Origin of the sequence: Vagococcus proximus (assembly GCF_029143285.1) — a bacterium.
Taxonomy (GTDB): domain Bacteria; phylum Bacillota; class Bacilli; order Lactobacillales; family Vagococcaceae; genus Vagococcus_D; species Vagococcus_D proximus.
In genome coordinates this window covers 115,343-173,013 of the sequence record NZ_JAPDSH010000006.1, presented here as the reverse complement: position 1 = coordinate 173,013, position 57,671 = coordinate 115,343, and the positions used below count along the sequence as shown (strand labels likewise).

Below are 57,671 nucleotides of genomic sequence, written 5' to 3'. Positions count from 1 at the left end.
CCAAAAGAAGGCTGTAAATTAAACTCAACTAATTTACTAGCTACCCAATAAGAATCACTATTAACCGATCTAGCAAAATCATCGAACGATTTCGAACGGCATAATTCTATATGAATATAGTATGGATTGGCATTAGGTCCTGCACCCCATGATAAATAGTCTGTTGGTGCAGTTTCAATAACTCTATCACCTGAAGCGTAGGCATGTACAAAAGCATTTTGCCAATTATTAAACATGAAATTAACTTCACCATCAATCGTAGAATTAGGATTAGCTGTTTCATGAATAACAATACCAATAGGTTTACCAAATTTAAACTCATTTTTTGGTGTCGTTCCAAATCGACTATCTCTTGTGACTGTTGGATTTTTAAAGCTTTTTTCAGCTATATATTGGTTCACGTCTGGATATTGTCCAAAACCTGCTTTAACTTCAGGAATCACTTTGAACTCTTCTCCTAATCCATCAGAACCAACAGCTTTAGCTCTATCTTCTGACGTTAAGGCATCAATCATTTTTTGAACTTCTGGATTTGTACTTTTGAATGAAGCACCTCTCAACTCATGCTGTTCAGTAGTCTCTTTCTTTTTAGTCAACTTTTCAGATGATTCATCCGTTACTATTTCTAACTCTGTATCAATCGGATCTGTCTCACTAGTTACCGTTTCTTGCTCCATTTCTGACGCTTCCGGTTCAACTAAACTAGATGACTCTCCTTCTGAGATTTCAGTTTGTTCTTCTGTTCCTATAGTCCCCATTCCTGAAATAATCTCATTGCTTCCAGTTTCTTTAAACTCACTCATTTCACTAGAGTTAACTTCAACACTTGTAGCCATTGCAGATTGAGCTAACAAAGCATTTGAAAGCAATAGACTTGTGATAACCATCCCTGTTAAAATTTTACTTTTTTTCATAATTCCTCCTAAATTTATATACCTATTAATAAAAACCCTATGTTACATTTTACCTTATTTTACCTTCGTTTAAAATACAATATAAAAAAAGCAGGCTATCTAGCCTGCTTTTTTACACAATTTTATACTAATTTAAATGCATGAGCAATAAACGTTGTCAGCATACACGTCACAATTCCCATCACCGTTGGAACGAGGAAGGAGATCCAAGTCCACTTTGCACTTTTAGTTTCCTTATAAATTGTCATTAATGTTGTTGAACATGGCCAGTGGTACAGCGTAAATAATATGGTATTCGCTGCTGTTAACCATGTCCAACCGTTATCTAATAATAAATTTTTAAATTGATCTAATGAGTCAAATTCAAAGAGTGTTGATTTACTCAAGTAACCCATCACCATAATTGGAATAACAATTTCATTGGCAGGTAAGCCCAATATAAACGCCATTAAAATGGTACCATCAAGTCCCATTAAACGAGCGAACGGATCAATCGTTGACGTCACCCACGTCAGGATACTTTGATCCCCTACCATGATATTAGCCATCATCCAAATAACTAGGCCTGCTGGAGCTGCTACGACCATAGCACGCCACAATACAAATAGTGTACGGTCAAAAATAGAACGAACAATCACTGAGCCTACTTTTGGTTTACGATACGGTGGCAATTCTAACGTAAAAGATGACGGCACTCCTTTTAAAATTGTTTTAGATAATAATTGCGAAATCCAAAATGTTGTAAGAACTCCTAAAATAACTACAGCAGCTAGTAAGAAGGCCGACAATAAACTACTACCAAATGTAACCGAGCTTCCTACAAAGAACATAGTAATAATCGAAATTAAAATAGGAAAACGACCATTACATGGAACGAAGTTATTCGTTACAATTGCAATTAGTTTTTCACGTGGGGAATTAATAATACGTGTGCCCGTTACCCCTGCTGCATTACAGCCAAAACCCATACACATGGTTAAGGCTTGTTTCCCGCATGCCCCTGCTTTTGCAAAGAAACTATCTAAATTAAATGCCACACGGGGTAAGTACCCGAAATCTTCTAATAATGTAAAGATTGGGAAAAAAATAGCCATAGGTGGTAACATCACAGAAATAACAGTAGATAATACATTATAGACGCCATCAATAAGTGGTGCTCGTAACCATTCAGGCATATGAATAGCTGCTGCACCTTGATTTAAATAATCCCCAATCGTTGCAAAAAGACTGGCTAACGCATCCGAAGGTACATTAGCCCCTTGTATAGTGAACCAAAATACTAGAACTAGCAGTAAAATCATAATCGGTAACCCTGTACTCTTTTGTGTTAGGATTTTATCTAACTTACGGTCTCGTTTATTATAATCCTCATCTTTTAACTCCACGACATCTTTTGCAATCACAGTTGCTCGGTCAAGTAAGGCTTTTGTATTTTCTTCTTTATTGCCTTTTAAACTTTCAAGTGCATCTTTCATATATGGATTCATCGCGACTTCTTCAGATACAACCTTGGCAAGTTGCTTCATTAAGTCATCTAACCCTTCATTTTGTCTCGCCGCAGTTGCTACGACAGGAACACCAAGTAGTGATTGTAACTTCGGAATATTAATGGAAATGCCTTTTTTCTCAGCTTCATCAATTAAATTCACACATACCACTACTTTTTCAGAAATCTGCATCACTTGTAAGACTAGATTCAAATTACGCTCTAGCGAGGTTGCATCACACACGCAAATCGTTGCTTCTGATAGATCAGATTGAATGAAATCTTGTGCCACTTCTTCTTCTTCTGAATTTGATGATAATGAATATGTTCCGGGCAAATCGACTAAGCAAAAGTTCTCTCCTTTATACTCCGCATTACCTTCAGCAATCCCAACTGTCTTGCCCGGCCAGTTTCCCGTGTGTTGTTTTAACCCTGTAAGTTGATTAAACACTGTACTTTTCCCAACATTAGGATTCCCAGCTAAGGCAATTACATGCCCTTTTTTCTCATTGACTAATTGAAATTCTTCTGTCATCTCCTACTCCTCCACTTCTACTTCAATGTACTTAGCATCATCATTACGTATTGCAATGACGGTCCCTCTTACTTCATAAGCCTTCGGGTCTTTTTTAGGACTAATTAAGACCAGCTTAACTCTTCCTCCCGGATAAAACCCAAGGTCTAATAGACGTTGATTCATTTGTTCATCAGGATGCGCTACTTTTTTAATAACAGCTTCTTCTTTTAATTTTAATTCTAATAGTTTCATTGTAACCCCTCCAAGAAATACTTTTCGGCAAACCTAAACTTTTATTTAATTATACATCAAACTCAAAATATTGAAAAGGCTTTATTGTTATTTCACAAAGAAAAAAGCCCGTGATTTCTCACGAACTTTATTATATTTATGTTATATTTTTAATCCTGTACAAGTGGTTACTCCCTCTATAAAGCTATAAACATCAAGATATGAGCGGTAATCTTTTTCATTATCTCGAATAAATTCAATTAAAGAAGTGGTTTCCTTAATCACTTCTTCTTCTTGCCCTAATGCTTGATAAAATAACACCTTACACCACTTTTCACAAAACAAATCATGATAGCTTAAAACTTGCCAATAATTACGATGCACTTTATTGTCTAATTTTAAATGAGAAACTTTGATCGGAGAAAAACGAATAATAACTTTAGAAATCTCTGTAAACTTACTCGCTAATTCATTATCAATACGAGCACCTTTCCCACTAACATAATCTGGGCTTGACAGTTTCGATAACTGCTCTAGATAAGTGTAGACCTTTTTCCATTCTGACCCATAGGCGCCTTCAAAATACTCTTTGATCACATCCTCAAATAAAAGAGACGGATTCCAACTCAGCTTCGCCATAACATAATTCGGAAAATGATTGGGTAGTCCTACTCTCATTTCTTGGCAACTAATATAACCATTTATACCAACTGTATCTAAGCTTTTCAAGTCACCAGCTATTGTTTTAGATAAACCAATATAGCCTAAATCACCAAAGTGCGTAAAGTTCAATGGTGAATCGTACATCAAACTCTTAATTCGTCTTAGCCCTCTTTTACTTTCTAGCACACGAGCTTCCCCAAGCGTTACCTCAAAAGAATCTCTGTTTGGTACCATAGTTCTCACAAAACGAGTAGGTGACTTAAGATTTTGGAAAACAGAGGCTTTAAAAATACCATATTGTTCTTCAAAACAGAGGCGTGTCAGCAGATTTTCTTGTGTCAAACGTTCATCTAAACGATCAAATATATCAGTATACCTGGCCGTTAAATCAACATTTTGACAATTTACGCACTCACATTTATCATCAAAAACATCCAGTAACTCAATGTGAAGATAGTCTATATCTGGCCTTGATACTGCGTACGATACAATTCCCTCAATAAAATTCTCACAAACTCCCTTATCATACAAACAGAATTTTTTAATATCTTTATTCGGATTATATAGAGCACGTTCGCTATTAAGTAATGCTAATGGCCTACCTTTAGATGCTATATTGTCCTCATCCCAACCTTGTGTTGCTGAAAAATCAACCTTTCCACCAAACCAATCATGACTTAATCGGCTGCAAATAAGTGCACGCTTCGATAATTCATACTCTATTCGTTCAGTCATACTTTCTGCAATAACTAAATTAAATGGTTCTGCTCCTAATTTTGGATTATGTTCATGTTCATACCATCTCTTTAAAAAAATATACGGATTTTTCAAATGAATAAAAAAACTATTTCCCCCTAATTTAGGTAACCAATCAATGAAGTTCAAAACATCTTCTAATGAATCTGCGCCTTCTAGACTAACACCGCGATTATGATAGTGAGCTTGTTCAACTAGTGTAAGAGAGTGCTTTTTTAGATCGATTTTCTCAGGAACATGCTCATGATCAGGTCCTGGTCCTAGAAATAAATAACCACATTCTGTTAAATAACGATAAACACCTAATAAAACAGCACGATCAGAATTTCCAACAATCGCAATATCAGTCCCTCGTGCTTCAATATTATAGCAATCCTTGGCTTCATGATTAACTGACTGTGTCTTAATTGATAAACTTGGATCGATTAATAAATGTACCCCTCGATCCTCTTTCGAAACAGTCGGTTCAAAACGAATTCCTTCTGTTATTTTCATCATATATTTACAAAAATCTTGACGAGCAAATAATAGTGTATCCGTTACTTTATTTACATACACGAGAACCATTCTCTCACACCTTCCCTATATAATTATTTAACAAGCATTAAAAGAACGACACTATAGTAAAAACGGCGAACCGATTTTACTTTTCAAGAATAAACTCAAAACGACTTCCTACATACTGAGAACGAACGTACTCAAATGCACGTCCCTCTTCTAGGTAAGATATCTGTTTTAAGCGTAAAATAGGATCACCTTTTTTTATAGCCAGATAGTCTGCAATCTTCTCAGACGCAACCATCGCTGTCACACGTTGAACAGCTCGACCAATTTTATGATGGTTATCTTTCGTAACGGTTTGATAAAGTGATTGTGTAATCTCTTTTTTATTGTATTGATCAACCAAATCATAAGGAATTGTTGTCACTTCAAAACAAATCGGTAAATCATCCGCATAACGCACACGTTCCATGCGGATAACTTGGCTATCTTCTGTTAAATCTAATTTTTCAATTTCACTTGCACTTGGTTTCGTCACAAAATAAGACACCGTTTTACTTGATGGTTTTTTCCCTTGTGCAGCCATAATCTCAGAGAAACTGGTTGTCCCTGTCATTGTTTCTTGGACTTTTTCCCTTGCGACATATGTACCAGAGCCTACTTTTCTCTCTAATATGCCTTCGTCAGCTAACGCTTGGACTGCTTGTCTTAATGTCATTCGGCTAACACCAAACATCAATGATAATTCTCTTTCTGAAGGCAAACGGTCCCCTACAGACCATTTGCCCATCTCTATTTCTTCTTGAATTTTATCGTGTATCTGAATATATACAGGTAGATTCTTTTTACTCACGATACTCATCCTCTCTAAATCCTATTGGTCTAATTACTTAATCTCTCCATAAAAACTATAACAACGTTTTATTCATACTCTTTCATTATAACTGGTCTAATTATGACTGACAACTTAAAAAGAGCAAAATAAGCGACTATTCACCTATTTTGCTCTTTTATTTTAATAAACATCAATTACTTGATTGCTAGATAGTAAAATCAGTTTTGACTGTGTCACACGTTTGTTTTTTGTTAGAGATAATGCTCTTTCGTATAAGCTGATTTGACCACGGTATTTCTTAACCAATCGCTCTAATTCTACTTCATTTGAGGAATCTTTTAAATGATCTGTTTTGAAGTCATATAAAATGAGATCCTCTTCTGTTTCAACATACCCATCAATAATCCCATGGACGAGTAATTGATCACCTGCAGATTTAGGATAGCCTTTAAAAACTTCCTCTGCACGAAGTAACATAGAAAAAGGCTGTTCACGGTATACCGTCTCACTATGTTTAATTAATTTTTGACCAAACTCTGATTGGAAAAAGCTGACGATTGACTCAACAGAAACAGATGTTGCTAAGACTTCTGTTAAAACTTGATTAGCGACTAACTCATCTAAAATCGATTGAATGACGTGTTCATCAGGGACGGTTGTTAAGTCAATCAACTGCATCACTAAATGGGTAGCTGTCCCAATTTCAGCTGCATTTGGCTTTGTTTCTTCTTTCAAGAAAGCAGGTTTAGCTAATTCATTTTCAACATATCGTCCAACTGTTTTAGCTTCCTCATTCGTTAAATCTAGCGTCAACAATTGACTGTTATCTGGATCTTCAAAGACACGTTTAATCTCTGATACTGATTGATAACTCGTTGTCTGTGTAGCTTGTTCATATAGATACTCGTAAGCCAAGTTGTAACGTGCTTGTTTGACTAATTCTGTCTCCGCTCGTTTTGCTCCCTGTCTTTCTGTCTCAACAAGTAAGCCGCTGTCTACTTTAACTTCGCCTTGGCTTGCTACACGCAAGTCTTCTAAATTACTAAAGGTAATCTTGAAACGACCCGGATGATTATAAACCGTCTCTAACTTCGTAAAACCGTATTCCGTTTGGTACTCTTCCATGTCACGGTGGCGCATCAGAGTCATACCAATCCAATTCATTAGATTTTGATTTTTAAGACGGACTCCATCACCTAATACAACATTTGGCTCATCTGCCCCTAAACTCCATTTTTTCAACGCTTCTTCTTTACTCTTATATGAGCCAACTAAGAAGAGTTTCTCTTCTGCCCTAGTCAATGCCACATAAAGCTTACGCATTTCTTCGGATAAAAGTTGTTTACGTTTTTCTTCACGAATAGCTAAATACGGGAAAGTACGGTAAACCAAACGTTCCTCATTATCCGTATATTTAACCCCTGCACCTAAATCAACATCAAACAGATAACTTTGATTCAAATCCATTAAGTTAAAACGTCTCGTCAAATCAAGAACAAAGACTACTGGAAACTCTAAACCTTTTGATCCGTGAATTGTCATCACTCTAACCGCATCTTCGTTCTCACTTAAATCTGTAGGTTCTGCTAAGTCTTTATCTTTCGCTTGCATTTTTTCAATGAAACGAACAAATTGAAAGAGCCCTTTAAAACTCATCTCTTCATAACTTGTCGCACGTTCGTACAACGCATGAAGATTGGCTTGGCGTTGCTTCCCTGCAGGCATACCACCTACATAATCTAAGAAACCTGTATCTTGATAAACACGCCAAATCAGCTGAACCAATTGGTCACGACGTGCTAATTCACGCCATTCTTGCAACTGATTATAAAAAACTGACAGTTTTTCCACTAACTCTGGCTTATCGGCTTTTTCTTCTCTAAGATACGCTTCTACACCGTCATAAAAGCTACCTTTAGGATAGTTCACACGAATACGAGCTAAATCATTTTCTTTAATCCCCACAATCGGTGAACGTAAAACTGAGGCAAGTGGAATATCTTGATACGGATTATCAATCACATTTAGAAGCGAAACCATAATTTTAATTTCAGTCGCTTGGAAATAATTTTGAGTATCGTTCACTTGTAATGGGATACCTAATTCTTTAAAGATATCTAATAAGACCAGATTATTTTTCTTAGTAGGAGACAACAAGACAATATCACTGTATTTTAAAGCACGTGGTTCTTTCGTCTTTTTATTATAGACCGTCATACCATTTGCCATCATCTCTTTAATCTTATTCCCTACAAGGCGGATTTCCCCCTCTGTTTTATCATCAATTTGAAAGGTATCAGAGACATCTTCCGCGGGGTCACTTGCTTCTTCTTCACCAAATACTGTCTCTTCATTTTCATTTTCAAAAATTAACAGCTCTGGCACCATGCGTTCATCTTCTGGAAACCCTGTAAAACCATTCACTAAACGAGCAGGCTCATCGTATTCTAACTGTCCTACTGATTTATTCATCAGTTGTTGGAAAATTAAATTGGTAAAGTCTAACACTTCACGACGAGACCTAAAGTTTTCTGCCAAAATAATACGACGGCCTTCATCTGATTCTTCATAACGTTCATATTTTTCAATGAAAAGTTGCGGGTCAGCTAACCTAAAGGAATAAATGGATTGCTTCACATCTCCTACCATGAATAAGTTTCCGTCCTCATCATTCGGCTGTCTTAACCAGTATAAAATACTTTCTTGCAATTTATTAATATCTTGATACTCATCTACCAAGACTTCACTAAACAAGTCACGGTAATAGGTAGACGCTTCTGTCCCTTCCCACTGACCTTCAACTTGTTTCGCCAAAATCTGCAAGGTAAAGTGTTCCAAATCATTGAAATCTACTAAGTTTTTTTCTAATTTACGAGCTGCATACGCTTGTTCAAATTTATAAGCGACCTCAGCCATATATGTGACCATCTTCTCAGATTTTGCCATTACTTCTTTCATGACTTCTGGAGATAAACTGAATAATCCTTCTTGCCAAGATGCCACTGCTTTCTTATTGGCATCACGCAAGTCTTTAATTTGATTGTTTAACTCTTTCTCAGCAGGCTCCAACTTAGTCAACGTTGGATAGCGTCCAAACTCTATCGTTTTAAGATACTCATGTAAATTCCCAAGTTGATCTGTCATCACTAATTCTTCTAACATCTCATACACCGCTGCTTCTTCAAGCATTTTTTTATAGACTTTTTCAAAGCGTTCATCTGTCTCGGATAAAGCTAACATTTCCTTCGCATTATGAATCATTTGTTTCACTTCAGACACCACACGAGGTTTTAAGATAGTCTGATATATCGGTGTTTCAGCTAATTCACCTGTCACGCGGTAACCTTCAGCAAGCGAATCTAACCATTCTTTCGGATTAGGATTTGCCCTAGCAAAATCATACAATGAAAAAATCAAACGCGTTAACCCATCATCACTGCGGTCATTCGAAAAATTTTCTGTTAAGTCATAAAATAACTCTGACTCTGATTCATATAATTCCGAACGGACATCATCCCATACATCTTCTTTTAATAGAAGCATCTCTGTCTCATCTGTGAGCAGACGAAAGACTGGATCGATATCAATCAAATAATAATACTTGCGAATAACTTGTAAACAAAATGAATGAAGCGTACTGATAGAAGCTGTCGGAATTAAACTTAACTGATGGACAAAATGACGTTTCGTCTCATCATCAATTTCAGACGTTATTTTTTCTTGAACAGCATCTTGAATACGCTGCTTCATCTCTTTAGCAGCTGCCTCGGTGTACGTTACAATCAATAGTTCATCCACGTTAACGCGCGCTTCAATCTTTTCAATCACACGTTTAACAAGAACTGTCGTTTTCCCAGAGCCTGCCGAAGCCGATACCAAGATATTAGCACCACTGTCATAGATAGCTTGCCACTGGTCATCAGTAAACTGACTATTAGGGTCTCTTAATGGAATATTAGTTGCTTGACTCGTCATCACACAGGCCTCCTTCTGCTTTTTCTTTCATTTTCTGCAACACTTCTTTTTTCGTCATCGACGGTATTTTATTGTAACTATTTTCTTTAAGTAATACATCAAACTGGCACACACTACGGAACGGGCAATATTTACATGCCACTCGCTCTTTACCACGGTAGGCTGGGTCTAACTTCACTTCACCTGCAAAGATTTCTTCTCCCGCTTTTCTAAAGTTTTCTTCATTGTGTGTCATCAGCAAATTAATCTCTTCTTCTGATGCAAATTGTTTAGACGTATAGCTGCCATCTTTTTTCATACCAAATGGGTAGACACTTGATTTGGTTTTCTCCTCTAATGTACGGTCCATTTGCGATAACAGTTTTTCATCATCTAGAAGTAAGCCTTGGTAACCAAATTCTTTTAGTAACTCTTCCTCAGCTAACTCTTCTCCTAAGCTACCTTCTACTACTGGATTTTTGACTTGTAAATAAAAAGCTCCAGCAGGTTTAACCGCTTCTTTACCTACTAGTTTTGCCGCATTACGCATGGCGACATCTAGATACGTAATCATCTGCATCGCTAAACCAAAGTAAACATCTCGGTAATCAAAGCTATGCTTACTTGATTTATAATCAACTACGGACAGATACGTCGTTTCTGCAACTTCCACGGCATCTAAACGGTCAATTTTACCACGCAAAGCTAAATGCTTATCATTTTCTAAATCAAAGGTCAGACTTGATAAACTTTCCTGTGCCATAGCTTGGCCAAATAACACTTCAGTTTGAAGCGTCGATAATCCTGTACGCTGACTTTGACGTCTTAATGTTTGTCCCACTCGTTCGATTGTTCGGCTTAATTGATGTCTAATATACGCCATACGTGGGCTTGCTGAAAGGATTGAGAATTTTGATTCACCCAATATTCCCACTAGGACTTCATCCGATACTGCTTTTAATTCTGATTGAGTTAAGTCACTTAATGTTAAGCCACGACGAATCAAGGTTTTGAATAATTGGTCCAATGTATCATGATAGAAGTCACCTGTTGCGGCTGGACTTAACTCAAATTTATCCCGTTCACGTAAATTTAAGCCATAGGTCATAAAGTATTTATACTGACACTGGTTAAAGCTTTCGATTTTAGAAACCGATCCGTAAACTGTATCCCCGTATAATGCGGTCACTAATTCAGGTGTTAACGTCTCAGGCACATTAAGATGAGTCAAACTTTCAAATAACTTATGAGCAAGCAACCCATATTCATCACTATTTTTTAAATTTTGTTCAAGTAACTGCCACTCTGAAGCCATCGTTAATTCTTTTTCTTCTGCCAAACGATTCATCGCAATTAAATCCGATAGTAATTGACGACTGGACAGAATCTCATTTGGATCAAACTGTGCAACATCCGGTAGGGCTACTTTAGGAATTGGTTTTAAATTTAAATACTTCGAAATAATCCCTAAATACGGTGATATTTTGCTCTCTTTTACCCGGTCACTCGACTTAGGATAACTCAAATACAAGCGGTCTTTAGCTGAATGAAAGGCTAAATAGGCAATATAAGGTTCTTTCGCACTATCACGTTGTGTTTGTTTGGCTAAATACTTCTCTTCTGGTAAGTTTTCAGACATCAACTCACGCTCATAATCAGACAATAGCGTTTTATTTTCCACTTTTTGAGGGAAAGACTGGTCTGATGCACCGATGATAAACGTCACCTTATTTTTCTGGGCATGAATTAAATCAAGAGAAGCTAGACTAACTTGATCAATGGTTGTCGGTACTTTACTATACGTTAAGCCCTCTAACCCTGTTTTTAAAATAACAACAAAGTCATCCAACTGGAAGTCTTCATCCCCTAGAATCGTCACGTAATCATCTAAGAGGTTCATTAGCGCTTGCCATGTTTGCTCATGGATTTTAGCCGTCTCTAAATCACCTTGCTCAATGGCTTGCTGGCGCCAAAATAACAACTCACTCTCAACACCACTTATTTGTAAGAATGAATAGAGTAACGTCGCAGCCTCCCGGCCCGTCTTAGCTTTCTTCAACTTATCGAAGAATGGTACTAACTGTCCCCGAACATCACGTCTCACTTCATTAGAAGTCTCTTGAATCACAACATTTTTATCTACTTTAACAGAATCATCACGGAAATCGTATGATATATATTCCCAGTCTTTTTCCTGAGTCCAATACCATCCTTTATATCCATAAGCTAAGACAACATTTTCAGTTAGGTCAACTTTCTTACGATATTCGCGTCGAGAATTTTGCCAATACTCTACAGAACTTGACTGTTCTATTACAGGAACAAATAATTCTGTTCTTAAAAAACGCATGATATCAGCATATCTAAACTGACGGCGATTGATATCAAATAAACTTGTTAGAAACTCAACAAGTGGATGATGTGTCATCTCAAGTTCTGAATTCAAATAATAAGGAATATCATAACGATCAAAGATAGGCGCAATACTAAACTTATAAGCATCCATGTCTCTCGTCAAAATTTCTATTTCATTATATCTCGCTTCACCCGCAATCACTAAGCGTTTGATTTCCTTAGCTACTGCCGTTAATTCGGTTACGGGATTTGAGGCTGCCCATAATTGAATACGATCTGACTCCAGAGTTACTGGTACTACTTTTGAAGATAAGGACTGACTGTCACACCACATCGTGTCCAATTTTTCAAAATCACTCTTCTCTGGAACCAAACGAGTATCTGTCAAAATTTTAATTTTAAACTGTCTTGCAAAATGGTAAAAATCGTAATAAATTTTTCCTGCATCAAAAAACATATTAAGCTTACTTGGATACTCCTCAAGATAAGGCTTATCTAGAACTAGATTAATAATCACACGCTCTGCCTGTGAAACAAGGACTTGAATTAACTCTTGTTCTCGAGCGGTAAAACGAGAAAATCCTGAAATAACAATCATTACATTGGATAAATCTTTCCCTTTTAAATACTCGGCTAAGTACGTAATTTGTTGGGTAATCCCAACTTGACGAACTCCCAGTTCTAAAATATAAGCTTGGTACAACAAATAAAATTCTGTTGCTTTACGCTTAAAGTCTTCTTCTTTTGAAGAATGACCTAAATTTTGAATTAAATTTTCAAAATCCTCTTCTTCAATCTTTCCATTTTGCAACTCATTGAATAAGTCAGCCAATTGAGAAATAAAACCCGGTTTAGTTGTTTCTCCTTTGAATATAGTTAGCTGTCCTTCATTATCTAATAACACTTTTCTAATTAGCATGTGACTACCTGCTTCAGAGATTTTCTCTTCTTGGTAGACTTTTGTATTTTGAAGGTAATACCACGCTAAACGCGTGAAACTAAACACTTGTAGGCGCGTACTTGCCATAGTGTCTTCCGTATTAAATGGGGGTAACTGATGTAAGTTTTTTAATACGGATACCTCTGTTTCAAATTTTATATGGTTAGGAACTAGATAAAAAACTTCATGTCGCTCATCTTCTACTAGCCAGTCTTTAGCTTTTTCAACTAAGGCAAGTTCGTGATGACAACTTGCTGGACCGTATACAAATTCTAATGACATCTTCTCACACCTTTCCTTTTATGCTCTTCCCTATTTTATCATAGGCCAGTGACAATTGATGACACTTATTCAACAAATAAATAAAAAAAGCTCAGCAATTAAGCTGAACTTTTTATTCTACTTTACCAAATTTGCTTGGTGGCCAGAATGAAAATTTAACATTTCCGGTAATATCTTCAATATTAATGTAACCAATCATACGACCATCTTTTGAAATCTGACGGTTATCACCCATTACAAATAACTTACCTTCTGGAACAGTATCATTGCCATCAAATAGGTTTGCAAGAGCAAACTCACTGTGAATTTTACCATCTTGATCAAGAACTGTCGTTAAGTACTCGCCCTCTTTAAGTTTAGATTTAAATTCATCTAAGTAAGGCTCTTTGATTTCTTTATCATTGATAAATAATTGATCATTAACAAATTTCACTTTATCTCCTGGTAAACCAATGACACGTTTGATATAGCTTTTTTTAGGCTCATCCGGTGCTGGGAATGTTACGATATCAAATCGCTCAATGTCCTTACTTCTCAACGCAAAAACACGTTCTCTATCCGCCATCGTGGGGTCCATCGAATGACCTGATACTAAAACTGGTGTGAAGACAAATTGTCTCACCGCAATTAATACTGCTGCAACGCAGACTAACCATACTATATTACCAATAATCTCTTTTTTAGTGATTGGTTTTTTCACTTTTTTCTCTTTATTCTTTTTCAAAATGTTTCCTCCACACTTTACAGTTACATATTGTAATTATTCTTATCATTCATTTTATCATATAAAAAAAGCTTATGCTTTAAATAAGCCATTTTTATACAAAAAATTCATGGAAAATTCATTATTGAAATAGTTTAATTCCAAACCTACTCACACTATCATGTAAACCACTGATAAGACAAATATAAAAAAGCAGTTCCACCTTAATTGGCGAAACTGCTTTGAGTTTTAATTATAAGCTATTGAAAGTAGCTACAACATTTTCAGTTGTGAAGCCGTATTCTGGTAATACTCTTGAAGCTGGCGCACTTGCACCAAATTTATCAACAGTAACAGTTTTTCCTTCAAATCCTACATAACGTTCCCATCCGAATGATGAACCCATCTCAACTGCGACACGTTTAGTAATTGCTTTTGGTAAAACTGATTCACGGTAAGCCGCATCTTGCATTTCAAATAAATCCATACTTGGCATTGAAACAACTGATACATCTTTACCTTGTGCTGCTAATTCTTTTTGAGCTTCAACAGCTAGCGCAACTTCAGATCCAGTTGCAATTAAGATACCTTCTGGTTGGTCGCCTTTTTGAGCAGAGATAACGTAAGCTCCTTTAGCAACGCCTACTTCAGCTAACTCTTTAGAGTTTTCTAAAACTGGTAAGTTTTGACGAGTTAATGCTAAAACAGTTGGACGGTCAGTAGATGATGCTGCAAGTTTCCAAGCTGCACGTACTTCATTTCCATCAGCCGGACGTAATGTTGTCAAGTTAGGCATGCTGCGTAAGCTTGATAATTGTTCGATAGGCTCATGAGTTGGACCATCTTCTCCAACAGCAATTGAATCATGTGTTAACACATAAGTAACTGGCACACCTTGGATTGCTGCTAAACGAATAGCCGGACGTAAGTAATCTACGAATACGAAGAATGTTCCACCGTATACGCGAGTTCCGCCGTGTAATGCAATTCCGTTCATAGCTGCTGCCATTGCGAATTCACGAACACCAAACCAGATGTTGCGTCCTTCGTATTGACCAGGTTCAAAATCTTTTTCTTCTGCCATCATTGTATTGTTTGATGATGATAAGTCAGCAGAACCACCCCAGATAGTTGGAACAGTTTTAGCTAATGCTTGAATCATTTGTTTGCTTGTAATACGACTTGCAAGAGCGTCATCGCCTACTTCAAATGTTGGCATTTCTGAATCCCAGTTTTCTGGTAATTTGCCAGCATAAGCATCTAAGAATTGTTGCGCTAATTCTGGGTATTCAGCTTTGTAGCCAGCGAATAATTCATTCCACTCAGTTTCAGCTTTTTCACCTTTAGCGTTAATTTCTTGTTTGAAACGATCTTTAACTTCAGCAGGCACTTCAAACTCAGGAGTATCCCATCCGTAAGCTTTTTTAGCTGCTTCAATACCTTCTGCTCCAAGTGGGGCACCGTGAACTTTGTTTGTTCCTTCGTTTGGTGCACCGAAACCGATGATTGTTTTGATTTCGATCATTGTTGGTTTTGTTGTTTCAGCTTTCGCTTCCTCAATCGCTTTAGAAATAGCTTCTAAGTCGTTACCATCTTTAACTAAGATATGGTGCCATCCAGTTGCTTCAACACGGCCTTTCACATCTTCAGTAAATGATTTATCTAATGGGCCATCTAATGAAATATCATTTGAATCGTATAATACGATTAATTTATCTAATTTCATGTGTCCTGCCATACTCATTGCTTCTTGAGAGATACCTTCCATTAAATCGCCATCTCCACAAATAGCATATGTGTAATGATCTACGATTTTGAAGTTTGGTTTGTTGTAAGTTGCAGCTAAATGAGCTTCAGCCATAGCAAACCCAACACTCATTGCAATCCCTTGGCCTAAAGGACCAGTTGTTGCTTCAACACCATCAGTGTGATTTACTTCTGGATGTCCTGGAGTACGACTCCCCCATTGACGGAATCCTTTTAAGTCATCTTGGTTTACATCGTAACCAGCTAAGTGTAATAAGCTATATAACATTGCTGAACCATGACCAGCAGAAAGGATGAATCGGTCGCGATCTACCCAGTTTCTTGATGTACTTGGGTTGATTTTTAAATGTTTAGTCCATAAAGCATATGCCATCGGTGCAGCCCCTAATGGTAATCCCGGGTGACCTGAGTTTGCTTTTTGGATAGTATCCATACTTAACGTACGGATTGAGTTAACGCCTAATTCATCAATTTTATCGAACATGAATGTATTCCTCCTGTTGTTTAGGTTTTTTTTACCTTAATTGTTATAGGTCTATTTTACCTTTATTGGAACAGAAATGCAATGAAAACTTTTTCACTTACTCCTAATGACTAGTTTTCTTTGTGACGGTCATGAAGTCCTTTTTCTTTTTGGATACCTTTTAATTTATCAGGTGTTACATCGTTTCCTTTTTCGTCAACAACTTTCATTCCTTCGATATGGTTACGCATTCCACCACGGAAACGCTCTAAGTATTCCTGACGTAATTCTTTTTGTTCTGTTTGCTCTGCTAAAGTTAACCCTTCAGCTTTTGATTTATTTGCTAATTCATTAATACGTGCCATTTTTTCTTTTGATAACATAATCGTTCCTCCTAATTTTTAATACTCTTACTATACTAATCTATTATATTTTAAATAACAATTATTCTCAACTTACGAACATGCGTTTGATTTGTATTCTTACTTATGATAATATTAAAGTGTTAAATAAAGACTAGGAGGTTACTATGAGTACACCGAGAGAAACACGTCAAGCCGACATTCTTAAGTACATACATACTCAAGTTTCTGAAAAAGGTTATCCGCCTACTGTTCGTGAAATAGGCTTAGCCGTAAATCTATCATCCACTTCAACCGTCCACGGCCACTTGTCCCGTTTAGAAAAAAAAGGATTCCTACAACGTGATCCTAGTAAACCTCGTGCAATCGAGCTTACTAAAAAAGGATTAGACTTTTTAGGCATCCAAGACAAAACAATCCCTTTACTCGGGACGGTTACTGCCGGTGAACCGATTTTAGCAGTAGAAGAAGCACTTGACTTCTTCCCCATACCGCCTAACTTATCGCAGGACGAAAACAATCTATTTATGCTAAAAATCAGAGGAGAAAGTATGATTAATGCTGGTATCCTTGATGGTGACCAAGTGATTGTTAAAAAACAATCAAATGCTTCTAATGGCGATATTGTTATTGCCATGACTGATGAAGACGAAGCCACATGCAAACGTTTCTTTAAAGAAAAAAATCATATTCGTTTACAACCCGAAAATGATTATCTAGAGCCTATTATTCTAGACAATGTTTCTATTTTAGGTAAAGTAGTGAGTTTATATCGTGATACGATTTAAGTTACGCAAAAAGACCAGAGAATATTCTCTGGTCTTTTTATTTTCCGAAGGTATGTCCTTCTTCAGTTCCTTCTAACACACGTTTTGCCCCCATAGCTAAGGCAAACATTTCATTTTCACCTGGCGATAAGATAACCGGCCCTAAGAATGACACACGTTCTGTTACCCAGTCCGTTAACATATTAGAGTAGCTCAAACCACCTGTTAAAACGATACCGTCTACATTCCCTCTAAGAACAGTAGCCAATTGTCCAATACCTTTAGCGATTTGATAAGCCATTGCTTCAAAAATAAGCGCTGCTTCTTCATCGCCCTCTTTAATACGTTTTTCAACTTCAATCCCACTATTCGTATCAAGATAAGAAATTAACCCGCCATGTTTACGTGTTAAGCGTGTCACCTCAGCTTCTGACAATTTGTAACACATTGGCACTAATTCTTTAAGTGATAAGCCGCCTGAACGCTCTACCGAGAATGAGCCTTCATCATCTAAGACTAAATCAATCATACGCCCATTTTCGTGCGCACTGATGGAGAAGCCACTCCCTAAATGAACCACGATTAAATTCAGGTCTTCATAATTTTTTTCAAGCTTTTCCGCTGTTTGCATCGCAACGGAACGCATATTTAACATATGCCCCACACTACGACGTTTCACACCTTTAAGCCCAGATACACGAGCTAAATCTTGGAATTGATCGACTGTAATAGGATCATAAACCATTGAAATCGCATCTGGTTTAGCTAACTTACGAACACCATCTGCTAAAAGTGCTCCAAGGTTAGAAGCATGTTCGATATCTGCTCGATTACTCAACCAATCAATCATCTCTTCATTTACAAAATACGCTCCTGCTTCAACTGGCGGCAACATACCACCACGTCCAACAGCCGCATCTACATCTGCCAAGTCTACACCTTTAGACATCAGAAAATCTAAAATAATTCCTAAACGGTAATCGTATTGATCAACAATTCGGTTATATTGAGCAAGTTCGCTTGTTTCATGGAAAATATTTTCTTTAAAAAGTTCCTCATCATTTACAAAATAAGAGACTTTTGTCGATGTTGAACCTGGATTAATAACGACTATTTTTTTATCGCTCATAACACAACCTCCTTAAAGTGAAATCGCTAAAATTAGCGAGTTTAACTTTTCTTCTGTACTTGATCCTCTTGATGTTAAAACGATCGGACACTTTGCTCCTACAATCAGCCCAGCCATTTTACCACCGGCTAAGGTTGTAAGACTCTTACCTAAGACATTACCTGTGATGATATCTGGCACTAATAAAATATCTGCTTCACCAGCTACAGGACTGTCATACTCTTTTTCTTTGGCGATTTCTTTGCTAATTGAAAGATCTAATGAGATCGGTCCCTCAATCACACTTCCTACAAAGTCCCCTTTGCCACTTAATTTTTTTAGTTCAGCTGCATCAAGTGAGGCTTGTAATTTCGGGTTCACATTTTCAGTAGCATCTAACACACCAATTTTTGTTTCGTCATATCCTAATGCTTTTGTAACAGATAGAGCATTTTTTAGAAGCTCTTCTTTAGTTGGTAAATCAGGTGTCAACATCATGCCACCATCTGTAATGAATAACAATTTATGATAACTAGGGACTTCATTAATTGCCACATGGGACAATACTTTTTGTTCCCTAATACCATTTTCTTTATTCACTACCGCTTTTAGTAAGTCACGCGTCTGTAAATGACCTTTCATCAACACGTCAGCTTTGTCTTCTTTAATTAATGCTACCGACTTTTGCGCCGTATCTGTGTCATCGTTACCGTGAACAATTTCGAAATCTTTAGGCTCTTCTTTTAATTTTTCAAGTAAGCTTGTAATTTCTTTTTCATCTCCGACTAAAATGGGTGTAATGAGTCCTTCATGATAAAGTGAAAGAACACTTTGAAGAGTATGCTCATCTGTCGCATTGGCTACAACGACTCTTTTCTTATGAACTGATTCTAAAGAGAGAAGGTCTCTCTTTAGATCAGCAAAACTTGGAATTGTCATGGTGTCACCTTTCCTTGTTTTAATTTTTTAATAACATTAAATCTGGATCAGCTAACGCTTTTTTGAATACGCCTAAAGCTTCTTGTGCTTCAACGCCATCAACTAAACGATGATCGAATGCGAATGATAAGCGCATAATTGGTGCGATTTCCATTTCACGGTCTTTATTCACAATCACTTCATCAGCAATTCTAGCGATTCCCATAATGAATGATTCTGGGAAATTAATAATCGGTGTTGACCACACGCCACCTGAATCTGGCATGCCACCAATATTTGTAATCGTTGCTGAACTTCCAGACATATCAGCTGGTGTTAATTTACCTGCTGCAGCTTTATCTCCTAATTCAGTAATTTCTTTCGCAATTTCAAAGACTGATTTTTTATCAGCATCTTTGATAACTGGCACGTATAAACCGTGTTCTGTATTTGTTGCAATCCCAATATGGATGCCGCCTTTATGGACAATATCCCCTTCTGCCATATCAACATAAGCATTTAACGATGGGAATTCTTTCAATAATTGAACCATTGCTTTTACAATATATGGTAAGTAAGTTAAACGAACCTCTTCTTCTTTTGCGATTTCTTTATATTTCGCACGGTGTGCCATTAAATTAGTCGCATTTACTTTGTCAAAAACTGTTACGTGAGGAATTTCTGTTCTACTTTGAACCATTGCTTTAGCAATCGCTTTACGAACAGGAGTCATCTTCTCACGCCAGTCGCCCTCACCTGGTTTTGGTGCTGGTGCTGGTTTCGGAGCTGCCGAATTAACAGCCGCTGGTGCAGGTGCCACTGACGCTGCTGTTACAGGAGCTTCTGCTGAACCACCACCAGCTAAGAATGTGTCAATATCTGCTTTAACGATTTTTCCACCATTTCCTGTAGGTGTTACCATACTTAGATCAACACCTTGCTGTCTAGCGTAACGTCTAACTGATGGAACCGCTTTAACTTTACCTGTCGAACTCACTGCTTTTTTACTATCAGATGTTTCTTCAACAGCAACTTCTGCTTGTTCTGGTTCACTCGATTCTTCACTTGCTACAGTATCATCTGTTGCAATTTCAATAATGACTTGATCCACTAAAGCAATGCCTTCTGGTACTAAGATTTTCTCCACTCGACCTGATACTGGTGACGGAATTTCCATAGTAGACTTATCATTTTGGATTTCAACAAGTGAGTCATCTGCCTTCACTTCGTCTCCTTCTGCTACTAACCAACTAATAATCTCTGCTTCTGTTAAACCTTCACCCACATCGGGTAATTTAAATTTATATGACATACGATTATCCTCCAATATACTTAATTTTATTCTGTAAGAGTACGGCGAACTGCTGCTTCAACATCTTTAGACGTTGGTAACCATACGCCTTCTGCTGCGCCAAATGGGAAGTGACTATCTGGAGCTGCCACACGACCAATCGGTGCTTCTAAGTCATACATTGCTAATTCTGAAATCTCAGCCATGATATGATTAGCTAACCCTGTCATACGTTGCGCTTCTTGAACGACGACAACATGACCTGTTTTTCTCACTGATTCTAAAATAGTATCTGTATCGAATGGAACAACCGTTCTTAAGTCAATTAATTCTACTGAAATGCCTTCTTTTTCTAAAGTTTTAATCGCTTTTTTAGATTCATGAACCATTGAACCATACGTTACGATAGTAATATCAGACCCTTCCTGAATAACATTCGCTTTGTCTAACTCAATTGTGTATAGTTCTTCTGGCACGTCTTCTTTAATCGAACGGTATAATTTTAAATGCTCTAAGAAGTAAACTGGATCATTATTTCTAATAGAAGAAACTAGTAATCCTTTAGCATCATATGGGCCACTTGGAATAACAATACGTAAACCTGGTGTTTGACCAAATAGTCCTTCTAAGTTATCTGAGTGAAGTTCTGGTGTTCCAACCCCTCCACCAAATGTTGAACGAATCGTAACAGGAGCTGAGCCAGTCCCACCTAAACGGTAACGGTGACGTGCTAATTGTCCACAAAGTCCATCAATTGCTTCCATTGTAAATCCTGAGAATTGGATTTCTGGAATTGGTCTAAATCCGCCAATTGCAAGACCCAAAGCCATTCCCATAATGCCTGATTCAGCTAATGGTGTATCAAAAATACGCTTGTCACCTAATGCTTCATGAATGCCATCTGTTGCACGGAATACCCCACCGTTAATCCCAACATCTTCACCAAATAATAATGTACGTTCATCTCGTTTCATCTCTTGTAAAAGTGCTTCATTAATCGCTTGAACCATATTTTTCTCAGCCATTTTACTTAGCCTCCTTAGCTTTATACATTTCAATTTCTTTCTTAATACGTGGTGTTGGTTCTTCAAATACATTTTCAAGTAATTCAGATACTGTTTGTTTAGGTTCTGCATCTGCTTCGTCTAATGCTTTGTTTACTTCTTCTGTTGTATCAGCAATGACTTGCTCTTCCATCTCTTCTGTCCATAACCCTTTATCACCTAAGAATTTACGCATTCTAATTAAGTAATCTTTTTCACGCCATTCCGCTACTTCTTCATCGCTACGGTAACGAGTTGGGTCATCTGATAACGTATGTGGACCGAAACGGTATGTTAACGTCTCAATCAAGACTGGTCCTTTACCTGATAAAGCATGTTCTTTCGCCATTTTTGTCACTTCATATAATGCAAGTGGATCCATTCCGTCTACTTGAACACCTGGGATACCAGCTGCTACTGCTTTTTGAGCCAATGTATGAGCTTTTGATTGTTTCTCACGTGGAACTGAAATACCGTATTTATTATTTTGAACAATAAAGACTACTTGTGAGTCAAATGCGCCTGCAAAGTTAATCCCTTCATAGAAATCACCTTGTGATGTTCCGCCGTCACCGATATAAGTCATGACAACTTTATCTTTACCGTCTAATTTATAAGCTAAGCCCAAGCCTGCTGCTTGAACATATTGTGAGCCGATAATCGTTTGTGCTGGTAATCCTTGTAAGCCTTCTGGGAATTTATTTGCCGCAACATGCCCTCTGTACCAAAGAATTGCATTTTTAAGTGGCATACCATGTTTAACTAAAGGAATAACATCACGGTACGTTGGGATTAAGAAATCCTCATCCGAAATACCAAACAATGTTGCCAGTTGTGACGCTTCTTGTCCTTCTGATGGTGGTAAGTTACCAATACGACCTTGACGTCCTGCTAAAATCAAGCGTTCGTTAACTGCTCTCCCCCATACTAAATCTTTCATTAAAGCCACTAATTCGTCATCTGTCAGGCTTGATTCTGCCCCTTTATTCACTAACTTCCCTTTTTCATCTAAAATCTGAACGTGCTTGATAATGTCTGTACTTTCTTTAACAATCTCATCAAAATTGATTGTGTTTGTCTCTTTTTTAGCCATTTCTCGTCATTCCTCTCCAAATCGTTTTTAGTTTTAGTTGAAATCTAATTTATAATCTTCTGGATCTGCTACTGCCAATTTTTGATTAAAGATATAATTGAAAACAAATCCTAAAATAATAGGTACTACTGCAAATGCTAAGACTACTTTTATAATATTGCCAACAGACCATCCGCCATCAGCTAAAGCTAGAGCGTTAATCGGTCCAATTAAGCCACTAAATCCAAATCCAGCACTAAATGATGTTCCTTGCAGATTCAAGAATGCTGCTAAAGCACCCGTGATTGCTGCGTTACAAATAACAGGTAACATGATTTTTGGTTTTTTAAGTACATTTGCCATTTGCATTTTAGGTGATCCAATGAAATGAGCTAATGATGTTGGAATACTGTTCGTCTTCCATCCGGCAATACATAAGCCGAAACCAGCTGCGCAAATACCCAAGTTAGCCGCACCTGAAGCTACACCTGTTAGTGAAATCGCTGTGGCGATTCCAACTGTAGCAATCGGTGATACAATCATCATTGAGAAGATAATGGCAATCGCGATAGCCATTGGAATCGGTTGAAATTCTGTTAACATGGCTACGAATTGGCCAAGCATTGTTGTAATGTATTTAACGTAAGGGAGTAATAATAAACCAAGCCCCCCACCTACTACTACTAAGATTGTTGGAATAACCAGAATCGTAAACGCTTTCAGTTTTTCGCCAAGTACTAAGATTAATAACGCTCCAATTGCTGCAGTTAAGCCTGTATTAATAACATCTCCCGTTCCTTGGAAAATAAAGCCGCCTTCTGGATTAAGTCTTGCCACACCTGATCCTACAACACAGGCCATACCTAGTGACCCTATTTGAATAGGTGTAAATTTAAAGTTAATCGCAACAGCCACACCTACAACTATTGGCATTAAGGTTTGTGCAATACCTGTTGCTGTTAATCCGAATGACCAATCTAGGCTTTTTGATAATTCACTTAATAAAGCACCCGGGATTAGTGACACCACAACCCCCATGGCCACACCATTCAAGACATTCATTGTAAAATCTTTTGGTTTAATATTTATTGCCATCCTTATTTCCTCCTAGTGATTATTCTTTATATGCCCCTTTTCTGTGTCATGCGTCACTCTTCTAATTCTTAAACATGTATCGGTAAACCTAAGCCAATCTCTGCTGCATCCATGATAGTTTCACTTAATGATGGATGTGGATGAATGGTTAGAGCTAAATCTTCTATTGTCAGGTCAGTTTCAATCGCTAACACTAATTCAGCAATCATATCGCTTGCTCCAACACCTGCGATTTGTGCACCTAAGAGTTTACCTGATTCCTTTTCACTCACTAATTGCATAAAGCCATCAGTTGCACCTAATGATAAGGCACGTCCATTAGCAGCAAATGGGAATTTTGATACCGTTACCGCAATATCTTGCTCTTTTGCTTCTGCTTTTGTTAAACCTACAGAGGCTAATTCTGGTTCTGTAAAACAAACAGCTGGAATAGCTTGATAATCCATAATGACATCTTGTCCTGCTATCACTTCTGCTACGACTTTGGCTTCATAACTTGCTTTGTGTGCTAAAGCCAAACCTGCTGTAACATCTCCAATCGCATAAATCCCTTTTGCTGTTGTTTCGCCACGTTCGTCAACTTTAATCAAGCCACGTTCATCCATCTCAACACCAGCTTTGTCTAACCCAAGCTCATCGGTATTTGGACGACGTCCTACTGATACCATGACATAATCGGCTTCAATCGTTTTTTCTTTTCCTTCTACTTCATAAGTAACCGTTACGCTATCTTTATTATTTACAGCATTTTTTGCCATTGCTTTTGTTTCAATCGTCACATCTTTCTCTTTGAAGTTTTTCTCAACTAATTTCACCATGTCTTTTTCAAAGTTAGGTAAAATACTTGGTGCGCCTTCTAAGATAGTAACGTCGGTTCCAAGACTGGCATAGACACCTGCTAGCTCGCTTCCAATGTATCCTCCACCGATTACAACTAATTTCTTAGGAATTTCCTTTAAATTAAGTAAGCCTGTTGAATCTAGAATACGCTTTCCAAATTTAAATCCTTTAATTTCAAGTGGACGACTCCCTGTTGCGATGATAACGTTTTGGAATGAATACGTTTCACCACCAAATTCGTGCATCACACGCAGACGATGTTCATCCATGAAATAACCGGCTCCATTTAAAATTGTCACTTTATTTTTCTTCAGCAGCATTTCTACGCCACCTGTTAATTTTGATACTACTTCCTTATCCTTCCACTCTTGAACCTCTTCAAAGTCAATCGTGACATCTTTTGCATGTACGCCTTTTGTCTTTTCATTTAAAGCGTGATAGTAATCATGACTAGCATGGATTAGTGCTTTCGAAGGGATACATCCGACATTTAGACACGTTCCTCCAATAAAATCTTTTTCAATAATTGCTACTTTCTTTCCTAGTTGTGCGGCTCTAATCGCAGCCACATAACCACCAGGTCCTGAACCAATCACAACTGTGTCTAGTTCTGTTTCGAAATCTCCTACAACCATTAATTGCACATCCTCTCGTATACTTTGATTTGGACTTTTTCAATCTTATCTAGTAAGATTAAGGATAATCAGTCGTTCCTTTTATGGAGAAATAACTCTTTCACCTTTCACAAATGTAAGCGTCTTCTCTATGAACCTAGTATAGCCCGTGGTACCTATTATGTGAAATCGGTAGTTTTTATAGGGCTATAAACTTCATCTATACCAAACAAAAGAAAGAAGGCAAGTCTATGGAAATCAGGCAAGTAAAATACTTTATCGAGATTATTAAAACCCAGAGCTACTCAATGGCGGCTAAAAATCTCTTTATTACCCAACCCACTCTTTCGTGGAATATGACTAAACTACAAGAAGAGCTCGGGACTAAGCTCATCTACCAAGTAGGAAACACAGTTATGCCAACTACTGCTGGAAGTTTGTTATACGAAAAAGGCACCCAGATCGTACATGATTTTGAAAAACTTACTCAAGAATTAGGAGACGCCTCCCTTCATCCTAATGATGAATTAACCATCGGCTCCAATGCTGTGATTTCTCCTTTCTTTATGCCACTCATTGAAGGATTCATGTCCCAGTATCCAAAAACTAGCCTAACAATTGAAGAAGATGGTTCAATTAAAACGCAAAAGAAAATTGCAAACGGCGAGTTAGAACTTGGTGTGGTTTCTTATCCAATCGTCGAAAATAATCTTCACGTTGAAAAAAATAGTCATCACCGCTTTAAGTATGATGCCTATGTTGTGATGCGTGCCGATCATCCCCTTGCTAAAAACGAACACTTAACGTTTAAAGACTTGAAAGAAGCAAGTTTTGTTTCCATGTCAAAAGACTATGTCCTTTGGCATGTCCTTCAAACCAAAGCAAGAGAGAACGGCTATCAACCAACTGTTAACTTTTTAAGTAATAGTCACGAGGTCCTAATACAAAATATCTTGAAAACTGGTGCTATTGGGATTCTTCCCATTCAACTTCAATCCGAATACGCAAATGAAGACCTTGTTTGGGTGAAACTTAAAGATAAAATGAAGCCTTTCGATATTGTGGTTGTCCATAAGAAAGAGGCGCCACTCAGTCCTACAGCAGCTTTATTCTTGGAATACATCATCAATAATAAATAAAAAAACTAGCCAAATGCTAGTTTTTTTTATTTACCTCTTTACAACACGAACAAATGTTTGTATAATATAAATATAGAACAGATGTTCGCAAAAAGAATATATGAGGTGACATGATATGTTAGCAATCAGACGCATGGGATTTATTTTTACATTATTAGTTATCGGTATCTTACTAGGTACTTTAGGTATTAAAACAGCACTTATTATTATTTCTCTTCCATTCTTACTTTGGTATATGGTGTGGGATGAAAAAAGTTACTATAGCTCAAAAATAGAGGCCGAAAGAGAATATGAAGCCTACCAAGACTATATACATTATCAAGAAGAACAACCCTATACTTATCATCAACACTAAAAAAAGCCGACTCTCCTAAAAGAGTCGGCTTTTTTCTAAAATTTATTAATGATTTCATCTACATTTTTAATCATCACAGAGATTGTGCCGTCTGGATTATTAATAAATTCGATTAAGTCTTTGTCCTGATAAACGTCTACAGGGATAATCATTTCAATTCCATTTGCTAATTTTAATTTTTGTTTGCTGTATTTCTTTTCGTACTTAGGTACATTAACTGGAATATCTTCTACAAAGTCGGTTTGTTCAACACGCTCCAGGTATTCTGTTTTAGCTACATGATTATTTTCAAAAACAGCCTCAGCTATTTTTTCATTACTAATCCTACCTTCTTCTTCCAAACTCTCATGCACCGCTTGTTGAATTTGAGACATACTAACATATTTTTCTTCATTGTATTTATCGGCAATTTCTTTAACTGCTTTTTTGACGATTTTAATATTGTCTTGAATCGTCGGAGTAGCTGCCGTTTTCAAAATAATATCAGAAAGGTAGTTCGCCTTTTTACCGTCAAATAGGTACTTTTTCTCAACTAATTCAAAATCACCCGTTTTCATATTAATAAAAAAAGCCTCTTCAACTTTTTGAGTAAGAGCCGGCAGAATCGTTTTATTAATAATCAAGTTATTTAACAATAAATCTCCTTCATAGTCCACAAAATGTGTATAAGCCGGCTTATAGTTTAGTTTTATAAAACCAAACAACTCCTGCCCTTCACGTTCCGCTGTCAGACAAAGGATATCACCACTTAACACTTCTTGACCTTGAACTAAACAATCAAAAATGATTTGGGAAAGTTCTTGACTCTTCTCAACAAAATTTAAATCCTCACGATTAATGAGTTGTAAAATAGCATGATCCGCATTCAATGTTCCCGTCTTTAAATCACCTTTTTCAAACTTTTTAACGATACCATTTAAGTAAGTTTTGACTGGATAATCCGTTAATGTTAATGTTTGTTGCGAACATAGTAATGAACTCGCTTCTAAATCTAGCACTTGTAAAACTGCCTCTTTTATTTCCATCTTTCTAGCTCCTTTAAATCTCAATTAAAAAACCACACAGCCGTCACTGCATGGTTTTATAGGTTACTTTTAAAATTCAACTTCCGAACGGCCATCACGTAACATGATGTTTTTAGCCGCAACGTTAACATCTTGATTATTATATAGAACATCATAGATAGCCGTTGTAATTGGCATCTCTACATTTAACTCAGAAGCTAATTCATAAGCTGCTTTAGTTGTCGAAACTCCTTCAACAATCATGCCCATATTTTCAAGAATTTCATCTAGATTATGACCTTTACCTAACAAATCTCCTGCTCTCCAGTTACGAGAATGAATACTTGTACACGTTACAATCAAGTCACCAACACCACTTAACCCAATAAAAGTGAGTGGATCAGCTCCCATGGCAACACCTAAACGGCTGATTTCAGCTAGACCACGCGTCATAATTGCTGCTTTGGCATTGTCACCAAAACCTAAACCATGAATCGCTCCCGAACCTAAAGCTATGATATTTTTTAGAGCCGCACCTGTTTCTACACCAATCACATCAGTATTTGTGTAAATTCTAAAATAATCATTCATGAAGATAGACTGAACATACTCTGCATAGTTTAAATCCTCACTTGCTGCAGTAATAGTAGTAATGTCTTTTACAGCTACTTCTTCAGCATGACTCGGACCAGATAACACAACAACATCCTTGCACTTATCACCAATCTCATCTTTTAAAATCTCTGAGATACGTAAATGTGTGCCTTGCTCTAACCCTTTACTTGCATGAATAATAACAGGTTTAGTATCCATTACTTCAACCAGCTGCTTAGAAACTGAACGAATTGCTTTAGTTGGAACAACAAACAGTATTGCATCTGCTCCACTGACACATGTTTTTAAATCTGCATTTGCTTTGAGCCCTTCTGGAAGAGCTATATCGGGTAAGTAGTGATGGTTAGTATGTGAGTCATTAATCTCAACAAGTTGTTCCGGATTATGTCCCCAAATAGTAACATCATGACCATTTTCTACTAGTACCTTTGCTAATGCCGTCCCCCATGATCCAGGACCTAATACTGCAATTTTTTGTCTCATCATTGGCACTCCTCTTCGTTATAATTTATTAACCATTGGCTCAATTCTAACATAGACGAGACCATCTTGTAAGGTTTGTAAGGTTCAATAACCGATTTTTCTTTTCTAGACCATTTTACGAAAATAGGTTTAACTCCTGCATTATGCCCAGCTTCTATATCATGCCAATTGTCCCCTACCATCATACATTGATTTGGTTCAACACCTAACTTAAGCATCGCTAGAAATAACGGCTCAGGATCTGGTTTGAATTTTTCATAATCACCATTGCCAATCGTAACATCAAAATACCCTTCTAAACCCAATGTTTTTATCCCTTTATTTAATGTTAAGTTACTTTTAGTTGAAACAATAGCAAGCTTAAAACCCGCTTCTTTTAACTCAGATAATGCTTCTTTCACATTTGGAAACAGACAAATCAACTCATCATGATGTTCTAAATTATAGCGACGGTACTCTGCCACTTTTTCTTTGAAATCTTCTGGAAATAATTGCTTAAAAACCGCCTCTAAAGGCGGCCCGTTAAAAGCTTTAAGATTTTCTTCATTATATTTCCCAGGAAATAATGGCGTTAAGACATGTAAGAACGAGTCCGTTATTAACTTATTTGTATCTGCAAGTGTCCCATCAAAATCAAATAAAACGGCTTTCAAACGACTCATTTAATTCCCTCACTTCGACTATAAAAGGGAACACTCTCTTGTCTTCTACGGTAAAGCATTAAACCTAATGCCACAGCAAACAGCACTACCGACACTAATTGAGATATACGGATGACACCGAATGCCCAAAGACTATCTGTTCTCATTCCTTCTATAAAGAAACGACCAAATGAATACCACATCACGTATAGGAAGGTAATTTCACCTTCTTTTAAAAAGTTTTTCTTAGTTCTAATCCACAGAAGTAAGAAAAATCCAATCATATTCCAACTGCTCTCGTATAAAAATGTAGGATGATGATACTCTCCATCAATCTTCATGTTATCGATAATAAAATTAGGCAGGTGTAATTTTTCTAAAAACGAACGACTTACTACGCCACCATAAGCTTCATGATTCATAAAGTTGCCCCATCGTCCGATAGACTGAGCTACTATAACACCAGGTGCTGCTACATCTAAAAACTTCCAAAAAGAAATATAACGAGAACGAGTGAAGAAATACATCACTACTCCCCCTGCAAGTAAGCCACCATATATGGCTAATCCACCGTTTCTAATTGCAAGTATTTCCCCGGGATTGGCTGCATAATACTCCCACTCAAAAATAACATAATACAACCTTGCTCCAATGATAGACAGTGGCAATCCCCAGAACATAAAATCAATAATATCATCTTCTCTAAGACCCACACGTTTTGCTTCTCTTGTCGCTAGCCAAACAGCTAACACCATTCCTGTTACGATAATAATACCGTACCATTTAACTTCCAAGCCAAATAGATTGAAAGCCACACCATTAACAGTTCCTAATATAGACATTCTTTACTCACCTTTCATTCATCCTTAGTCATTATCTGAATTATCTTGAATTAAGGCGGTTAAATTTTCTTCAAATTTTTTGGTTGCATCATATCCCATTGTTTTAGCACGGAAATTCATCGCCGCAACTTCAACAATAATCGCCACATTACGACCCGTTTTCACTGGAATAGAAATTTTTGGAATTTCAACATTCGCAATTTCCATTGTTTCAGCAGCTCCGCCAAGACGATCAAATTGCTTATCTTTTGTCCAATTTTCTAGATAGACTACTAATTGAATTTGGCCACTAGGTCGAACAGCACTTGCCCCAAATAGATTCATAACATCAATAATCCCAATACCACGAATTTCAATTAGATGTTCTAAGATACGGGCAGGCTCACCAATAACTGTACGTTCATCTTGTTGATAGACGTCAACACGGTCATCCGCGATTAAACGATGGCCTTTTTTAATCAGCTCAAGAGCTGTTTCACTTTTTCCAATCCCACTATCACCTTGAATTAAAACACCTAGACCATAAACCTCAACCAACACACCATGGACAGATGTTCTTGGGGCTAACTTACTTTCTAGAAAATTAGAAACCATCCCAGAAATACGTGATGTTTTTAGTGATGAACATAAAATAGGTGTGTTATTCTCTTCCGCTGCTCTAATTAATTCTGATGGAGGAACTAAATCACGTGCAAAAATAATAGCAGGTGTTTCCTCATGACACATACGACGCATGACCATAGCACGCTCTTCTGGCATCATTTTTTGTGAAAAAGTGGCTTCTTTTCTTCCAAACAATTGAACTCTATCTTGAGGATAATAATTAAAATACCCCGTCAATTCCAAGCCTGGTCTTGAAATATCGCTTGTTTCTATTTTTTTATCTAAATAGTCTTCACCTGAAACAACTTCTAGTTGTAAAGTGTTGACCAAATCTTGTACTGTTACAAATTCTGACATAATGGGCCTACTTTCATAATTTTATGTTCTTATTTTATCATTTAAAGCGCTATATTTCTAGCTCTTAAGAAACAGAGTGACTTTTACCTCACTAATTTATTATAAATTTATACATTTTAATTAAATAAAAATCTTCTAAGCAGCTGACCGCTTAGAAGATTCTATTAATATCCTTTTGAACGCCATTTAATAGCGTGTTTTGTTGGATTAACAATTTCAACTACAAAATCTTCTGATAACGCTTTTTCAGAAGGGGCTATAGCTTCTGACTTTGTAAGTGGTAAATTAGGAGCCACCTCATTTTTTAACACTTTATATTGTTGGTAAATTTTTTCTTTCCAATTTTTCTTTGACATCATCTCTGTCTCCTCCAATCACTAAATAAACTTAATATGTTCTATTATAGCCTTTTTTAGAAATAATTTCACCTAATAACAGGAGTTTTGTAGTTTTATTCACTAGAAAGTAGAAATAATTAAATTAATATTAAGGAGTGTTAAAGCAATAGTCATAATCCATGCAACGGTCGTCAACAGTTTATTATTTTTAAATTCGCCCATTAGTTTTTCACTACTTGTAAATAAAGTTAACGGCACCATTGATACTGGCAGAGCTACACTTAAAAATACTTGTGTATAGATCAATAATTTCTCAACTACTTCTTCTGTCCCACCAAATAGTAAAATACAAATAACAACAGGAATTACTGCTAGCAATCGGGTAACCAAACGTCTTGCCCAAACTGGCATTGACATTTTTATAAACCCTTCCATAACAATCTGTCCAGTAAGCGTACCTGTAATTGTAGAATTTTGGCCAGATGCTAGTAAAGCAACTGCGAATAAAACACTTAACATGGGTGAGGCAATCGATCCAACGATTGTATTATCTGACAAGGCACGGTATAAAGACCCTAGTGTATCTAAATGGTCGCCATGTCCAAAAAACATTGATGCTCCCAATATTAGTAATAAACAATTAATAACAAACGCAATGGATAACTGAATATTTGAATCTATCTTAGAGAAACGAATAGCTTCCTTCAGTTCATCACGATCACTTCTATCGTATTGTCTCGCTTGTACGATTGAACTATGTAGATATAAATTATGCGGCATAACTGTTGCCCCAACGATACCTAATGTAATAAACAACGCATCCTTATCTAAAAAGACTTCTTTTTGTGGTATAAACCCTTTTATCATATCTCCCCAAACAGGTTGAGCCAAGAGTACTTCATATAAAAAGACAGCTAATATAGTAATAATTAATGCAATAACAATCGCTTCAATCTTTCTAAAGCCTAAACGTGTCAACATTAATAATATAAACACATCTAAAACAGTAATGATTACACCTAGTAACAACGGTAAACCAAAAAGCAAGTTAATTGCCACAGCACTACCGATAACCTCAGCAATATCCGTTGCCATAATAGCTAATTCTGTAATAATCCATAAAAATATACCTAACTTCTTACCTGATTTCATTCGTGTCGCTTGAGCCAAATCCATCCCTGTCACAATACCTAGTTTAGCTGACATATATTGCAAAATCATCGCAATAATATTTGAAACTAAAATAACTGATAATAGCAAATAACCAAATTGAGCACCACCTGCAATTGATGTCACCCAATTACCTGGGTCCATGTATCCCACTGCAACAAGAGCTCCTGGTCCCGAATAAGCTAAAAGTTTTTTCCAAAATCCTGCATCTTTTGGGATCGCAACTGTATTATTAATTTCCGGTAAACTTAACCCATTTAATTTTTCTGTTAGAAAATGGTTGTGTTCATTTTTCTTTGACATTTACTGTCATCTCCTCAACTCTATAAGTCCATTTTTATGGCATGCCTAAACTTTATACTTATACCACCTAAAAATCAAGTGTTTTTGAAAAAAAAACTGATTTATTTTTGTTCATTAAAAACCCTTTAAAAACAACGAATTTAAAACTTTTTATCATTCTTGTGTACCAGAATAATATTCAAGCGGTTTGCGACACTAAATTTTTATGCTATACTAAATTGAATTTAAAAGTTTATCTATTATTTTTAAGTATAAGGAGTTTCAAAATGAACCGTAAATTAGCCTTAATGCTTACTTTAGTACTTGCCTTTACATTTACTTTGGCTGGTTGCTCAAAAAAAGCAAATAGCATCCACGGCGAGTGGTATGCAGCAGATGCATTTAATAAAGAAATTAAAATGACCATCTCAAAAAATAGTATCGATATCAAGACTGATAAAAAAAATAAAAAAATGACTTTTCCTGACAGTCAAGTTGGCGTCGTAAGCGGTGTTCAATATTATAGTTTTGTTATTAATAAACAAAATTATTCACTCGTTTTCCCAGATATTCACGATCAAAATACAGCTTTATTCATCAAAACAACTAGTCCTGATGACCATTTTAATGGTGCATTAGTCTATACGATGAATCGTAAAGAGACACCTGATTATGAAACATATGGACAACGTTACTTCAGTGATTAAAACAGCTAATTAAATTTAGCTGTTTTTTTTATGGCGTTCATTAATTTTTTGTGATACACTGCTCAACACTATTATTTTTTTAGGAGAGAATTATGAAAGAAATTAGCAAACAAACTATCATCTACAATTTAATTCAAATCATCTTTATCGTCTTATTTATTTCTATCAGCACTACTTTATTTGGACAACAAGAACAACTAACTGCTGTCGCTGCAGTTACAGGGCTTTTAATGTTCTATTACGTCCCACTTCCTATCAATCCAAAGGCGGGGTCTTTATTAGTGAGTCTTCCTTGGCCAATCATCGGATTAGTCAGTTACCTTGCTAGTTTAAACAGCTGGGCCGGCTTTATTCTTAATTTTACAACCCTTTTTATTTTAACGTTACTGATGGGAAAACCATTTCATTTTAAATATTATATCGCCTACACACTGCTTTATATATTTTCAGCTACATCAATTGAATCTAATTTCAACCTTTCAAAACGTATAATATACCTTAGTCTGGTCGGTATTATTAGTTTCATCACTTATTTAGTTAAACACCGTCAAACACAAAATGATACACCTTTAAAAACAATGATCAAAGAGGCTCTAAACGATACTCCTCTTATCCACTTTTCAATAAAAATGTCACTTGGAATTAGCTTAGTTTTACTAATCGCTTCTTTAAATTTTTTTGATAAAAGTATGTGGATCTGTATGACGGTTATGTCCTTAACTCAATTAGATTCTAATGTTATGAAGAAGCGAATGCTTCACAGAACCTTTGGTACGTTAATAGGCATTGTCTGTTACTTAATACTTTTTCGATTCATAGTCCCAACTCACTACGCCATATACTTAACTTTGATTTTAGGCTACGTTTATACCTTTATCGAAGATTATTTTATACAAATAATCTTTATCACTATGAATGCTTTATTTGCTGCTCAAGCGATTTGGCCAACATCAGGAGCTGTTATTCATAGAGTAAGTTTCATCCTCATTGGAGCGTGTTTAGTGGCTATTCTACATTTCATTAGTCATAGTTTCTCAAAAGCATCTAAAAATAAAACTACTTAACTAAAAAAAAAGAAAGAGCAAGTTAAACTTGCTCTTTCTTTTTTAATTTTTAGCTCTCACCATCGCATCGAATAATGTTCTTGTTAGATCCAAAGAATATTCCCAAAACATTATGCCACGTAGATTATACTCTCTTACAAATCTAACTTTCTCTGTAATAGACTGAACACTGTCATACGAAATGAATTGATTACCATCAAAGTAATAAGCACTTCTTGCCTTATCATCAAAATAACAATTCTCCGGATGCATTTTAGTCAAACTGTCCAATGCGTTATAATCCATTGTTTTATGACCTGTCTCCTCAGCATCTTCCATTAAGCCATTATTAGTAGAATCTTTAACCCCTTCCCAAATTCGACCATAAAAAGCACTCCCTATTACCAATTTATCAGAAGGAATCCCTTTCTCCATTAAATAATTCACAGACAATTCTGCACTCACTGGAGACTTTTTAGAATAACTCATTAAGTTAGTATGATGACCTGTTGTATGACTAAATGCACCACGCATATCATAGGTCATTATATTGATAAAGTCTAAATACTCTGCATACTCATGTCCTTTACTTGTTGCGGTTGTTTCAAGTAATTCAGGAGCTGCTCCTACTGCAATAGTTAGTAAATAGTCACGATTATTTACATTACCCAAATCATTTAATTGAGCCCGTAATGATTTTAATAATAATAACAGATTCTCTGAATCCTCATTACGAGATTTAATACCTGCGATATCCATTTTGGGATACTCCCAATCCAAATCAATGCCATCAAAGTCATAATGTTCAATATAATCCAACATACTGTCAATTAAAACTGTACGACTTTCCTCTGTCAAAACCGCATCCGAAAAACCATCAGCTGTCCATCCACCAATACTGATACACGTCCTTAAATGAGGATTCTCTTCTTTTAATTCATTTATCAGATGTATTTTTTTCAGTTGTCGGTTAACTTTCCCCGCCACTATATCAGCAAAGGCATAATTAATAATAGTTAAATTTTGTGCATCGATATCTGATTTCTCCCACTCACGATTATCATCTAAATAAGCTATTAGTTCCATTTTATCTCTCCTCACACTTTTAAAACGCTTTCCTAGATGATACGATACGTTTTAGTGTAATGGAAGTCTTTTATAAAAACTGGATAAGATACTACATCAAAATAGCCATAAAATAAAAGATAACACATAAAAAAACACCTAAGATAACTTAGATGTTTTAAGTGACTGGGCTAGCTGGATTCGAACCAACGAATGACAGAGTCAAAGTCTGTTGCCTTACCGCTTGGCGATAGCCCAATAATAAAAAATGGAGGAAAGTGGATTCGAACCACTGAACCCTAAGGAACGGATTTACAGTCCGTCGCGTTTAGCCACTTCGCTATTCCTCCAAAATCAGATAACAATCCGACTTCAATATAATACGAAATATTAAGTTATATTGCAAGTCTTTTTAAGAATAATCATTTAAAAATTATTCTAACTGGGCTAGCTGGATTCGAACCAACGAATGACAGAGTCAAAGTCTGTTGCCTTACCGCTTGGCGATAGCCCAATAATAAAAAAATGGAGGAAAGTGGATTCGAACCACTGAACCCTAAGGAACGGATTTACAGTCCGTCGCGTTTAGCCACTTCGCTATTCCTCCAAAACCGAGTTATTTAACCCGACCTCAATATAATACAAAATTTAGCGACTCATTTCAAGTCTTTTTTGCAATTATTTTTATTTTATTGGAAAAGATTCCAATGACTGATTAAAACTTCATAACCTTCATCAAAAGATTTCACATATTTAGGGCCTTCGCCTTTAATTGTTACGACAAATTTCTTTTCTTCTAACTTCTCAACTTCACCAATAACTTTTTTACCAATAGCTAATTCTTGAACTTCTGCAGCTTTACCTTGAGAGTTTTGTTTTTTCTCAGTAACTGTTACTTCGATATCTTTATTTTTTTTCAAAGTTACTTCCTCCTCATGTTTCTTATCTTATACAAGATACCATAAATTACACCAATTGTTAACTATCTTGTTGCATAAACTTCTATTTAGGATAATAATAAACTACTAGGAGGATTTTACATGCTAACTATTTTAATCAATGCCTTTGGTTTATTTTTAATTATTATCGCCGGTTTTACCATCAAAAGAATCGGTTTAGTAGATAAGAAAGATGGTCAAATTTTATCTAAGATTATTTTAAATCTTACTCTACCCGCCACTATTATTATCGGCCTTAATCCTATTAAAGTAACAGGAGAGTTTTTAAACTTAACAGGAGCTGCTATTTTTATAAATTTGATACTTGTTCTCTTCGCTAAAAAAATTTGGAAGAAAAAAGAAGAGTATCATCGTATTCTATTTATGTATTGTATCACAGGATATAACATCGGTAACTTTACTCTACCTTTTATCCAAAGCTTCTACCCTGAAGCTAGTGCCTATCTTTTCATGTTTGATGTAGGAAATTGTATCATGCTTGCCGGTGGTACAAAAATGATTGTCTCAAGCACCTTTAACGAGAATGACACTACTACAGGATTCAGCACTCTTGTTACTACGTTAAAAGGCTCTGTGCCTTTTATTACATATATCGTTATGTTACTCATTCGGTCTCTAGACCTAACTTTACCATTAGGTGCTATCAGTATTTTACAACTTTTTTCCAGTGCTAATGGCTTTTTATCTCTTTTGATGATCGGTATCTATCTTGAGCTCGTCTTACCAAAAAAAGAGTCTGTTATTGTTAAAAAAATACTATTTTGGCGTTATAGTATTGGTGCAATATTAGCAGCTTTCATTTTCTTTGTTATCCCACTTCCAAACGACTTACTAAGGCTAGTTTTGACTTTAATTTGTTTCGCACCTATTGCAACTTTTTCAGTCATTAATAGCGTAGAAGCTGGCATTGAGGAAAGTGTTGCTGGATTTATATCGTCTATAAGCATTCTAATAAGTCTTGCCTTAATGACAATCGTTATGATGTTAACACTATAAGAAAAAGGTCTACTTAAATTACTTAAGTAGACCTTTTCATCTTTTTTACCCCTGTTGTTGAAAGAAAGTTGCAACAGCACCAATTAAATTAGCATCATTATGAAATTCACACATTTTGATCACAGGGAAGAAATCTTTTATCTCGTGAGCATCAAACAATACTTTGACACGCTTATTAATTTCATCTAATAAACCTGGTTTGGCAGAAACTCCGCCACCTATAACAATACATTCTGGGTCCATTGTAAACTGAAGGCTAAATACACCTTGCGCCACATAATTATAAAATTTTTCTTCCTCTTCTTGAGCAATCTTATCTCCAGCATCGGCAAAGGCAAATACTTCCTTACCAGAATAGGTTCCTTTCGGTACATTATGACGTACGCAATAACGATCAGACATCTTAACAGCCGTTCCTACAGCACTGAAGCTATGCTTCTCATCCATATACATCAAACCAAATTCTCCGCCGTATAGGTGCGCTCCTGTTTGAACTTTTCCGTCTTTAATAACAGCTCCACCAACACCCGTACCTAATACTAAGAAAAGGACATCTTTGTATTCCTTAGCAGCACCTTTCCAAACCTCAGCAATACCTGCTGCATTTGCATCATTTTCAAACGAAACTGGCAAGTCAAAAAACGCTTCCAATTCTTTTTGAATAGGGAAATGATGAATATATGGGATTGCACTGATTCCCTCTATAATTCCTTTTTCGCTATTAACTGCACCTGGTGAACTGATTGCAACACCTTCAAGTTTTTCATTTTTATACGTTTCTTTAACTTCCATCATCTTATTTTTTAATTCATCCCAAGTCGATGGTGTTGGAAAAATCCCTTGTTGTTCCACTTTTTCATTTTTCCAAAGAGCATGTTTAATACCTGTTCCGCCCCAATCAAAAACTAAAACTGACATAAAATCTCCTCATTTCATAAGTTATTTCATAAATAGTATACCTTTTCTATACCATTTTTTCTAGAATAACTTGGTTTTTTAATAAAACACCCTCTTCAAAAATCGGCTCACTATAGTTTTCAATAAAATAATTTTCAACAACTTCTTTAATTTCAAACCCATTCTTTTTATACAGGGCTAACGCAGGCTTTGAGGTATCTCCAGTCTTAACCTGAACCCTACAGTTACCTTCTGTTTCATTTGACACAGCAGCCAAAGCATTCTTTATAAGTAGAGTCCCAATCCCTCTTCCTTGTTCTACTTCATCTACCGAAACATTCATAATTTCATATAAATCAAGCTGCTGTTTTTTTAATACTAAAACACCAGTGATTCTATTTAAAATTTTAGACTGATACCCCAAAATAATCGATTCTGATAAATATTCTTCCACTAATTCCTTTTCAGGATCAGCCTCTAATAATAAGTGCCACGGTAAAGATTCATCGTTTGATAATCTCTTAATCATTTCGTTTCTCCTTTTCATAAGGGCCAGCATACTCTCCACCCTCATTACGTCGTACTGTAAATTTTAATGGGACATAATCAATCCCTCCCTTAACAAAGGGATGACATCTAAAGATACGGCCCATTCCCATTATAAACCCCTTAAATCCTCCATGATAGTTAACAGCATCCACCATATATTGAGAACAGGTAGGATGATAACGACATCTTCTAGGGAGACCAGGAGATATATGCTTTTGATAAAATTGTACGATACTTAGAATAATTTTTTTCATAACTGCTCACTTTCTTCTGTAAGTATGCTAAAAAAGCCATGGTTTCCCATGACTTTTAATTTAAGAATTTTGAGATATGAGACCAGGTTGTTTTATGAAACACATCAAACATATTACCGTCTCCCACAACACCATAGCCAATCATTAGACCGATTGCTAATAGAACTAATGCTAACAATATAAACAACGCGATTGCTATTAATTTTCTCACAATATATCTCGTCGTACTACTCATTGTGGACTCTCCTTATTAAACAGATTTAACCATTTCTTCTTTTGATTCTTTAGCAACAACAGGTTGATTAATACGCTCTATATTAGCCCCTAATGCTTCTAATTTTTTATGGAAGTTATAGTAGCCACGATCTAAATACTCTAAATGAGTTACTTTTGTTTGATCTTCAGCAACTAAACCAACTAATACTAGCGCTGCCGCCGCACGTAAATCAGTAGCTGCTACTTCTGCACCATGCAACTTAGATTTATCATAAATATAAGCAACATTATTTTCAATCTTGAAGTTAGCACCCATTTTTTCCATTTCCATTAAATGTTGGTAACGATTTTCAAAGACTGTTTCTGTTACAACACTTGTCCCTTCAGCTACAACTTGAAGCGCGCTGATTTGTGCTTGCATGTCTGTTGGGAAACCTGGATGTGGTAATGTTTTAACATCAGTCGATTTAAGAACAGCAGGTCCAATAACACGAACACCGTCTTCTTCCTCTTTGATTAAAACACCCATCTCACGTAATTTAGAAATTAATGGACCATTATGTTCCATAATAGCCTCTTCGATTAAGATATCACCTTGTGTCATTGCAGCACCGACCATAAAAGTACCTGCTTCAATACGGTCTTGAACAATACGATGTTTTACACCGTATAATTTGTTAACACCTTCAATTTTCATCGTTTCAGTTCCAGCACCTGTAATTTTAGCACCCATTTTATTAAGGACCATTGCTAAATCAACAATTTCTGGTTCGCGAGCAGCATTTTCAATGGTTGTTGTTCCTTCAGCTTTAACAGCAGCCATCATGATATTTTGAGTCGCACCAACACTTGGGAAATCAAGGTAGATACGAGCTCCTTTTAGGCCATTTGGAGCAGTTGCTTCAATATAACCTTCTTCTTGGTTTATAATAGCACCTAACGCTTCAAATCCCTTCAAATGAAGGTCAATCGGACGAGAACCAATCATACAACCCCCTGGCATTGCAACACGAGCGTGATGATTACGAGCTAAAAGTGGACCCATGACAACGATTGAAGCACGCATTTGACTAACATACTCATACGGCGCTTCATCTAATAACGTTTTTGTGGCGTCAATAGTGACACGATTATTATCTTGATCAAATTTTATTTCTGTGTTCAAATGATGAATCACTTCTTTCATCATAAATACGTCTGATAGAATTGGAACATTATCTAAGACAGATGTCCCTTCTTCTCCTAGCAACCCAGCAGCTAAAATTGGTAAAACAGCATTTTTAGCCCCTTCAATTTTAACTCTACCTTTTAGTTTATTTCCACCACGGACAATAATTTGATCCATCATGATACCTCCAAATATATTTTCAAGAAAATTTACATTTCAATTTTTATTTAACACTGTTATTATACTACAATCGCTACTTTATTCAACCCTTGACTTATAGAATCGTTAACATAAAATTTCTTATTAAGGTCAAGCATTCCCAAAAGAAGGTACTACTCAAGTAACCGACTCCTATAGAAAAAAGGACTATAATCGTTCTAATTCTGGTTGGATTACTGTGTTTAAAAAATACATCTATTTTTAAAGATTGAATACCCCAAAAAGCTAAATAGACAAAACTTAGATGACTTGCTAAACGAACTAAGGCATCTACACCAAACACTTGCATGACTTTACCTCTCTTACACCTATATAGTTTCAATACTAGCCTAGTGTATCATAGTTAGAATATAAAAAAAAGCAAGAGAGTCAAACTCTCTTGCTTTTTCATTATTATTTTTTAGAGACATTGATACGGTTAATCGCACGACTAAGGGCAACCTCAGCACGGCGTAAATTATCAATATTTTTCTCTTCTTTGGCTTTCGCAATTTTAGCCTCGGCACGTAATTTAGCACGTTCAGCACGAGGAACATCAATATCTGTAGATTTTTCGGCACTGTCAGCCACAATAGTGACGACATTATCACGAACTTCCATGATACCGCCATTAGTGGCGATAATGTCTTGTTGATTAGTATCACGTTCTAGTTTGACACGAACTTCATCAATAACTAACGGCGCAATAATTGGTGAGTGACCTGGCATAATACCAAGATCACCTTCCACTGTTCTAACCACAACTAATTTTGCTTTGTCATTTGAATAACTAAGACCATTTGGAGTAACTATCTCTACGTTTAAGTAAGTCATAGTACTACCCCCTATTCTAGTATCCTAAATTTTTAGCTTTTTCAATCACGTCTTCAATACTACCTACACTACGGAAAGCTTCTTCAGGTAAATCATCATGTTTACCGTCAAGAATTTCTCTAAATCCACGAACTGTTTCTTTAACTGGTACATATGAACCTGGTTGACCAGTAAATTGTTCAGCAACGTGGAAGTTTTGTGATAAGAAGAATTGAATACGACGCGCACGTCCAACTAAAATTTTCTCTTCATCAGATAATTCATCCATCCCTAAGATAGCGATGATATCTTGTAACTCACGGTAACGTTGTAAGATATGTTGAACTTCTGTTGCCACTTTGTAGTGTCCTTCACCAACGATTTCAGGTGCTAACGCGCCTGAAGTAGAAGCTAATGGATCCACGGCTGGATAGATACCCATTTCAGTTAAACGACGTTCCAAGTTAGTAGTAGCATCTAAATGGGCGAAAGCAGTTGCTGGTGCCGGATCGGTATAGTCATCCGCTGGTACATAGATCGCTTGGATAGACGTAATCGATCCTTTCTTAGTAGATGTAATACGTTCTTGTAATTGTCCCATCTCAGTAGCAAGAGTTGGTTGGTAACCAACGGCTGATGGCATACGACCTAGTAAGGCTGATACCTCTGAACCTGCTTGTGTGAAACGGAAAATGTTATCGATAAATAGTAGCACGTCTTGTCCTTCAACATCACGGAAATATTCAGCAATTGTTAAACCAGTTAGGGCAACACGCATACGCGCACCCGGTGGCTCATTCATTTGACCAAATACCATGGCAGTTTTCTCAATAACGCCTGATTCTTTCATTTCAAAGTAAAGGTCATTACCTTCACGAGTACGTTCACCAACACCAGAGAACACTGAAATACCACCATGCTCTTGGGCAATGTTATTAATCAATTCTTGGATTAATACAGTTTTACCAACACCGGCACCACCGAATAGTCCAACTTTACCACCTTTTAAATAAGGGGCTAATAAATCGATTACTTTAATACCTGTTTCTAAGATTTCGGTACTTGTAGCTAATTCATCAAAAGTCGGTGCTTTTTTATGAATACTACTTTTCTCAATGTCTTCATTTAAAGGTTCGTCCAAATCAATTGTTTCACCCAGAACGTTAAATACACGTCCTAAAGTTTCTTTACCAACTGGTACAGAAATTGATGCTCCTGTATCAAGGACTTCCATCCCTCTTTGTAAGCCATCAGTTGATTCCATAGCGATAGAGCGAATAACTCCATCACCAAGTTCTAAAGCAACTTCTAAAACAACTTTTTGTTTTGAGCCAGCTTTATAGACAACTAAGGCGTTATTAATATCTGGTAATGATTGATCTGAAGGAAATTCCACGTCGACAACGGGACCGATAACTTGAACAATCTTGCCTGAATTCATTTCACATTCCTCCCGTTATTACTCTAATGCCGCTGCTCCGCCAACAATCTCTGTAATTTCTTGAGTGATTGCTGCTTGACGGGCACGGTTATAGGAAATAGTTAAATCGTCAATAATAGTTTTAGCATTATCTGTTGCACTCTTCATTGCAGTCATACGCGCTGCATGTTCTGCCGTTTTTGCATCTAAAATAGAACCATAAATCAAACTTTCAGCGTATTGAGGCAATAATTTATCAAGAATAGCATCTGCATTAGGTTCTAAGATGTATTCTAATTCATAAGTTTTTGCTTCAGTAGAATCTAAATCTGATACTGGTAACATTTTTTCAGCACGGAATTGAGACGATAATGAGTTAACGTGGTGGTTATAACACACGTATAATTCATCAAATACGTGATTATCATACATTTGGACAGCCGCTTTAACAATCTTACGAACTTCATCAAATGTTGGGTGATCACTTAATCCTCTTAATTCATAGGCTATTGTCATGCCACGCGTTTTGAAAAACTCAGCACCTGCACTTCCGATTGCCATCATAACATACTCGTCATCACTTTCATGATCTTCTGACAACATAGCCAGAGTTTGTTTGATAACCGAACTATTGTAGCCACCAGCTAAACCTTTGTCTGCTGTAATCACAATATATCCTGTTTTCTTAACTGGACGAGTTAGTAACATACTATGGTAATCATCTGGGTTCAGGTCATCACTACCACCTGCTGCAAAATCATTTTCCAAAGTTTCTAACTGAGTTGCCGCTAAATGAGTTACCATTTCACGGATTTTAGTTGAGTAACGTTGGAAATTACGTGATGATGCTTCAGATTTATTTAGTTTTGAACCTGATACCATTTGCATCGCGCTCGTAATTTGACTGGTTTTCTTTGTAGAGGCAATTTTTCTTTTAATTTCAATTAATGATTCAGCCACACAAATTCACCATCCTTTTAAGCGTCAGCTGACGTCTCGCTTGCAACAGAGTTTGTTGAAGCAAAGATATCTTTAAACTCATTGATTGCTTTATCCAAATCTGCTGATTCTGGTAAATTCTTAGTCTCACGAATATGAGCAAATAATTCTGGATAATTATCATCAATATGAGTGAATAGTTCACTTTCAAATTTCAAGATATCATCAACTGGAATACTATCTAAGAAACCATGAGTTAAGGCATAAAGAATCGTTACTTGTTTTTCAACAGCTAACGGTTTGTGTAAATCTTGTTTTAAGATTTCAACCGTACGACGACCTCGGTTTAATTTCGCTTGAGTTGCCGCATCTAAATCAGAACCAAATTGTGTGAAGGCTTCTAATTCACGGTAACTAGCTAAATCAAGACGAAGTGTCCCAGCTACTTGTTTCATCGCTTTAATTTGCGCTGAACCACCAACACGTGATACAGATAGTCCCGCATCAACGGCTGGTCTAACACCCGCATGGAATAAGTTATCTTGTAAGAAAATTTGTCCATCTGTGATAGAAATTACGTTTGTTGGAATATAAGCTGAGATATCTCCTGCTTGTGTTTCAACGAACGGTAACGCCGTCATAGAACCACCACCTAAGTCTTCACTTAGTTTAGCTGAACGTTCTAACAAACGAGAGTGTAAGTAGAATACATCACCTGGATAAGCTTCACGACCTGGAGGACGTCTTAATAGTAATGATAACTCACGGTAAGCGGCTGCTTGTTTTGATAAGTCATCGTATACTACTAAAACATGTTTACCATTGTACATGAATTCTTCACCAATCGCTGCTCCCGCATAAGGCGCGATATATAATAGCGGTGCTGGTTGTGAAGCACTTGCTGTTACAACGATAGTATAGTCCATTGCACCATAACGTTTTAATGTTTCAACTTGGTTACGAACGGTTGATTCTTTTTGTCCAATCGCAACATAAATACAAATCATATCTTGACCTTTTTGGTTAATGATTGTATCAATAGCGATTGATGTTTTACCAGTTTTACGGTCACCGATAATTAACTCACGTTGGCCACGACCAATCGGAACTAACGCATCAATGGCTTTCAAACCAGTTTGTAATGGTTCACCTACTGATTGACGTTGCATAACACCAGGTGCTGCAGCTTCAATCGGACGAGTGTTTGTTGTTTTAATTTCACCTAGACCATCAACAGGTTGACCTAAAGGATTAATAACACGACCGATCATAGCTTCCCCTACAGGAACATCCATGATTTTACCGGTACGTTTTACTTGATCTCCTTCACGAATAGTCTCAAAGTCTCCAAGAATGATAATCCCAACATCGTTGGATTCCAGGTTTTGAGCCATCCCGTATGAGCCATTTGAAAATTCCAATAACTCGCCACTCATAGCGTTTTCTAAACCATAAGCACGCGCAATACCATCCCCAACATATGTTACAACACCGACTTCGTCTACGACTAGGGCGTCAGCATAATTGGCGATTTGTTGTTTAATGAGCGAACTAATCTCTTTTGCTTTAATGCTCATTGATTTTCACCTCTTTTTCTCATTTCCCTTACTTAAGTAGTTCTTTATGCATTGTTTCAAGCTGTTTTTTGACACTATTGTCAATCACTTTATGCGCTGCATTAACTATTAAGCCACCTAAAATATCAGGATCTACTTTGCTTCGTAAAATAACTTTTTGATAACCGAAGTTTTTAGCAATCTCAGCTTCAACGTTTGTCACTTGTTCGTCTGTAAGAGGAACAGCTGATGTCACATCTGCTACTAAAATCCCTTTATTCTCATAGTATAAGAATTCAAATTCTTCGATAATTTGTGGCACTTCATCCATTCTTCCATATTCATAAATAACACGTAAGAATTTCGAAATGGTCTCACTAAACTCTTTGTCTAATTCATGTAGAATGTCGACTTTTTCAAAAGGTTCCAAACGGTCATCACTTAAGATACGACCTAATTCGGGAACATCTTCATAAATCTCTCTAAGAGCAACAAGCTCTTCGTGAGTTTGGTCGAGATGCTTTTCTTCTTTTGCAGTTTCATAAAGAACACGGCCATATCGTCTGTCAATCGTTAAATTTTCAGTCTTCATTTTGTGTTCCCAGCCCTTCAATATAAGAATTGATTAACTCTTTATGAGTATCAGTATTCAATTCTTTTTTCAATATTTTAGAAGCTATTTGAACTGATAAATCTGCTACTTCGTGACGAGCAGATTCAATTAATTGTTCTCTTTCTAACGCCATGTCACGTTGCGCTTTTTCACGGTAATTAAGCGCTTCTGTACGAGCTTCTGTCACAATGCTTTGCGCACTGTTCTCTGCGTTATCTTTAGCTCGTTTGATGATGACTGCCGCTTCTTTTCTTGCTAGGGTTAATTCTTCTTCACTTTGTTGACGTAAAGCATCTGCTTCAATCTTAGCTTGTTCCGCACCGTCTAAATCACTAGAGATTTTATTAGCACGCTCGTCCATGATTGCCATGATGTTACCCCAAGCGAATTTTTTAATTAAGATAATTAAAATAAGAAAAGACAAACTGACAAAAGCCATCGTAGTAAAAACAGTAGTCGGTACACTACTTATAACTAGATTATTGATCATAATCGCTCGAACTTCCTCTCTCATTTATACTAGTTTCCTGATCTTCTTATAAAGTAACATTACTATAGAAGAAATTATTACTCACTAATCGACACACTGACTAGCATTTCTTAAAAATAGAAAGAAAGCAGAGACGGTTGTCCGATACGTTCGGCGTCCTGCCTTCGTGTATATTTTATAAGAAAATTAATAGTAAAGCGATAACCACACCTAGAATTGGCACGGCCTCGATTAAACCAACACCGATAAACATTGTTGATTTTAATTCACCAGACATTTCTGGTTGGCGAGCCATACACTCGATTGTTTTAGCGATTACTTTACCATTACCATAAGCGGCCGCGATTGCTGACCCAAAAACTGCGATAGATGCTGCGATATAATTCATATTATACTTCCTCCTAATTAATCCATATACTTTTTTTGTTACATGTTACTACATTTTTAGTGCTCTGTTGCTACTTTGTGAGATAAGTAAACCATTGACAAGGTTACAAACACATACGCTTGAATACCACCGATAAAGATTGAGAATCCTATCCAAATCATTTCTAATGGAATCGCAAGAACAAATGATACAGGACCATTAACAGCTAATTTACTTGAAATAAGTGTTAACAATACTTCACCTGCATAGATGTTACCGTATAGACGAAGACCTAACGTTAAAACGTTAGTAAATTCTTCCATCAATTTTACTGGCATTAAGAATTTAGCCGGTTGGGCAAAGCTGTGATCAAAATAACCTTTTCCACCGAATTTCTCAACTCCAAAATAATTGGTTAAAAGAATAACCAATGTTGCCAACGTCAGTGTTACTAACGGATCGGCTGTTGGACTCTTCCAAAAACTGATTTCTTCACCCTGAGTGTTATGAATACCGATTTTCGTCACCAAACCCAAGATGTTTGAAACAAGAACAAATAAGAACATAGTAAACGCTAGTAAATGATAGTTATTCACTTCTTTACCAGGCAAGTTACCTTTCAAGATTCCTTTAACGAAATCAATGATCCATTCTAAAAAGTTTTGTTTCCCTGTTGGTTTCAGTTGAAGATTTCTTGAACAGTACATCACAAATCCGAAAATTATCAGACATGCCAGCAAAACCATCATACATACCGTTGCGTCAAAATCAAAACCCGCAATAGTAACAATCCAGGATTTTTCTTCCATTTTACTTCACCTCTTTTCCAAAGAGAAGATTTAAAATAACAAAAATAATAACTGAGCAATGTGTTATAAGTAAAAAATTATAGCTCTATTACTTATTGCTATTCAACACAAATTATAATACCACCATTGATTGCAAAATACAAAGTTTTTCATGAAAATAATTGATAAAAAACGATAATTTTTAAAATCACCCAAATAACAACTGTCTTCTTCTTTCTTTTGAATCATTTGTTTTTTCAATTTCTGGCAATATCTCAATCACTACTCTACGAAACTTCTTTCTCCTCCCATTCAAAATAGTCTATTACAACCTCTATCCTATCAAAGTTTTCACTAATTTTAAAGGATTATGTGAATTATTTAGCCACTATTAGTTTTATACTTTAAACTAAAACAGTAAAACCTCACAAATACTGTTATTCCAAGGTTTTTTTTATGCCATTTTTATAAAAAAAAGAAAAAAACTTTGGTATTTGGTATAAACTATCACATACCTCACAAAGTTCTTCTCTTTTTATCTATTCTTTAATGTTCGTTCAATCTCACGATTAATATCTCGACGTTTTAAGTCTTCACGCTTATCATAACTTTTTTTACCTTTACATACACCAATCAATACTTTGGCATAACCATTTTTAATGTAAACTTTTAAAGGTACCAATGTTATACCCGCATTCTTAGTTTCACCAATCAACCGCTCGATTTGTTTTTTCTTCATTAGTAACTTTCTAGTTCTCAATGGTTCGTGATTGAATAAATTCCCTTGTTCATAGGGACTAATATGGACATTGTGTAAGAAAACTTCTCCATTTCTCACTCTTGCAAATCCATCTTTTAAATTCATGCGACCATTTCTAATGGCTTTAATTTCTGTTCCTTGCAACACCATACCTGCTTCAATTGTATCGATAACTGTATAATCGTGGCGCGCTTTTCTATTTTGAGCAATTAGTTTTCCTTCACCTTTAGGCATTTTCATTCCCCCAACTCTTAGCTACTTTTTCTTTTTACCTTTTTTCTTCGCTACTTCTTTATAAAAAGGCTTCTTACCTTTTTTCTTTTTAGACTTACCATATTTCTCATCTCTATCGGTATGAGCTTTCGGTTTGCTATTTAACTTAACTTTCAATTGTTTTGTATCACGACCTTGTTTACGACCTGAAGGCTTATCTTTGCCTCTAGACTGTCTATCTCGGTCTCTACCGCTTCGTTCACGGCCTCCACCACGTCGTTCACGTTTTTGAATGTCTACTTTATCTTTTTCGGCTAACTCTTCAGCTGATATCAATTCAAAATCAATCTCGCGCGTCACAGGATCAGCTTTTGTTACTTTGATGACTACTTTTTGGCCAATACGGTAAGTTGTTCTAGAACGTTCTCCTACAAGAGCTAAATGACTTTCAACAAATTGGAAGTACTCAGGTAACTTGCTAATGTGAATTAAGCCTTCTACTGTATTTGCTAATTCAATAAACATACCAAACTTAGTAATCGAACCAATAACACCTTCAAACTCTTGACCTACTTTATCCACCATAAACTCAGCTTTCTTAAGCGAATCCGTATCGCGTTCTGCGTCAACTGCGCGCCTTTCCATCTGCGAACTATGAAGGGCAATATCTGGTAAATGCTCCTGCCATTTTTCTTTCGTCTCATCAGAAATCGGTTTCGATTGATATGACTTAATTAAACGGTGAACAATTAAATCAGGATAGCGTCGAATTGGAGAGGTAAAATGAGTGTAATCCTCTGCAGCTAAACCATAATGCCCTACAGCATCTTCACTATACTTAGCTTGTTGCATACTTCTTAATAACATCTTATTAATAACCGCTTCTTCAGGTTTTCCTTTCACCTGATTTAAAGCACTTTGTAATTCTTTAGGAGATATATCTTCTTTTGTTCCTTTAACCATAATACCAAAGTTTGTAGCAAATTCGAAGAAACGTTGCATTTTATCTTCTTTAGGCTGTTCATGAATACGGTAAATAAATGGTAATTTTTGAGAATTGAAATGTTTAGCAACAGTTTCATTAGCCATTAGCATAAACGACTCTATCAAACGCTCACCTAATCCTCGATCTCTCAATTGAATTTCAACAGGATTACCAATTTCATCTACTATAATTTTAGCCTCTTTGTCTTCAAATGAAATAGCACCGCGCTCTATTCTCATCCCTTCAAGAATCTTATGTAGCGCGCCCATTTCGTTAAACATAGGAACTAACTCTTTATATTGAGCTAGTGTATCAGAATTCTTATCTTCTAATATTTCATTAACAGCTGTATACGTCATTCGCTCTGCTGTTTGAATAACACTTTCAAAGATATCGTAATTTACAACATGACCCGTTTCATCAATCTCCATCTCACAACTCATTGCAAGTCTTGGGACTTTAGGATTAAGTGAACAGATTCCATTTGATAAACGGTGAGGAATCATCGGAATCACACGGTCCGTCAAGTACACACTTGTTGCACGTTCGTAAGCTTCAATATCCATAGGGCTACCCTCAGTAACATAATGAGAAACATCTGCAATATGAACCCCTAAGAAATAGTTACCATTTGATAAACGACGGACTGTAACGGCATCATCTAAATCTTTTGCATCTGCCCCATCAATTGTAACAAGTACTTGGTCTCGACAATCACGACGTTTTTTTATATCTTCTTCAGAAATAGTATCAGGAACACTATCCGCATGGGTCAATACATCATCTGGGAATTTTGTTGGAATACCATGTTGCATCACAATACTTAAAATATCCATCCCTGGGTCATTTTTATGCCCTACTGTTTGCTTAACTAATCCTTCTAATGCTGTTGGAAATTCTGGTTCAGGGTAATGTGTTACTTCAACAACTACAATCGTTCCTTCAACAGGTTTAATCCCTTCAGCTGGGATAAAGATTTTATAGTTAGACATTTTTTTATCTTGCGGTTTAACATACCCATACAAATCTGTTTCTTGTGTTTTTTCTTCAGTAAACGGAATAAACTCTCCCACCACTTGGGTCATAGCACGTTCTACGATTTCGACAATTTTACCTTCCGCTGTCTTATCTTCGATATGATTAGCAGGTTGGATTATATCGATCTTAACTGTATCGCCATTTAACGCAAATCCAGTGTGATCTTTAGAGATATAAACATCGCTCTCTTCACCTTCGATAGAAACAAAGCCAAACCCACGTTCATTCGCCCTAAATAATCCTTCTACTAATACTTCTTTAGGTGGTAATTTAATTTTACCTTTTTTGGTAAACATAATTGTTTTTTCACGTTCCATTGTGGCAATAGTTTGGACAAGTACCTTAAAGTCTTCTCCTTTTGCAAAATTCAATAATTCTGCTAGCTCTTCCATTGAAAAACTTTTCTTATCGCTTGCTTTTATACCTGCAAGTATCTTATCTTTTATTGTTTCTTTCATTTGTTCTCCTCGGGGTGCTTCTTCAACAACCTATCTTAATTAGGTTGGCACCAATTTAAATTATTTATGAATAATAGGACATCCTCTTGTAATTGTTTTTTTTCAGGTCCTACAGTAATCACATGGCCACTTTCTGGGTACCACTTCACAACAGAAGGAGAGGCCTTTAGTTGTTTTTCAACCTCATACACATCATTCGGATTAATCATTTTATCTTTTGCAGCTTGAACAAGCAGTGTCGGTTGCGTGACATAGGGTAGCTGATTGAAGACTTTAGAACTAAATTCTTTTATCTCATCAAGCTGTCTCGGTAATAGCTTTTCTATATCCATTAAACGGCGATTAATTTCTACTTCTTCACATACTGATTTTTTCATAACCATCTTAGCATAGTATAAAAATGTTGGAAAAATATTAGTTTCATTTTCTGGTGTGATCGGCGAACAAAATTCGCCCCCTCCAATTACCTGTTCCATATCATCCGTCACCGCACTCATAGCAAATAATCCACCTAATGATAAACCAAAAACAGCAACCTCATCATAACCATTCGCATGAAACTCTTGCAAATAACCGTCAAGTTGTTTTTTCCAAATACTTGGACCAGCTTCTAAAATATCTTCCGGACGAGCTGTGCCATGTCCTTCGAATAAAGGCATTAACACCGTATAGCCTTGATTATTTAGGTATCGACCTAACGATCTAACATCATTTGGTGTCCCCGTATAAGCATGCATCAAAATAACAGCACGTTTTCCCCCTCTGAAAAATACAGTTTTAGGTAATGTTTGTTTAATAGTCACTTATTCTTCACTCCGCTCATATTATCTATTAATCATTCTTATACTACCATTGTACCTAAAAAAGCCCCCTGTTCAAAACAGGAGGCCTTCGTTTTTTACTTAGATGATAAGTAGGCTAATACTAAAGCAAGTAAAACCCAGACAACACCTAATACAGCTGTTGCTTTTTGCATAACTGCTTCAAACCCACGCGCTTTTTGTTTACCAAATAATTGGTCTGCGCCACCAGTAAAAGCACTTGCTGCACTATTTTGCTTACTTGGTTGCATCATTACGGCAATGATGATTAAAATCGAAACGGCGATCATAACGCCTAATAGAAAATTACTCACGTGTTGAAACCTCCCTATTCTGTCCATATTACTCTTTTATGATTTTATCATACTTTTTTATATAAAACTAGCTATTATTAACTTTAATATTTTGAATAATAACATCTAAAAATAAAAATTATTTAGAAAATAGCTTCAAATACTTACACTCTACTCTGATTCAACTAAGCAATCTGGACGATATTCTCTAACAATCGACTTCACTTCATCATGTGGTATCGCGTAATAAGTATTGCCGTTACGCCCTACTAAATCATCAGCGGCAAACAAAGCATTTAAAATAGCTTCCTCTACAGACTGTACAACCGCATTATATAAAGGATCAATCAAATCATCACCTAGTACATCTGCTGTACTTGTAGATGTGGTATATGCTTTTTCATTAGCAGTAGAAAAAGCCAAGAAAATATCACCAGAGCCGTTTTCACATCCCGCACCTAATTCTCCTAAACCAATCGGAACTCTTTTACATAATTTAGTAAGCTGTGTTGGAGAGAGGGGAGCATCTGTTGCTAGTACTACAATAATAGAACCTGAACCAGGTTTTGGTGCATCTGTATTCAAGACTGCTTGATGCCCTTCAATCAACTTACCGATTGGCAGACCATACACTTTAAATTTATCTCTTGGTCCGTGATTAGCTTGGACGAAAGCTCCTACTGTATAGCCACCCTCTTCTTTTGGCAAGACACGGGAAGAAGTTCCTGAACCACCTTTGAATCCGTGGCATTTCATCCCAGTCCCACCACCAACATTACCTTCCGCAGGTGTACCTGATTTAGCATTTTTTAGAGCTTCCATAACATGCTTTTCTTCCACATGAAAACCATTCGTATCATTTAACATTCCATCCCATGTTTCACCTACAACCGGGTAAAAGAAGCTACAATTTTCAACTGGCTTGCCATTCATAATCAAGGGATAATAAAACTTATTTTGGACCATCCATTTCGCAAGACTATCTCTTACAATTCCAACACTGTGAGTATTTGTAATCCCAATAGGACCATGTAAAAATCCTGAATCATCAATCCAATGAGAACCGGTCATCTCACCATTTCCATTCAAATCAAAACGGCCTGCATAAACAGCACTTCTTTTTTTCCCCCTTGGTAAAATCGTTGTCACACCTGTTCGAGCAAAATTAGAGAAATCGCCTTTATAATCAGCAGGTTCACCTAACCAAACTGTACTATAACCAACTTCAACACCAGTTACATCTGTAATTGCATTATACATCCCCGGTACACCATCTAATTTAAAACCTTCTTCTCTAAATCTTTTTTTTTCCAATAAAATCACTCCCACATTAAGAATTATGTCGTCAACATTAGCAAGACTCGTCGTATCATTTCTCTAAACAAAACGATGAATTTGTCTACCTTCAATTAGATATATAATATCACAAATCTCCGTCAAATCCTTCTCATGAGGGCTAGTCACGACCATTGTATAGTGATTTTGCATCATTTTTATTATAAGGGCCTTTATTTCGATTTTTGAAAAAGTATCTAGACCATAGAAAGGTTCATCAAATATTACCAATTCTCTATTAAATAAAATTGTTTTAGCAATCATAACTTTTTTCTTATTCATACAGGAATAGTCACAAAGTGGTGTTAAACTTTTTCTATCAAGACCAACCTCTTCCAAGACTTGAATCCAATCCCTTGTATTCCCCTTTTTATCCAATTCTATAATAGACTCAAAATAACATTGTATCGTTTCTGATGAGTTTAATTCTTCTTTCCCATCAACTAACCCCACTGGTGTCGCGCTATCCCATATAATTTGACCCTCATACTCCGTATCTAAACCAGCCAACATATAGCATAAATAAGTTTTTCCGACATTATTTTTCCCCAATAAACCTAAAATCTTTTTTTCAGGAATCTTTAAATTAGTATTTATAAAATAATAACTGAACCCTACTTTTTTAGTAAGATTTCTCATCTCCAATTGAGCCATACTATTCTCCTACTCTTCTTTTATGACTGTAAGCATACCTCAACATTGTCTTTTAAATTCATTTTTTCGATGGTTAGCTTACTTATTTTTCCGAATTATTTCAAAAAACAAAGAATGTTATTAATTATAGCCCTTTTATGAACAAATGTGAATACTTTTCCAAAAATATTAGATTTAATACATAAACAAATAAATATATCCTTTTATTTCTCAATAAACCGCTTTAATACGCAAAAAAGACCTGTTAGCTTGAATCGCTAACAGGTCTTTTTTTGTTTTATTTTAAATTATTCTTCCTTATCTGAATGCTTAACATGATCAATTGTATCATTTACTTTATGAGAAATGTCATCGACTAATTCCTCACCTTTTTCTTTTAACTTTCCTAAACCTTCTTGGAGTTTACCTTCTAATTCCTTAGAACCATCATCAGTTACTTTACCGATTCCTTCTTTAGCTTTTCCTAATAATTCATCTTTATTCACCATGATATTACCTCCTTCTTAAGTATATGTCTATTATGTCATAACACGTGTTATTTGAAAAGTAATACGCATTTTAACTATAACAGTCCTATTACTTGTTAGCAGGTTTTACCTCTAAATTATGTGTTCTTTCTACTGGATACTTTATCCCATTTTTCACGATTTTATTGCGAACAATTTCTTTAATGTCTAAATCTAAATCATCTGCTAACATCATTAAATAAATGTAAACATCTGCAATCTCATCCTTAATATTTTCCATATCAGCCTCTACTGCTTGCTGATCATTCTTCCATTGAAAGTTTTCTAATAACTCAGATGCCTCCAAACAAACTGAAATCGCTAAATCCTTATGCGTATGAAACGGACGCCAATTTCTCTCATCTCTAAACTCATTTATTTCTTTCATCAATTCTTCCATCCGACTCATCTCCATTTTTTATAATACTTCCATTATAACCCAGTCTCTCCAAACAATAAAACACTTCACTCGTTAGTGAAGTGTTTTAAATAGCTACATCGTAATCGTGTCGCTTTTTGTCACTTTCATAAATAGTAACAACGACGCCACTGTTATAGCTGTTAAAATTGTAGAAAGCGCCGCTGCAATTCCATAATTTCCACGAATAACTTCTGTATAGATTGCTACTGGCATGGTCTTAGTATTAACATTGTACAGTAAAATAGAAGTTGATAATTCTGAAATCATAGTAATCCAACTTAAGATAGCACCTGAGACAATCCCTGATACCATCATTGGAACGGTTATTTTACAGAACGTATTTATCTTGCTACTTCCTAAGCTCGATGCCGCCTCTTCAATCGAATCAGGAATTTGTCCTAATGTCGCAACTGAAGAACGGATGGTATAAGGTAAACGTCTAACAGTTAATGAAATAACGATAATTAAAGCTGTCCCCGTGATAGCTAAGAAACCAGAGCCACCAATCCCGGTATTAAAGGCTGCTAAGAATGCAATCCCTAAAACAGTCCCTGGTACAATATAAGGAACCATACTTAGAATATCAATCGCTGAAGTTAAAATATTTTTCTTTTTAACAGTCAAATAAGAAATAAATACCGCAAATATTACAACAATCACTAGAGCCATTAATGGAATTCTAATCGTATTAAATATAGCTGATCCCATTCGGTTAAATGCCTCTGTATAGCTGTTTAACGAATAGCCTGATACAAATACCATCCCTTTAGTATTTTGGAAAGATGTATACATTAAATAAAGTTGAGGTAAAATGGCAAGGAAAACAATACCATAAGACACAACATAGATAATACCTCGTTTGAGACCAGATACCTTTCTTTCTGCTACCGGATGTAACGAACTCATCGTAAATGTGTTTTTGTTTGATACATATTTTTGTATCAAGAAAATAGTTAAGGCAATAATAATCGCAATCACCGCGAGAGATGAGGCGAATGAAGCATTTCCCCCAACTTCACTCATAAACTCTGTATAAATCAAGACTGGAAAAGTTCGATACCCTTCACCAATTAACATCGGTGTCCCAAAATCAGAGAACGCACGCATAAAGACTAGCAATGCCCCAGCTAAAATTGTTGGCAGTAACAGTGGTAAAATCACTTTAAAGAAACGTGATAATCCACTACATCCCATACTTTCTGCTGCTTCAAGTAATGAATTATCAATACTTTTAAAAGCACCACTAACATATAAGAAAATCAGTGGGAATAATTGTAAAGTGAAAACCAATGTTATTCCTTTAAATCCATAAATATCTGGCATCACAAAACCAAACGTTTGTGATAGAAATGTCGTAATAATACCACTACGACCTAAAAGTAATATCCATGAATAAGCCCCAACAAAAGGAGCTGACATTGAGGCAATGATAATGAGAATTTGTAAAACTTTTTTCCCTTTAAATTCATACATTGCAAATAAATATGCTAAAAGAATACCAACAATTAAAGCACAAACCGTTGCGGTTAATGAAACTTTAAAACTATTAATTAAGGTTTCAGAGTAATACGTCTTAGAGAAGAACGTAACGAAATTTTCAAATGATACATTCCCTGATACGATAATCGCTTGTTTTAATAAACTTCCTAGTGGATAAACTAGAAAAATTAAATATGTTGCTAATATAAACAAGGAGGAGCCATTCCAAATGTCCCATTTAAATTTTTTCTTTCTCATCCTACTCACCACCTAGTAAATTCTGACTACCATCCTCATTGAAGACATTAATTTTTTGCGTATTAATTTCAAGATAAATCCGGTCTCCTGCTGTCAAATCTTCTTC

56 protein-coding genes and 4 tRNA genes (2 of these 60 running past the window's edge) are annotated in these 57,671 nt (G+C 36.2%); 6 read left to right on the top strand and 54 right to left on the bottom strand.

The features are described 5' to 3' along the window. The 10 genes from OL233_RS08940 to OL233_RS08895 form a co-directional block, all read right to left on the bottom strand. Window positions 1-914: part of an N-acetylmuramoyl-L-alanine amidase coding region (locus OL233_RS08940; protein ID WP_275471968.1), annotated on the bottom strand (this coding region is incomplete at its 3' end). 554 nt of the annotated region lie to the left of the window's left edge; the window shows 914 of its 1,468 annotated nt. 122 nt (window positions 915-1,036) lie between these two features. Beyond that, on the bottom strand, window positions 1,037-2,935 hold the full coding sequence (feoB, locus tag OL233_RS08935; RefSeq protein ID WP_275471967.1) for a ferrous iron transport protein B: 1,899 nt from the start codon (window positions 2,933-2,935) through the stop codon (window positions 1,037-1,039). 3 nt (window positions 2,936-2,938) lie between these two features. Continuing rightward, window positions 2,939-3,169 carry a FeoA family protein gene (locus OL233_RS08930; RefSeq protein ID WP_275471966.1) on the bottom strand — a complete coding sequence of 77 codons (231 nt, stop codon included), beginning with the start codon at window positions 3,167-3,169 and terminating at the stop codon, window positions 2,939-2,941. A 141-nt stretch (window positions 3,170-3,310) separates the two neighbouring features. Then, entirely contained in the window at window positions 3,311-5,134 is a 1,824-nt protein-coding gene (locus OL233_RS08925) for a hypothetical protein (protein WP_275471965.1), read from the bottom strand. A gap of 76 nt (window positions 5,135-5,210) precedes the next feature. After that, a complete protein-coding gene (locus tag OL233_RS08920) occupies window positions 5,211-5,921 on the bottom strand; it encodes a GntR family transcriptional regulator (RefSeq protein ID WP_275471964.1) in 711 nt (236 codons plus the stop codon). A 162-nt stretch (window positions 5,922-6,083) separates the two neighbouring features. Continuing rightward, window positions 6,084-9,878: a helicase-exonuclease AddAB subunit AddA gene (gene addA / locus OL233_RS08915; RefSeq protein WP_275471963.1), complete on the bottom strand. Its 3,795-nt coding sequence runs from the start codon at window positions 9,876-9,878 to the stop codon at window positions 6,084-6,086. Further along, window positions 9,859-13,434 (bottom strand): PD-(D/E)XK nuclease family protein, encoded by a 3,576-nt coding sequence (locus tag OL233_RS08910; protein ID WP_275471962.1) that lies wholly within the window; start codon window positions 13,432-13,434, stop codon window positions 9,859-9,861. The genes addA and OL233_RS08910 overlap by 20 nt, the downstream gene beginning before the upstream one ends. A gap of 112 nt (window positions 13,435-13,546) precedes the next feature. Then, on the bottom strand, window positions 13,547-14,122 hold the full coding sequence (gene lepB / locus OL233_RS08905; RefSeq protein WP_275471977.1) for a signal peptidase I: 576 nt from the start codon (window positions 14,120-14,122) through the stop codon (window positions 13,547-13,549). A 268-nt stretch (window positions 14,123-14,390) separates the two neighbouring features. After that, entirely contained in the window at window positions 14,391-16,388 is a 1,998-nt protein-coding gene (gene tkt, locus OL233_RS08900) for a transketolase (protein WP_275471961.1), read from the bottom strand. 110 nt (window positions 16,389-16,498) lie between these two features. Then, on the bottom strand, window positions 16,499-16,750 hold the full coding sequence (locus tag OL233_RS08895; RefSeq protein ID WP_126829953.1) for a DUF896 family protein: 252 nt from the start codon (window positions 16,748-16,750) through the stop codon (window positions 16,499-16,501). Window positions 16,751-16,896: 146 nt separating this feature from the next. Between OL233_RS08895 and lexA the strand changes: the two genes are divergently transcribed. Continuing rightward, window positions 16,897-17,517, top strand: coding sequence for a transcriptional repressor LexA (gene lexA / locus OL233_RS08890; protein ID WP_275471960.1), 621 nt, complete (start codon window positions 16,897-16,899; stop codon window positions 17,515-17,517). 37 nt (window positions 17,518-17,554) lie between these two features. Here lexA and buk read toward each other — a convergent pair whose 3' ends face one another. The 7 genes from buk to lpdA form a co-directional block, all read right to left on the bottom strand. Further along, a complete protein-coding gene (buk, locus tag OL233_RS08885; RefSeq protein ID WP_275471959.1) occupies window positions 17,555-18,625 on the bottom strand; it encodes a butyrate kinase in 1,071 nt (356 codons plus the stop codon). 12 nt (window positions 18,626-18,637) lie between these two features. Further along, entirely contained in the window at window positions 18,638-19,543 is a 906-nt protein-coding gene (locus tag OL233_RS08880; protein WP_275471958.1) for a bifunctional enoyl-CoA hydratase/phosphate acetyltransferase, read from the bottom strand. 19 nt (window positions 19,544-19,562) lie between these two features. Next, window positions 19,563-20,834 carry a dihydrolipoamide acetyltransferase family protein gene (locus OL233_RS08875; protein ID WP_275471957.1) on the bottom strand — a complete coding sequence of 424 codons (1,272 nt, stop codon included), beginning with the start codon at window positions 20,832-20,834 and terminating at the stop codon, window positions 19,563-19,565. Between the two features lie 26 nt (window positions 20,835-20,860). Further along, the gene (locus OL233_RS08870; RefSeq protein ID WP_275471956.1) at window positions 20,861-21,838 is read right to left on the bottom strand and encodes an alpha-ketoacid dehydrogenase subunit beta; all 978 of its coding nucleotides are present in this window, start codon (window positions 21,836-21,838) and stop codon (window positions 20,861-20,863) included. Window position 21,839: 1 nt separating this feature from the next. After that, entirely contained in the window at window positions 21,840-22,949 is a 1,110-nt protein-coding gene (gene pdhA / locus OL233_RS08865; protein WP_275471955.1) for a pyruvate dehydrogenase (acetyl-transferring) E1 component subunit alpha, read from the bottom strand. Between the two features lie 33 nt (window positions 22,950-22,982). After that, a complete protein-coding gene (locus tag OL233_RS08860; protein ID WP_275471954.1) occupies window positions 22,983-24,023 on the bottom strand; it encodes a PTS sugar transporter subunit IIC in 1,041 nt (346 codons plus the stop codon). Between the two features lie 68 nt (window positions 24,024-24,091). After that, window positions 24,092-25,498, bottom strand: a complete 1,407-nt coding sequence (gene lpdA / locus OL233_RS08855) for a dihydrolipoyl dehydrogenase (protein ID WP_275471953.1) — start codon at window positions 25,496-25,498, stop codon at window positions 24,092-24,094. Window positions 25,499-25,728: 230 nt separating this feature from the next. Here lpdA and OL233_RS08850 point away from each other — a divergent pair, with 230 nt between their 5' ends. Then, the gene (locus OL233_RS08850) at window positions 25,729-26,616 is read left to right on the top strand and encodes a LysR family transcriptional regulator (RefSeq protein WP_275471952.1); all 888 of its coding nucleotides are present in this window, start codon (window positions 25,729-25,731) and stop codon (window positions 26,614-26,616) included. A 115-nt stretch (window positions 26,617-26,731) separates the two neighbouring features. Beyond that, entirely contained in the window at window positions 26,732-26,971 is a 240-nt protein-coding gene (locus OL233_RS08845) for a hypothetical protein (protein WP_275471951.1), read from the top strand. 35 nt (window positions 26,972-27,006) lie between these two features. Here the strand turns inward: OL233_RS08845 and OL233_RS08840 are convergent, their stop codons facing one another. The 7 genes from OL233_RS08840 to OL233_RS08810 form a co-directional block, all read right to left on the bottom strand. Then, window positions 27,007-27,996 (bottom strand): nucleoid-associated protein, encoded by a 990-nt coding sequence (locus tag OL233_RS08840; RefSeq protein WP_275471950.1) that lies wholly within the window; start codon window positions 27,994-27,996, stop codon window positions 27,007-27,009. A gap of 69 nt (window positions 27,997-28,065) precedes the next feature. Then, on the bottom strand, window positions 28,066-29,073 hold the full coding sequence (locus OL233_RS08835) for an NAD(P)H-dependent glycerol-3-phosphate dehydrogenase (RefSeq protein ID WP_275471976.1): 1,008 nt from the start codon (window positions 29,071-29,073) through the stop codon (window positions 28,066-28,068). Continuing rightward, on the bottom strand, window positions 29,073-29,735 hold the full coding sequence (gene ppaX / locus OL233_RS08830) for a pyrophosphatase PpaX (RefSeq protein ID WP_275471949.1): 663 nt from the start codon (window positions 29,733-29,735) through the stop codon (window positions 29,073-29,075). Before ppaX ends, OL233_RS08835 begins: the two co-directional genes overlap by 1 nt. Continuing rightward, entirely contained in the window at window positions 29,732-30,550 is an 819-nt protein-coding gene (lgt, locus tag OL233_RS08825; RefSeq protein WP_275471975.1) for a prolipoprotein diacylglyceryl transferase, read from the bottom strand. Before lgt ends, ppaX begins: the two co-directional genes overlap by 4 nt. 30 nt (window positions 30,551-30,580) lie before the next feature. After that, window positions 30,581-31,516: an HPr(Ser) kinase/phosphatase gene (hprK, locus tag OL233_RS08820; RefSeq protein WP_126829925.1), complete on the bottom strand. Its 936-nt coding sequence runs from the start codon at window positions 31,514-31,516 to the stop codon at window positions 30,581-30,583. A 164-nt stretch (window positions 31,517-31,680) separates the two neighbouring features. Beyond that, window positions 31,681-31,875, bottom strand: a complete 195-nt coding sequence (locus OL233_RS08815) for a hypothetical protein (RefSeq protein WP_275471948.1) — start codon at window positions 31,873-31,875, stop codon at window positions 31,681-31,683. 99 nt (window positions 31,876-31,974) lie between these two features. Further along, window positions 31,975-33,327, bottom strand: coding sequence for an Nramp family divalent metal transporter (locus OL233_RS08810; protein WP_275471947.1), 1,353 nt, complete (start codon window positions 33,325-33,327; stop codon window positions 31,975-31,977). A gap of 266 nt (window positions 33,328-33,593) precedes the next feature. On the opposite strand from OL233_RS08810, the gene OL233_RS08805 reads away from it, so the two are divergent. After that, window positions 33,594-34,013: a hypothetical protein gene (locus tag OL233_RS08805; protein WP_126829919.1), complete on the top strand. Its 420-nt coding sequence runs from the start codon at window positions 33,594-33,596 to the stop codon at window positions 34,011-34,013. A gap of 92 nt (window positions 34,014-34,105) precedes the next feature. Next, window positions 34,106-35,077 (top strand): FUSC family protein, encoded by a 972-nt coding sequence (locus OL233_RS08800; RefSeq protein ID WP_275471946.1) that lies wholly within the window; start codon window positions 34,106-34,108, stop codon window positions 35,075-35,077. A 42-nt stretch (window positions 35,078-35,119) separates the two neighbouring features. Here the strand turns inward: OL233_RS08800 and OL233_RS08795 are convergent, their stop codons facing one another. The 6 genes from OL233_RS08795 to OL233_RS08770 form a co-directional block, all read right to left on the bottom strand. Continuing rightward, window positions 35,120-36,142, bottom strand: coding sequence for a glycoside hydrolase family 18 protein (locus tag OL233_RS08795; protein WP_275471945.1), 1,023 nt, complete (start codon window positions 36,140-36,142; stop codon window positions 35,120-35,122). A 165-nt stretch (window positions 36,143-36,307) separates the two neighbouring features. Further along, a tRNA-Gln gene (locus OL233_RS08790) sits at window positions 36,308-36,379 on the bottom strand. 11 nt (window positions 36,380-36,390) lie between these two features. Further along, window positions 36,391-36,471, bottom strand: a tRNA-Tyr gene (locus OL233_RS08785). Between the two features lie 92 nt (window positions 36,472-36,563). Then, window positions 36,564-36,635: transfer RNA gene (locus OL233_RS08780), tRNA-Gln, on the bottom strand. 12 nt (window positions 36,636-36,647) lie between these two features. After that, window positions 36,648-36,728, bottom strand: a tRNA-Tyr gene (locus tag OL233_RS08775). Between the two features lie 82 nt (window positions 36,729-36,810). Further along, window positions 36,811-37,041: a DUF2969 family protein gene (locus tag OL233_RS08770; RefSeq protein WP_275471944.1), complete on the bottom strand. Its 231-nt coding sequence runs from the start codon at window positions 37,039-37,041 to the stop codon at window positions 36,811-36,813. A 120-nt stretch (window positions 37,042-37,161) separates the two neighbouring features. Here OL233_RS08770 and OL233_RS08765 point away from each other — a divergent pair, with 120 nt between their 5' ends. Further along, window positions 37,162-38,076 carry an AEC family transporter gene (locus OL233_RS08765; RefSeq protein ID WP_275471943.1) on the top strand — a complete coding sequence of 305 codons (915 nt, stop codon included), beginning with the start codon at window positions 37,162-37,164 and terminating at the stop codon, window positions 38,074-38,076. 45 nt (window positions 38,077-38,121) lie between these two features. On the opposite strand, the gene OL233_RS08760 is transcribed toward OL233_RS08765, so the two are convergent. From OL233_RS08760 to OL233_RS08645, 24 genes are all read right to left on the bottom strand, one after another. Beyond that, a complete protein-coding gene (locus OL233_RS08760; RefSeq protein ID WP_275471942.1) occupies window positions 38,122-38,994 on the bottom strand; it encodes an ROK family protein in 873 nt (290 codons plus the stop codon). 46 nt (window positions 38,995-39,040) lie between these two features. After that, window positions 39,041-39,502, bottom strand: coding sequence for a GNAT family N-acetyltransferase (locus OL233_RS08755; protein ID WP_275471941.1), 462 nt, complete (start codon window positions 39,500-39,502; stop codon window positions 39,041-39,043). Beyond that, entirely contained in the window at window positions 39,495-39,776 is a 282-nt protein-coding gene (gene yidD / locus OL233_RS08750) for a membrane protein insertion efficiency factor YidD (protein WP_275471940.1), read from the bottom strand. Before yidD ends, OL233_RS08755 begins: the two co-directional genes overlap by 8 nt. A 55-nt stretch (window positions 39,777-39,831) precedes the next feature. Beyond that, complete coding sequence (locus tag OL233_RS08745; RefSeq protein ID WP_275471939.1) at window positions 39,832-40,011, bottom strand: DNA-directed RNA polymerase subunit beta; 180 nt, start codon at window positions 40,009-40,011, stop codon at window positions 39,832-39,834. A 15-nt stretch (window positions 40,012-40,026) separates the two neighbouring features. Next, entirely contained in the window at window positions 40,027-41,337 is a 1,311-nt protein-coding gene (gene murA, locus OL233_RS08740; protein WP_275471938.1) for a UDP-N-acetylglucosamine 1-carboxyvinyltransferase, read from the bottom strand. Between the two features lie 97 nt (window positions 41,338-41,434). Beyond that, complete coding sequence (locus tag OL233_RS08735) at window positions 41,435-41,668, bottom strand: DUF1146 family protein (RefSeq protein WP_126829897.1); 234 nt, start codon at window positions 41,666-41,668, stop codon at window positions 41,435-41,437. 104 nt (window positions 41,669-41,772) lie between these two features. After that, complete coding sequence (locus tag OL233_RS08730; RefSeq protein WP_275471937.1) at window positions 41,773-42,192, bottom strand: F0F1 ATP synthase subunit epsilon; 420 nt, start codon at window positions 42,190-42,192, stop codon at window positions 41,773-41,775. Window positions 42,193-42,208: 16 nt separating this feature from the next. Further along, entirely contained in the window at window positions 42,209-43,612 is a 1,404-nt protein-coding gene (gene atpD, locus OL233_RS08725) for a F0F1 ATP synthase subunit beta (RefSeq protein ID WP_126829893.1), read from the bottom strand. 18 nt (window positions 43,613-43,630) lie between these two features. Beyond that, a complete protein-coding gene (locus tag OL233_RS08720; protein ID WP_275471936.1) occupies window positions 43,631-44,551 on the bottom strand; it encodes a F0F1 ATP synthase subunit gamma in 921 nt (306 codons plus the stop codon). Between the two features lie 17 nt (window positions 44,552-44,568). Beyond that, window positions 44,569-46,107: a F0F1 ATP synthase subunit alpha gene (atpA, locus tag OL233_RS08715; protein ID WP_275471935.1), complete on the bottom strand. Its 1,539-nt coding sequence runs from the start codon at window positions 46,105-46,107 to the stop codon at window positions 44,569-44,571. A 28-nt stretch (window positions 46,108-46,135) separates the two neighbouring features. Further along, window positions 46,136-46,678 (bottom strand): ATP synthase F1 subunit delta, encoded by a 543-nt coding sequence (gene atpH, locus OL233_RS08710; protein WP_275471934.1) that lies wholly within the window; start codon window positions 46,676-46,678, stop codon window positions 46,136-46,138. Next, window positions 46,668-47,213, bottom strand: a complete 546-nt coding sequence (gene atpF, locus OL233_RS08705; protein WP_275471933.1) for a F0F1 ATP synthase subunit B — start codon at window positions 47,211-47,213, stop codon at window positions 46,668-46,670. Before atpF ends, atpH begins: the two co-directional genes overlap by 11 nt. 151 nt (window positions 47,214-47,364) lie before the next feature. Further along, window positions 47,365-47,577 carry a F0F1 ATP synthase subunit C gene (gene atpE / locus OL233_RS08700; RefSeq protein WP_126829883.1) on the bottom strand — a complete coding sequence of 71 codons (213 nt, stop codon included), beginning with the start codon at window positions 47,575-47,577 and terminating at the stop codon, window positions 47,365-47,367. A gap of 56 nt (window positions 47,578-47,633) precedes the next feature. Continuing rightward, entirely contained in the window at window positions 47,634-48,365 is a 732-nt protein-coding gene (atpB, locus tag OL233_RS08695) for a F0F1 ATP synthase subunit A (RefSeq protein WP_275471932.1), read from the bottom strand. A 514-nt stretch (window positions 48,366-48,879) separates the two neighbouring features. Beyond that, the gene (gene smpB / locus OL233_RS08690) at window positions 48,880-49,338 is read right to left on the bottom strand and encodes an SsrA-binding protein SmpB (protein WP_126829879.1); all 459 of its coding nucleotides are present in this window, start codon (window positions 49,336-49,338) and stop codon (window positions 48,880-48,882) included. Between the two features lie 21 nt (window positions 49,339-49,359). Then, window positions 49,360-51,798, bottom strand: coding sequence for a ribonuclease R (gene rnr / locus OL233_RS08685; protein WP_275471931.1), 2,439 nt, complete (start codon window positions 51,796-51,798; stop codon window positions 49,360-49,362). A 35-nt stretch (window positions 51,799-51,833) separates the two neighbouring features. Continuing rightward, window positions 51,834-52,601 carry an alpha/beta hydrolase gene (locus OL233_RS08680; protein WP_275471930.1) on the bottom strand — a complete coding sequence of 256 codons (768 nt, stop codon included), beginning with the start codon at window positions 52,599-52,601 and terminating at the stop codon, window positions 51,834-51,836. 95 nt (window positions 52,602-52,696) lie between these two features. Beyond that, on the bottom strand, window positions 52,697-52,933 hold the full coding sequence (secG, locus tag OL233_RS08675) for a preprotein translocase subunit SecG (RefSeq protein WP_126829873.1): 237 nt from the start codon (window positions 52,931-52,933) through the stop codon (window positions 52,697-52,699). A 150-nt stretch (window positions 52,934-53,083) separates the two neighbouring features. Further along, window positions 53,084-54,226: a DmpA family aminopeptidase gene (locus OL233_RS08670; protein ID WP_275471929.1), complete on the bottom strand. Its 1,143-nt coding sequence runs from the start codon at window positions 54,224-54,226 to the stop codon at window positions 53,084-53,086. A 63-nt stretch (window positions 54,227-54,289) separates the two neighbouring features. Beyond that, the gene (locus OL233_RS08665; RefSeq protein WP_275471928.1) at window positions 54,290-54,901 is read right to left on the bottom strand and encodes an ATP-binding cassette domain-containing protein; all 612 of its coding nucleotides are present in this window, start codon (window positions 54,899-54,901) and stop codon (window positions 54,290-54,292) included. Between the two features lie 287 nt (window positions 54,902-55,188). After that, window positions 55,189-55,389 (bottom strand): CsbD family protein, encoded by a 201-nt coding sequence (locus tag OL233_RS08660; RefSeq protein WP_275471927.1) that lies wholly within the window; start codon window positions 55,387-55,389, stop codon window positions 55,189-55,191. A gap of 88 nt (window positions 55,390-55,477) precedes the next feature. Further along, window positions 55,478-55,822 carry a nucleotide pyrophosphohydrolase gene (locus OL233_RS08655; protein ID WP_437184414.1) on the bottom strand — a complete coding sequence of 115 codons (345 nt, stop codon included), beginning with the start codon at window positions 55,820-55,822 and terminating at the stop codon, window positions 55,478-55,480. Between the two features lie 78 nt (window positions 55,823-55,900). Next, window positions 55,901-57,565 (bottom strand): ABC transporter permease, encoded by a 1,665-nt coding sequence (locus tag OL233_RS08650; protein ID WP_275471926.1) that lies wholly within the window; start codon window positions 57,563-57,565, stop codon window positions 55,901-55,903. Window position 57,566: 1 nt separating this feature from the next. Continuing rightward, window positions 57,567-57,671, bottom strand: the end of a protein-coding gene (locus OL233_RS08645; protein ID WP_275471925.1) for an ABC transporter ATP-binding protein. The gene runs 975 nt beyond the window's last position; only the last 105 of its 1,080 coding nucleotides appear in the window; its start codon lies beyond the right edge, outside the window — the gene reads right to left on this strand; its stop codon occupies window positions 57,567-57,569.

Bases quoted from the DNA above. Each gene is read 5' to 3' on its own strand.
- OL233_RS08755 (WP_275471941.1), bottom strand. From the start codon at position 39,502: ATGATTAAGAGATTATCAAACGATGAATCTTTACCGTGGCACTTATTA.
- OL233_RS08880 (WP_275471958.1), bottom strand. From the start codon at position 19,543: ATGACAATTCCAAGTTTTGCTGATCTAAAGAGAGACCTTCTCTCTTTA.
- addA (WP_275471963.1), bottom strand. From the start codon at position 9,878: ATGACGAGTCAAGCAACTAATATTCCATTAAGAGACCCTAATAGTCAG.
- atpD (WP_126829893.1), bottom strand. From the start codon at position 43,612: ATGAATTCAGGCAAGATTGTTCAAGTTATCGGTCCCGTTGTCGACGTG.
- OL233_RS08745 (WP_275471939.1), bottom strand. From the start codon at position 40,011: ATGAGTAGTACGACGAGATATATTGTGAGAAAATTAATAGCAATCGCG.
- OL233_RS08840 (WP_275471950.1), bottom strand. From the start codon at position 27,996: ATGGAAATAAAAGAGGCAGTTTTACAAGTGCTAGATTTAGAAGCGAGT.
- atpA (WP_275471935.1), bottom strand. From the start codon at position 46,107: ATGAGCATTAAAGCAAAAGAGATTAGTTCGCTCATTAAACAACAAATC.
- atpF (WP_275471933.1), bottom strand. From the start codon at position 47,213: ATGAGAGAGGAAGTTCGAGCGATTATGATCAATAATCTAGTTATAAGT.
- buk (WP_275471959.1), bottom strand. From the start codon at position 18,625: ATGAGCGATAAAAAAATAGTCGTTATTAATCCAGGTTCAACATCGACA.
- lpdA (WP_275471953.1), bottom strand. From the start codon at position 25,498: ATGGTTGTAGGAGATTTCGAAACAGAACTAGACACAGTTGTGATTGGT.
- tkt (WP_275471961.1), bottom strand. From the start codon at position 16,388: ATGTTCGATAAAATTGATGAATTAGGCGTTAACTCAATCCGTACGTTA.
- OL233_RS08655 (WP_437184414.1), bottom strand. From the start codon at position 55,822: ATGGAGATGAGTCGGATGGAAGAATTGATGAAAGAAATAAATGAGTTT.
- OL233_RS08930 (WP_275471966.1), bottom strand. From the start codon at position 3,169: ATGAAACTATTAGAATTAAAATTAAAAGAAGAAGCTGTTATTAAAAAA.
- OL233_RS08805 (WP_126829919.1), top strand. From the start codon at position 33,594: ATGAACCGTAAATTAGCCTTAATGCTTACTTTAGTACTTGCCTTTACA.
- OL233_RS08650 (WP_275471926.1), bottom strand. From the start codon at position 57,565: ATGAGAAAGAAAAAATTTAAATGGGACATTTGGAATGGCTCCTCCTTG.
- OL233_RS08795 (WP_275471945.1), bottom strand. From the start codon at position 36,142: ATGGAACTAATAGCTTATTTAGATGATAATCGTGAGTGGGAGAAATCA.
- OL233_RS08835 (WP_275471976.1), bottom strand. From the start codon at position 29,073: ATGAGACAAAAAATTGCAGTATTAGGTCCTGGATCATGGGGGACGGCA.
- pdhA (WP_275471955.1), bottom strand. From the start codon at position 22,949: ATGGCTAAAAAAGAGACAAACACAATCAATTTTGATGAGATTGTTAAA.
- OL233_RS08860 (WP_275471954.1), bottom strand. From the start codon at position 24,023: ATGGCAATAAATATTAAACCAAAAGATTTTACAATGAATGTCTTGAAT.
- rnr (WP_275471931.1), bottom strand. From the start codon at position 51,798: ATGAAAGAAACAATAAAAGATAAGATACTTGCAGGTATAAAAGCAAGC.
- OL233_RS08845 (WP_275471951.1), top strand. From the start codon at position 26,732: ATGTTAGCAATCAGACGCATGGGATTTATTTTTACATTATTAGTTATC.
- atpB (WP_275471932.1), bottom strand. From the start codon at position 48,365: ATGGAAGAAAAATCCTGGATTGTTACTATTGCGGGTTTTGATTTTGAC.
- OL233_RS08765 (WP_275471943.1), top strand. From the start codon at position 37,162: ATGCTAACTATTTTAATCAATGCCTTTGGTTTATTTTTAATTATTATC.
- OL233_RS08870 (WP_275471956.1), bottom strand. From the start codon at position 21,838: ATGGCTGAGAAAAATATGGTTCAAGCGATTAATGAAGCACTTTTACAA.
- OL233_RS08760 (WP_275471942.1), bottom strand. From the start codon at position 38,994: ATGTCAGTTTTAGTTTTTGATTGGGGCGGAACAGGTATTAAACATGCT.
- hprK (WP_126829925.1), bottom strand. From the start codon at position 31,516: ATGTCAGAATTTGTAACAGTACAAGATTTGGTCAACACTTTACAACTA.
- OL233_RS08815 (WP_275471948.1), bottom strand. From the start codon at position 31,875: ATGATGTCAAAGAAAAATTGGAAAGAAAAAATTTACCAACAATATAAA.
- OL233_RS08735 (WP_126829897.1), bottom strand. From the start codon at position 41,668: ATGCAAGTGTTTGGTGTAGATGCCTTAGTTCGTTTAGCAAGTCATCTA.
- smpB (WP_126829879.1), bottom strand. From the start codon at position 49,338: ATGCCTAAAGGTGAAGGAAAACTAATTGCTCAAAATAGAAAAGCGCGC.
- atpE (WP_126829883.1), bottom strand. From the start codon at position 47,577: ATGAATTATATCGCAGCATCTATCGCAGTTTTTGGGTCAGCAATCGCG.
- OL233_RS08875 (WP_275471957.1), bottom strand. From the start codon at position 20,834: ATGTCATATAAATTTAAATTACCCGATGTGGGTGAAGGTTTAACAGAA.
- atpH (WP_275471934.1), bottom strand. From the start codon at position 46,678: ATGAAGACTGAAAATTTAACGATTGACAGACGATATGGCCGTGTTCTT.
- OL233_RS08910 (WP_275471962.1), bottom strand. From the start codon at position 13,434: ATGTCATTAGAATTTGTATACGGTCCAGCAAGTTGTCATCACGAACTT.
- OL233_RS08660 (WP_275471927.1), bottom strand. From the start codon at position 55,389: ATGGTGAATAAAGATGAATTATTAGGAAAAGCTAAAGAAGGAATCGGT.
- OL233_RS08800 (WP_275471946.1), top strand. From the start codon at position 34,106: ATGAAAGAAATTAGCAAACAAACTATCATCTACAATTTAATTCAAATC.
- OL233_RS08850 (WP_275471952.1), top strand. From the start codon at position 25,729: ATGGAAATCAGGCAAGTAAAATACTTTATCGAGATTATTAAAACCCAG.
- murA (WP_275471938.1), bottom strand. From the start codon at position 41,337: ATGGATCAAATTATTGTCCGTGGTGGAAATAAACTAAAAGGTAGAGTT.
- lexA (WP_275471960.1), top strand. From the start codon at position 16,897: ATGAGTACACCGAGAGAAACACGTCAAGCCGACATTCTTAAGTACATA.
- feoB (WP_275471967.1), bottom strand. From the start codon at position 2,935: ATGACAGAAGAATTTCAATTAGTCAATGAGAAAAAAGGGCATGTAATT.
- ppaX (WP_275471949.1), bottom strand. From the start codon at position 29,735: ATGAGTCGTTTGAAAGCCGTTTTATTTGATTTTGATGGGACACTTGCA.
- OL233_RS08730 (WP_275471937.1), bottom strand. From the start codon at position 42,192: ATGACTTACTTAAACGTAGAGATAGTTACTCCAAATGGTCTTAGTTAT.
- OL233_RS08925 (WP_275471965.1), bottom strand. From the start codon at position 5,134: ATGGTTCTCGTGTATGTAAATAAAGTAACGGATACACTATTATTTGCT.
- yidD (WP_275471940.1), bottom strand. From the start codon at position 39,776: ATGAAAAAAATTATTCTAAGTATCGTACAATTTTATCAAAAGCATATA.
- OL233_RS08665 (WP_275471928.1), bottom strand. From the start codon at position 54,901: ATGGCTCAATTGGAGATGAGAAATCTTACTAAAAAAGTAGGGTTCAGT.
- OL233_RS08895 (WP_126829953.1), bottom strand. From the start codon at position 16,750: ATGTTATCAAAAGAAAAAATGGCACGTATTAATGAATTAGCAAATAAA.
- OL233_RS08810 (WP_275471947.1), bottom strand. From the start codon at position 33,327: ATGTCAAAGAAAAATGAACACAACCATTTTCTAACAGAAAAATTAAAT.